The sequence below is a fragment of the Glutamicibacter sp. FBE19 genome, from assembly GCF_015524875.1.
Lineage (GTDB): Bacteria > Actinomycetota > Actinomycetes > Actinomycetales > Micrococcaceae > Glutamicibacter > Glutamicibacter halophytocola.
In genome coordinates, this window is the sequence record NZ_JACKQN010000010.1 from 51,032 (window position 1) to 108,702 (window position 57,671).

Here is a 57,671-nt window from a genome sequence, read left to right on the forward strand (position 1 = left end):
AACTCCTGACATTCTGCTTGCAAAGCAGACGCTCTACCAACTGAGCTAAGGCCCCGTATTTATTTATCTGGTGTTCCACACCGACCAATCCAAAAGGATCAATCAAAAAGAATTAGCGGAAAGCTGATGCTTTCCGCCACTCTCTTTTGTGGAGCCTAGGAGAATCGAACTCCTGACATTCTGCTTGCAAAGCAGACGCTCTACCAACTGAGCTAAGGCCCCAAAAGCTTTAGGAAACTTGATCGGCTACCTGATGCCAGGTTTCCTTTGTTTCCGAAGAAGCCTTCGCTTTCTTGACCAAGACTACCGCAGCAGCCGCAATCGTTGCGAGAACCAGGAACTTTTTCATTACTTCCCCTTTCTCTCCAGCAAGGTTTCCGTGGGCGTACCAAGACTTGAACTTGGGACCTCTTCGTTATCAGCGAAGCGCTCTAACCGCCTGAGCTATACGCCCTTGCTTTTGTTTGTTCCCTTTGGAACGAAATAAAACTCTACCGGGGATTTCCAGAAGATACAAATCGAGCCCGGGTGTCATGCATCACAACATGAAACCCGGGCTCGACTAGGGGTGTTTCTAGTCGTCGGTGAGGGTTACACCGATGCCGCCAACTAGCGATGCGGCAATGTTGTACAGCACTGCACCCAGCATGGAGACGATGGATATGACCACGACGTTCACCACGGCAATGATTGTCGCGTAAGAGGCCACCTGTCCCAGGGACATGCTCTGGCGCAGGTCGAAGCCGCCTTCAGCCATGGCATCGCGAATCAGCGTGTTGAATGCGTCAAACGTGCCCATCAAGTCCAGGAGGGCCCAGATGCCCACAGCAGCGACTACGGTGATGACACCGAAGGCTACCGAGAGCAGGAAGGCCAGTTTCAGTACCGAGAAGGGCTCAACCTTGGAAACCAGCAGGCGTGCCTTGCGGACCTTGGCCTTGGGCGCCGGGCGAACCAGGCGCTCCTGGCCGTTAGCCGGACGCTGGGCGGCCGGGCGGGCGCCTGCAGGGCGAGCCTGGCCGGCAGCTGGCTTGGCGCCTGCTGCGGCTGGGCGGCTGCCGGTGCCAGTTGGTGCCGGACGCTTTACCTGGGTAGGTCGCGGCGCTTCGCTCTTCGGGGCACTGCCGCTGGGGCGTGGCGTCGAGGGCGTGCTCATGCGTTACCTCCGTTAGTGGTGTCATCTTCCTGGGCGTCCGATTCGGTTTCCGGCGCGGTGGATGACTGATCGATCGTGTTTTCTGCGTCCAACGTTACGGCATCTTCCTCCAAGTTCTCTTCGAGCTCGGTCTCCGAGTTCTTGGCAACCGCAATAATGTTGTCCTTCTTATCCGGCTTGGCGAAGATGACGCCCATGGTGTCGCGGCCCTTGGCAGGAACCTGCGCCGCGGCCGAGCGGACCACCTTGCCCGAGCCCATGACCACGAGGACCTCATCGGTCTCGTCGACGATCATCGCGCCCACCAGCTCGCCGCGTTCCTCGTTGAGCTTGGCCACCTTAATGCCCAAGCCACCACGGGATTGCACGCGGTATTCGGCGACCTCGGTGCGCTTGGCATAGCCCTCGTTGGTCACCGTGAACACGAAGGAATCCTCGCGGACCACATCGGCGGCCAGCAGCTCGTCGCCCTCGCGGAACTTCATGCCGGTCACGCCGCTGGTCGCGCGGCCCATCGGGCGCAGCGCGGTGTCGGTGGCGGTGAAGCGCACCGACTGGCCCTTGCGCGAGACGAGCATCACATCATCGGATTCGCTGACCAGCTGCGCGGAGACCAGTTCGTCGTCGTCGCGCAGGTTGATGGCGATCACCCCGGCGGTGCGGTTGGTGTCGTAGTCCTCCAGGCGGGTCTTCTTCACCAGGCCGTTGCGGGTGGCCAGCATCAGGTAGGCAGCGTCCTGGTAGGTGCGCAGATCCAGCACCTGGGCGATGTGCTCATCGGGCTGGAAGGCCATCACGTTCGCCACGTGCTGGCCCTTGGCGTCGCGGCCGGCTTCGGCCAGCTCGTAGCACTTGGTGCGGTACACGCGCCCGTGATTGGTGAAGAACAGCAGCCAGTTGTGCGTGGAGGTGACGAAGAAGTGCTCCACCACGTCGTCCCCGCGCAGGTTCGCGCCCTTGATGCCCTTGCCGCCGCGGGCCTGCGAGCGGTAGTTGTCGATGCGGGTGCGCTTGACGTAGCCGCCGCGGGTGATGGTGACGACCATTTCCTCTTCGGGAATCAGGTCCTCGACGCTCATGTCGCCGTCGTAGCCCATGAGGATCTTGGTGCGGCGGTCATCGCCGTGCTTGTCCACGATCTCGCCGAGTTCTTCGGCGACGATTTCGCGCTGGCGGGCAGGGGAAGCGATGATGGCCTGGAATTCGGCGATCATGCGCTCGAGCTCCGCGTGGCGATCCTGGATCTTCTGGCGCTCGAGGGCGGCCAGGCGGCGCAGCTGCATATCGAGGATGGCGCGGGCCTGGTCCTCGTCGATGCTCAGCAGCTCCATCAGCCCGTCGCGGGCCGCCTCGGTGGTGGCCGAACGGCGGATCAGCGCGATGACCTCGTCAAGAGCGTCCAGCGCCTTGAGCAGGCCGCGCAGGATGTGGGCCTCTTCTTCGGCCTTCTTCAGGCGGAACTGGGTGCGGCGCACGATCACTTCGATCTGGTGGGTCACCCAGTGGCGGATGAACCCGTCCAGCGGCAGGGTGCGCGGCACCCCGTCGACGATCGCGAGCATGTTCGCCGAGAAGTTGGTCTGCAGCTCGGTGTGCTTGTACAGGTTGTTCAGCACCACCTTGGCCACGGCATCGCGCTTGAGCACGATGACCAGGCGCTGGCCGGTGCGGCCCGAGGTCTCGTCGCGCATATCGGCGATGCCGGCGATCTTGCCGTCGCGGACCAGCTCGGCGATCTTCACCGCGAGGTTGTCCGGGTTGGCCATGTACGGCAGCTCGGTGACCACCAGGCAGGTGCGGCCCTGGATTTCCTCCACGTTGACGACTGCGCGCATGGTGATCGAGCCGCGGCCGGTGCGGTAGGCGTCGGCGATGCCCTTGGTGCCCAGGATCATCGCGCCGGATGGGAAGTCCGGGCCCTTCACGCGCAGCATCAGCTCGGCGAGCAGCTCCTCGCGGGTGGCTTCCGGGTTCTTCAGGTACCACTGCACGCCCTCGGCCACTTCGCGCAGGTTGTGCGGCGGAATGTTGGTGGCCATGCCCACGGCGATGCCGGAGGAGCCGTTGACCAGAAGGTTCGGGAAGCGCGCCGGCAGAACGGTGGGTTCCTGGTTCTTGCCGTCGTAGTTGTCCTGGAAATCAACGGTGTTCTCGTTGATGTCGCGGACCATTTCCATGGCCAGCGGGGCCATCTTCGTTTCGGTGTAACGCTGGGCGGCGGCGCCGTCGTTGCCCGGGGAGCCGAAGTTGCCCTGGCCCAGGGCCAGCGGGTAGCGCATGACCCAGTCCTGGATCAGGCGGACCAGCGCATCGTAGATCGCGGTGTCGCCGTGCGGGTGGTACTGGCCCATGACTTCGCCGACCACGCGGGCGCACTTGTTGTAGGCGCGCTCGGGGCGGTAGCCGCCGTCGAACATCGCGTACAGCACGCGGCGGTGCACTGGCTTCAGGCCATCGCGCACGTCGGGCAGCGCACGGCCGACGATGACGGCCATGGCGTAGTCCAGGTAGGACCGCTGCATTTCGGTCTGCAGGTCGATCTGGTCGATGCGCCCGCCGTCATGGACCGGCTCGAGGACCTCGCCGTCCATGGGTTCGTTCTCAGGGGTTTGCTCGTCGCTCAATTTTTTCCCTTACAAGTCAAAAAGTCTTCGGTGGATGATCTATCGGCGCGGCCGATCAGATATCCAGGAAGCGCACGTCCTTGGCGTTCTGCTGGATGAAGTTGCGGCGGGACTCGACGTCCTCGCCCATCAGCACGGAGAAGACCTCGTCTGCGGCTGCGGCGTCATCCATGGTGACCTGGCGCAGCGTGCGGTGCTCCGGATCCATGGTGGTGTCCCACAATTCCGAGTAGTCCATCTCGCCCAGGCCCTTGTAGCGCTGGATGCCGTTGTCCTTGGGCAGGCGCTTGTTGGCGGCCTGCCCGGCCAGCAGCGAGTCATCGCGTTCCTTGTCGGAGAACACGTAGTCGTGCGGGGCGTTGGACCACTTGATGCGGTACAGCGGAGGAGCGGCCAGGAAGACGTAGCCGTGCTCGATCAGCGGGCGCATGAAGCGGAAGATCAGGGTCAGCAGCAAGGTGGTGATGTGCTGGCCGTCGACGTCCGCATCGGCCATCAGCACGATCTTGTGGTAGCGCAGCTTGGCCATGTCGAACTCTTCGCCGATGCCGGTGCCGAAGGCGGTGATCATCGCCTGCACCTCGGCATTGCCCAGCGCGCGGTCCAGGCGGGCCCGCTCCACGTTCAGGATCTTGCCGCGCAGCGGCAGGATGGCCTGGGTGTGAGGGTCGCGTCCGCGCTTGGCCGAGCCGCCTGCGGAGTCGCCCTCCACGATGAACACCTCGCACTCGACGGGGTTCTTCGAGGAGCAGTCCGAAAGCTTGCCGGGCATGCCGAAGGATTCCATCGGCGACTTGCGGCGGGCGTTGTCGCGGGCCTTGCGCGCGGCCATGCGGGCCTGCGAGGCCAGCTGCGCCTTGCGGATGATGTCGCGCGCCACGTTCGGATTGCGCTCGAACCAGTCGCTGAGCTCTTCGTTGACCACGCCCTGGACGAATCCGCGGGCGATCGAGTTGCCCAGCTTGGTCTTGGTCTGGCCTTCGAACTGCGGCTCGGAGAGCTTGACCGAAATGACTGCGGTCAACCCTTCGCGGGCGTCCTCGCCGGTGAGGTTGTCGTCCTTTTCGCGCAGGATCTTGTTATCGCGTGCGTAGCGGTTGAGCAGGCCGGTCAGGGCCGCGCGGAAGCCTTCTTCGTGGGTTCCGCCCTCATGGGTGTTGATGGTGTTCGCATAGGTGTGCACGGACTCGGCGTAGGCGCTGGTCCACTGCATGGCGATTTCCACGCTGATGCCGCGGGCCGCATCCTCGGATTCGAAGGCGATGACCTCGTCGTGGACCAGTTCGATCTTCTTGGCGGCGTTCAGGTGCTTGACGTAATCCAGCAGGCCGTCCTTGTACAGGTAGTCCACGGTTCGTGGCTTGACTACCTGGTTTTCGATCTCTTCTTCGACTTCGGCTTCGGGCTCGGCGTTTTCGGGAATGCGCTCGTCGGTCAGCGTGATCCGCAGGCCCTTGTTCAGGAAGGCCATCTGCTGGAAGCGGGCACGCAGCGTTTCGAAGTCGAATTCGGTGGTCTCGAAGATTTCCGGATCCGGGTAGAAGGTCTGGCTGGTGCCGGTGAGCTCGGTTTCCTCGCCCTGGGTCAGCGGACTGGTGGTGACGCCGCCGTTGCCGAAGCTGATGCGCCACGCGTGGCCCTGGCGGCGCACGACAGTGTCCACCCGGCGCGAGAGCGCGTTAACCACGGAAATGCCCACGCCGTGCAGGCCGCCGGACACGGCATAGCCGCCGCCGCCGAACTTGCCGCCGGCGTGCAGGATGGTCATGACTACCTCAACGGTGGGCTTGCCCTCGGTGGGGTGCACATCCACGGGGATGCCTCGGCCGTTGTCTTCACAACGCACGCCGCCATCGGCCTGCAGGGTGACGTTGATGGTGTCGCAGTATCCCGCCAATGCCTCATCGACGGAGTTGTCGACAACTTCGTAAACCAAGTGGTGCAGGCCGCGAGGGCCAGTGGAACCGATGTACATGCCCGGACGTTTGCGTACCGCTTCGAGTCCTTCGAGGACGGTAATATCCTGGGCGCCATAGGTATGTTCGACTTTGGAAGTCATCGATTCCGCGGGAACCTGGCTTTCTGCCGGATCCTGCGGTGAAGCATTTTCAGTAGACACGGGTGCTACGAACTCCTCGAATTTGGCGCGCGATCACTTTCGGCACTCAGTGCAGCATCTCCGGTGATCATGGTCTGGAGGGGCATCGCCACAGGGCTTAACCCGCGGCAACGCCATTTCACTACCTCTAATTCTACCGCGTAGAGCAAAATAATCGGTGCTCCTGTGGCCTAAATCAGCCACATAAAGCTAGTAATTGACCATCTGAGCCAGTTTCGGAGCTCAAGTGAGGGGGGATCCACCCTCCGGGTCCGTTAGTGCGCCATGTGCCGTATCAGCAATTTTCACCCATAGGTGTCGCGAGGGCCGCGGCCGGCCACCGAACGCATCCCATGGCGCCAGGAAGGCGCATTCGGACCGAGCACCTTGAGCACGGTGACGATCCCGGGGCCCAATTCCGCATCGAATTTCTTCAGAATATCGTGGCTGAGTAGGCGCATTTGCGCAGCTCGTGCGGTTGTATCGCAGCGCATCACCACTACCGAATCTTCAAAAGATTCCGGTTTGCAGTGCTTCGCGTTGTCTTCGCCGATGATGTCAGCCCATCGGCCAAGCACCGACCCAACAGCGACCTGTGTATTCCAGCCGCGGGATTTGGACAAGCGCGAAACGACTTCGCCAATAGCGCGCGGGTCGCGAATTGCGCCCTCGGAAGATTCCGGTTTTTCCGCAGCGAATCCGCGACGGGCAGCTTGGCGCTTGCGGACCTTTTCCATTCGCGCCGCGTCAACGCGTCGCTCGCCGCGTTCTTCGGCGAGCTTGCGCATCCGGTTCAGCAATGCCGTGGCGGCGTCGATTTCCGGATCAAAACGATGTTCGTCGCGTTCTTCGGGTTCACGCATCGACGACCTGGCCAGGGGATACCTGGAAGAAATGTCCCTTCAGGGCTTCGGGAACATCTTCGGCAACTGCGGCGGTGACCAGTACTTGCTCGGCTCCGGCAACGATATGCGCCAGCCGGTCCCGGCGAGTGGTGTCGAGCTCGGCAAAAACGTCGTCCAGGATCAAGATGGGTCCAGAACCTGGGCGTGGATCATCGTCGCCGAAGACGCGATAGGCAGCAAGCCGCAGGGCCAGGGCAAAGGACCAGGTTTCACCGTGGGATGCATAGCCTTTGGCCGGAGTCGGGCCGAGAATCAAGGCAAGATCATCACGGTGCGGGCCAAACAGCGAGATGCCCCGGTCAAGTTCGCGGCTGCGGTTTGCCTCAATGGCATTGAGCAGGAGATCTTGAATTTCTTCCTGGTTCAGCTCCTCGAGCGAAGCGGCGGGAAGGCTGTTCTCGTCGCTTTCGCTCTCCAAGGACGATCGGTAGATTGCCCTTGCGTCTTTGGCGCCATCGGCCAGGTCGGCATACGCCGCCTGCATATATGGCCTAATCAGCATAAGAACATCGAGACGTCCGCGAATAAGCCGCGCACCGCAGGTCGCCAGCTGCAAGTCCCAGGCCCTCAGCGTGTTTTCCTGCGATGAACTGAGCTTGGACTTTCCTCGAATCGACTTCAGCAGCGCGTTGCGCTGCTTCACGATGCGTTCGTAGTCGCTTTTGGTTCCCGCTTCTACTGGATGCAAGGCAACAAGAAGTTCGTCCAGGAACTTGCGCCGATGCGAAGGGTCGCCCTTCACCAATGACAAGTCCTCTGGGGCAAATAACACGGTTCTGACCAAGCCGAGAATCTCGCGTGCCCGCACGGGATTGGCGCGGTTGATCCTGGCCCGGTTGAGCTTGCCGCTGGTGATCTCGACTTCCAGCGTTGTGGTTTGGCTTCCGCGATGCACGGTGCCTCGGATGAGCGCCCGTTCCGCACCAAAATTCAGCAGGGGAGCATCGTTGCTGACTCGGTGCGAAGCCAAGTTAGCCAGGTATCCGATGGATTCAACGATGTTGGTTTTGCCAACACCGTTGGGGCCAATGAGCACGTTAATGCCAGGAGCCAGGTGCACGTCGGCCTGCGCATACGAGCGGAAACTCGTGAGTGAAAGCTGCGATATATACACCGAGGTCCTGACAGAAACGAGGTGGTGGAGGAAAAATCATCCACCACGCAATTGGGCTAGTTCGAGTTTGGCAAGCGTACCGGCATCACGAGGTAGCGGTACTGATCCTGATCGGCTTCATCCAGCTTTTTCTGACCCGTGAGCATGGCTGGCTTTGGCGCGCTGGTGAAGGAGAAGCGCACGAAGTCAGTGGTGAACGAGTTCAAGCCTTCAGAAAGGAAGGTTGGGTTGAAGGCAACCACAATGTCCTCGCCGCGCAAGGAGGCAACAATGGCTTCTTCAGCCTGGGCATCCTCGCCGGTCCCGGCGTCCAAGGTCAGCTGGCCATCGGTGAATGCCATGCGTACCGGGGTATTGCGTTCGGCAACAACTGATACACGGCGTACTGCTTCCATGAGTTCGCTGGTGCGAACCGTTGCATGGATTGGGGTATCGCTTGGGAACAGCGAGCGAATCTTCGGGTATTCGCCATTGATCAGCAACGACGTGGTCCGGCGGTTGGAGCTTTCGAAACCAACCATGTCGCCCTTTTCGCTGATGGCCAGCTTCAGTTCGCCAGCGCCCGAGAGCGTTTTGGCAACTTCGCTCAGAGTCTTGGCCTTGATCAAGAACGAGGTGGAGATCTCCGACGTATTTGGAGTCCAGTTCAGTTCACGTAGCGCCAAGCGGTAGCGGTCAGTAGCCAGGAAAGTGATCAGATCATTCTCAATCTCAACCTTGATGCCGGTAAGCACTGGAAGAGTGTCATCCTTGGAAGCTGCAACGATGACCTGGGCAACAGCAGCAGAGAAAGCCTGGCCATCAATGGTGCCGGCAATTGCTGGAAGATCCGGCAACGTTGGGTATTCATCAACTGGCATGGTCGCCAGGTGGAAGCGCGAGCGGCCACAGGTCAATGAAATCTTTGAACCCTCGGTTTCCAAGGTCACCGTGGAATTTGGCAATGAGCGGGTGATCTCAGCCAAGAGCTTGCCTGAGACCAGGATTGAGCCTTGCTCAGAGATATCTGCAGGAATCTCGATATGCGAAGAAATCTCATAATCAAAACCCTCGAGGCGAACTAGGCCTTCGTGGGTGGTGATCAAAATGCCAGCCAGTACTGGTGAGGGTGGGCGTTGTGCCAGGGACCGTGCGGTCCAGGATACGGCTTCTGCCAATACATCCTTTTCAACGCTGAACTTCACGAAAAATCCGCCTTTCGGACACCCTTGAGTCTTAAGTCAGGCCAAGAAGGTTGTTCCCTCGCCAAGTTCTTAAGCATAGAGCAGGTAGTTGCACGTTTTCTCCATCTAATCTTGCCACGTCCTGCAGATGCAAAGGCAGCCCTCGATTTCATTTGTTGATGAGAGAGCTGCGAAGGCAAATTTTGAACAGGTTTGGTTCGCGAGTCAGGAGTGGACTCGTTATTTGGATGAATAAGTGTTTAAAGGAGGAGTGTTAATAACCCCTGTTGATACTGTGGATAAGCCTTGAATCCCCAGAACCTACGGCAATTGTGCATGTGAACAATCTGTGGTTGAAGCTGACACTGAGTTCCAAGGCCTTGTTGAAACTCAGTTCCACGATTTTTAACGTCCACATAGGTAGCCACCTTTATCCGCAGGTAGTCACCAGATCGTCCACAGATTTATCCACACCTGTGGTTTCTTGTTATTCAGTGTTCCCGCTGGCTCTGCTTGATGCGGTTCGTTAACTCGGTGACTTGGTTAAAGATGGCTCGACGCTCCGCCATAAGCTCTCGGATCTTGCGATCCGCGTGAATCACGGTCGTGTGGTCACGCCCGCCAAGTTCGGCACCGATCTTTGGCAAAGACATGTCGGTAAGCTCACGCAGCAGATACATGGCGATCTGGCGAGCAGTAACCAAAGTACGGGTTCGAGACTTGCTGTTCAGCTCATCAATGGACAGCCCGAAGTACTCGGCTGTTTGCTTGATAATCGTCGACGGGGTGATTTCCTGGGCTCCGTCTTCACTGATCAAGTCCTTGAGCACGGTTTCGGCCAGGGCAAGGTCAACGGCCTGATTATTCAAGGAAGCGAATGCGGTGACTCGAATCAAGGCACCTTCAAGCTCGCGGATGTTCGTGGAGATGCGCGAAGCGATGTACTCCATCACGTCACCTGGAGCCGAGAGATTTTCTGCATCGGCCTTCTTGCGCAGAATCGCAATACGCGTCTCGAGCTCTGGCGGCTGAATATCAGTGAGCAGACCCCACTCGAAACGAGAACGCATGCGGTCCTCAAAGCCCTGCAGCTGCTTTGGCGGCAGATCAGAGGTGATCACAACCTGCTTATTGTGGTTATGCAGCGCATTGAAGGTATGGAAGAACTCTTCCTGGGTAGCGTCCTTGTTGGCCAGGAACTGAATATCGTCAATGAGCAAGATGTCGACGTTGCGATAAGTCTGCTTGAAGCTTGCACCCTCATCATCACGAATGGAGTTGATGAAGTCGTTGGTGAACTCTTCTGAATTGACGTAGCGAACGCGGATGCCCTTGTAGAGGTGCCGTGCGTAATGGCCGATGGCGTGGAGCAGGTGAGTCTTGCCCAACCCGGAGTCGCCGTAGATAAACAGCGGGTTGTAGGCCTTGGCCGGTGCTTCGGCAACGGCAACTGCCGCGGCATGCGCGAAGCGGTTCGAGGAGCCAATCACGAAGGTATCGAAAATGTACTTCGGATTCAGGCGGCCGAACTCTTGAGAGTTTGATGGGGGAGTCGGCTGCGGTGCCGGCTGCGGTCGCGGGCCCGGAGGTTCGGTCACCGCCGGAGCGGCTGGTGCCGGCGCACTGGTTTCGGGGACTTCTTCATCCATCTCATCCGACAGCGACAGATCAACACTGACGGCGCAACGAATGTCGTCCTGGAATACTTCGCGTAGCGCTTCATCCAGTGGTTCGCGCAGCTGGGTCTGCAAAATGTCGCGGGTCAGGTCATTGGGAACTGCCACGAGCAGAGTCGTGCCAATCAGACCTTGGGGCTTCGCCAACGATACAAAGGCACGGTAGCGCGCCTTGACTCGATCATCGTCTTCGATCTTTCGAATTACCTGGCGCCAGGAGCTACCAATGCTATTGGTCTCGTCGCTGCTCACTAAGGGCGCCCCACTCTCGTCAAAAATGCAATGTTAGTCACACGAATCCTGTTTCAAAGGCTCGAAAACGACGTTTTTTGGACGACGTCTCCATTGATTCTATCCACCATCCACACAGTTATGCACAGCCAGGTGGAAAAAGTTGACCCCAAAGGTGTGGAAAACGGGTTTTCCCTTGAAAATGTGCGTTTTAAGCTTCGAGATGACTAGCACTTTCATGTGAGCATGTGAATTTTCTTTCCTTCTCCACGGAAGTAATCCACAACTTTGGGGTAGATTATTCACAGGCCATCATTTCTGATCCGGCTTGTTGGCGGTAGTTCCGCGCCAATTTGACCTACGGCGCGCATTTTTCTATTGTTGTTCAGTCCTGTGTGCTTCATTTTGCGACTTGCTCATTTTCGAAGAGCCCGCAAATAACGCACATTTTATAAGAAATTACGAGCGTCAACCTGTTGTTATCGAGTTAGCTGGTCAACGGGAAGAACGCATCATCTAGATCGTCTTGGAGTGTCACCGTGAGCAAGCGGACTTTTCAGCCTAACAACCGTCGTCGTTCGAAGAAGCACGGTTTCCGTCTTCGTATGCGTACCCGTGCAGGTCGTGCCATCCTTTCGGCACGTCGTGGCAAGGGCCGCACCGAACTCTCAGCATAAACTTGCTAATCAGCTGTTGGCTTCATGATTTCAACGAGCTCAACTAAAGAGCTGGTCCAAAAAACATGTTGCCAAAGAATCAGCGACTGCGCCTAGCGCAGGATCTTACAGCCACAGTACGTTCCGGCGTCCGAAGCGGACGCCGGAACGTCGTGCTATATGCACGCCGTCGTCAAACCGAAGAGTTTGCCGGGGACCGGTTTGGATTCATAGTTTCCAAGGCTGTTGGTATTGCCGTTAAAAGGAACCTCGCTAAACGACGAATGCGGGAAATTGCCCACGAGCTTCGGCGCGTAGATGGCGATATCGACATTGTCGTGCGGGCCCTTCCTGGCGCTGCGGAACTTTCGTGGGAAGAACTTCGTTCCCAAATAAACGCATCTTTTTCAGCTGCGTTGCGGAAGCTCGAGGATCGCTGATGCGTAAGGATTCTGCTCCCCGGACCGGTGTGCTGTGGTTCATCATCGATATTCCACGCAACGTCGTCATCGGGATGCTCAAGATCTACCGAAAAATCATCTCGCCATTATATGGCGATGTATGCCGATACTTTCCTAGCTGTTCTGCCTATGGGCTCGAAGCAGTGACTCAGCACGGCGTTATCAAAGGTGCCGGACTGACCACTTGGCGTATCCTTCGGTGCAATCCGTGGTCACACGGAGGCGTCGATCATGTTCCCGAGGGACCAAGGATTTGGCCAGAAGGCAAACTGCCGAGGATCATAGTTCTGAATCATCCTGTGATTCCCGACGATGAAGACGCCGCGGATAGCGGCCGCAAGGAGCTCGACCACTGATGAACAACTTCCTAGACACGATATTGACTCCGTTTACATATGCGGTGTCGTGGGTTTTGTGGGCATTCCACGAACTGTTCACCCGGATTGGGATGGATGAAGGGTCAGGCGTCACCTGGACCCTGTCGATCATCTTCCTTGTGTTGCTGATCCGTACCTTGCTGATTCCAGTCTTCGTCAAGCAGATCAAGTCGCAGCGCGCCATGCAGGCCCTTCAGCCTGATCTGCGCAAGCTGCAGGCCAAGTACAAGGGCAAGACCGACCAGATGTCGCGCCAGGCTATGGTTCAGGAACAGCAAGCGCTGTTCAAGAAGCATAAGACCAACCCGCTGTCGTCGTGCCTTCCGCTGTTGATTCAGATGCCGTTCTTCTTTGCGCTGTTCCGCGTACTGAATAACGCCTCCCATGCCAGCGAGAACCACCAAGCAGTTGGCGCGCTGTCCGTTGAGAACATCCGCAGCTTTGACAGCGCACAGATCCTCGGCGCCCCGCTGTCCGAGACGTTCCTGGGCACCATCAACTCCGGAAACACCAACTGGGCCGTAGTAATCGTGGCCGTGATCATGATCCTTGCGATGATCGCTTCCCAGTTCTTCACCCAGCGCCAGCTGATGACCAAGAACATGAGCAAGGAGGCCCTCGAGGGGCCGTTCATGCAGCAGCAGAAGATGATGCTGTACATCCTGCCGCTGGTCTTCGGTATCGGTGGTATCAACTTCCCTATTGGTGTTCTGATTTACTGGACCGCAACCAACCTGTGGACCCTGTGCCAGCAGTTCTGGGTCATCCGCAACAACCCTACGCCAGGCTCGCAGGCCGAGCGCGAGCTGAACGCCCGCCGTGCCGAAAAGGGCCTGCCACCGGTAGGCGTGAAGAAGGAAGATGCAGCCGCTGCTGCCGAAGAAGCCGCCCAGCAGGCTGCCAAGGGCCAGCGCGAACAGCCAAAGCGTAATAACCGCCGGAAGAAGAAGTAGCGATGACTGCAACTGAGAATATCGACGCACCAGAACTTGAAGCCCCGATCGATAACGAGCAGGAGGTTCTGGACGAGGGCGAAGTCGCTGCCGACTACCTCGAGGAACTTCTTGATATCGCCGATCTCGATGGAGATATCGACATCGAAATCCGCGGTGGACGTACCTACATTTCCATCGTGACCGAGGACGACGACACGTCCTTGGACAGCCTGGTGGGCGAAAACGGAGAGACCCTTGACGCTCTCCAGGAACTGACCCGGCTAGCAGTTCTTACGGCCACTGGTGAGCGTTCACGCCTGATCCTGGACATTGCGGGCTACCGTGCAGACCGTGCAGAGCAGCTCAAGAAGCTGGCTGAGGACGCTATTGCCAACGCCCGTGATACCGGCGAAAAGGTTCATTTGGAGCCAATGAGCGCATACGAGCGCAAGCTTGTGCACGACGTGATTGCCGAAGCAGGATTGCATTCGGAGTCCGAAGGCGAATCAACTCGACGCCATATCGTTGTTTCGGTATTGGACAGTTAAGCAAGAATACGCACCAGCGTGATGATCGACCTAAAGGACCAAGACCATGACTGAGGATCTCAGCCTTACTGCAGAAGAGACCCTGGCCGCCGAAAAGATCTTCGGCGACCGCCTGGATCTAGCCAAGCGCTACGTTCAGCATCTGGCTACCTCAGGCATCGAGCGCGGACTGCTTGGGCCGCGTGAGGTTCCACGCTTGTGGTCGCGCCATGTGCTCAATTGTGCAGTGATTGAATCCGTGATGGAGCAAGACGTCGAGGTAGCTGACGTAGGCTCCGGGGCAGGCCTTCCAGGCCTATGCCTCGCCATCGCGCGCCCAGACTTGAAGCTCACTCTGATTGAGCCTCTGGAACGTCGCTGCATCTGGCTGTCCGAAGTAATCGAGGACCTTGGCCTTGATAACGTGACCGTCATGCGCGGCCGCGCCGAGCAAATGGTAGATGTGGTTAACGCACGCTACGTCACCGCACGCGCGGTGTCCGCGCTGGCTAACTTGGCCGGCCTGACTATCCCGCTGCTGCACGGCCAGGGCGAACTGATTGCTATCAAGGGCCGGTCGGCTGCCGAAGAAATCGACAAGGCCTCAAAGGCCATTCGTAAGCTTGGTGGCAAAGAAACTGAAGTCTTGACCATCGGCGAAGATTTGCTTCCAGAGCCTACTACGGTGGTTCGCATTAAGGTTGGCTAGCCCAACGCGATAGTCTGTTAACTAGTTCTGGGTGTGCGGTGACTTCATTTTGCAGAGTTCTGCCAAATGAAATTATTTAGCAATCTCAATAACTTGTTTTGAATGTTTCACGTGAAACATTGTCGGTGCAGCCATCAATATAGGCTTCACCAATTCACGAGGAGGAGTTTTACCTGTGTCCAAGACTAAGAGCTCGTCGGATAGTGCTTTTGACTTCAGTGACTCTTCCTCGCCATTGGCTACGCAGATAGCTAGCGAACATCGTCGTCGCGAAGCTTTGGAGGCCCGAACGGTGCCAGCTCCCGAGAAAACCCGTTATTTCACAGTCTCGAACCAAAAGGGTGGCGTCGGTAAAACCACCACCACAGTTAACCTGGCTGCCGCATTGGCCAAGGGTGGCTTGAACGTTTTGGTCATCGACATTGATCCGCAGGGAAACGCATCGACCGCTTTGGGAATTGAGCATCATTCCGAAGTAGATAGCATCTATGACGTACTAATCAACGATCTTCCATTGTCTGAGGTTGTGGCCACGTGCCCGGACCTGCCATCATTACAGGTTGCGCCGGCAACCATTCACCTGGCAGGTGCGGAAATCGAGCTCGTTTCCCTGGTCGCGCGTGAACAGCGCTTGCAGCGCGCACTAGACGATTACGCGCGTACTCGCCAGCGCGAGGGACTGCCGCGTCTTGACTATGTCTTCATCGACTGCCCGCCAAGCCTGGGACTTCTTACCGTCAACGCCTTTGTGGCTGCCCGTGAGGTCCTGATCCCTATACAGTGCGAGTACTATGCGCTTGAAGGTTTGAGCCAGCTGCTGAAGAACATCGAGATGATTCAGAAGCATCTGAATTCCAAGCTCACTGTTTCCACCATCTTGCTGACGATGTACGACGGACGCACCAAGCTGGCAGCTCAGGTTGCCAACGAAGTGCGAGAGCACTTCCCGGAACAAGTACTTGATGCTGTCATTCCCCGGTCAGTACGAATCTCTGAAGCTCCAAGCTACCAGCAAACTGTGATCACCTACGATCCAAACTCAACCGGCGCCCTGTCGTACTCCGAAGCTGCCTATGAGATGGCTGAACGAGGCGCCTAGACCGGCGCATCTAATCTCCGTGAAGTAGCTAATATTTTCAGATGAAAATATTTGTTTTTCCGGTGAATACTCGGTAGTTCAGTACGGTGAGCAACACCTGCACCAACTCTCTGTAAGCATCCCCGGTTCAATGTCTAAAAACAGTAGACTAGTCTCGGGCTGAATGTTCGGACGAAAGGGCGTGCAATAATCATGGCAGAGAAGAAGCGTGGATTGGGCAGGGGACTGGGAGCACTCATCTCGAGTTCGCCGGTGTCGGAGTCTGTCGAAGAGACCAACGATGTTTCACGTGAAACAACCAAGCCTGAGGTTAAGTCGGTTCCTGGTAAAGCCAAGGCATCACGCCCCGTTGACATGTTCTTCGAACCTGGACGCAAGTCTTCAACGCCAAAGCCTGCCACTGCGACCACTAAGTCAGCGAAGCGCCCTCGCGCTACCATGCCCGGCTTGAACACGACCCTTGCGTCGAAGGCGAACTCAGCCGAAGAGGCTTCCGTGAAAGCGGCAGAACCAGTCAAGGCAAGCGCGGAGTCAGCGGCAAAAGACGTAGTGCCGACAACCCCGATCGAAAACTCATCAGGTCTGGTAGAAGTGCCTGGTGCACAGTTTGCTGAACTTGATGTAAAACTGATCCACCCTAACCGTAAGCAGCCCCGCACCAATTTCGATCAGGAGCACATGGATGAGCTCATCCATTCCATTCGAGAAATTGGACTGCTTCAGCCCATCGTAGTTCGCCCATCACGCGAATCTGATGATGAACCATACGAACTCGTAATGGGTGAACGTCGTTGGCGTGCCACCCAGGCAGCGGGTCTAGAAACGATTCCCGCGATCATCCGTGATACGCAGGACACCGACCTTCTGCGTGACGCATTACTTGAAAATCTCCACCGATCGCAGCTGAATCCACTCGAAGAAGCTGCGGCTTATCAGCAGCTTTTAGAGGAATTTAACTGTACTCAAGAGGTACTTTCAGATCGCATTGGCCGATCGAGATCACAGATCTCCAACACGATCCGCCTCATGAAGCTTCCACCGTTGGTACAGCGCCGAGTGGCTGCCGGAGTGCTATCTGCGGGACACGCACGCGCTCTGCTGGGTCTGTCGAATAACGAAGCTATCGAGCAGCTGGCGCAACGCATCATCAATGAAGGCCTCTCGGTGCGCGCGACGGAAGAAGCGGTAGCCTTGAGCGACGACAAGCCCAAGAAGCCCGCCAAGAAGGCAAGGGAGACGCAGCGAAACGAACGCCTCGATTTCCTTGCCACGTCTTTGTCGGACCGTTTGGATACCAATGTAAAGATTCAGCTAGGTAGCCGCAAAGGCAAGGTCAGTATTGAATTCGCGTCGGTCGACGACCTGAACCGTATTATTCAAGTTATCGATCCGAACATGAAGCAGTAATTTCTTCAGACAGGGCGCATGTTTCACGTGAAACATGCGCCCTGTCTGTGTTTGGGGATGTTTCACGTGAAACTGTATGCCGATGATAGTTCTTCAAGGTAGACCTCCATGAGTCGCATCGATTCCGGGGGAGGGGTATAGAGATCAGCCAATGTAGTTGCCTGATTTGATATTCCCCGGAGCGGTCGAGCTCTCGTCCCAAACGCGTCTCAAAGTGGAGATGCGGTTTGCGAGAGGAGAACAGATTAATTCAAATGCGGCATTACCGATCTTCCAGGAATTGAAGCATTTGGGTAATACTGTGCCTCGGTTGAAGTTGTGCCCCACCATCTCCCAGTTGCTGCGGGCGCAAAGCCCCATTGAAGCTGGTGCATATAGCCATGCCTGCATTCCGGTGTTTCACGTGAAACAAGAAACAGTCTAGGTAACTCCTGCCAACCAATATTCCGTTGAGCTTCCAGGTTTCCAAGAGAGACCGAGAGTAAGGGTCGCTGAAAAATTCTATAGTATGCCAGCCTGGCGCCAACAAGCGGAAATAGATTGCATGTCTAGTCCGCACCTAGAAAGAATCATGCCAGGCACCTGCTTTGGGATTCCTTACCTCGATGACGTAAGTAATTAATGAGTCAGACTTGAACGATGAGCAAATCTCCGCGCGGCGTTTCTTGCAGCTGTAAAGACTGTCACTAGAGCAACGACGCTAATGCTAGAGCGAATGCTGCAGAACAGATCGCATTGCGGCTCTTGAGCACTCTGCGTCATACAGGCGGATAGCTCTGATGATTGTTTGCCCGAGGAAGACTGGCAATATCGATGTAATGAAGAAGGAGGTGGACCTTCTTTAGAATATTCTCCTCCGCCTATCGACGTCACAACTTCTGAGGGGATGTACCTCCAGTCCAGCGTTGCCAGAACATTCTGATGCTTGGCGGGTCCTTCTGATTGGCGAACTGGAGAAGCCGTGCAAATTCATCGTGGACTTTGTCCGTTGACTGTCTTTGGAAAGACGCCGGGTTTCCCTGAGGCGAGATAGGTAGAAGTTAGTTTCCTGCAGATCCTTTTCGCAATGGCAGTTGGACATAGGGCCGGGACCGAGGAGCAGATTCACATTCGAGAGTTACTTAGATACCCAATGCCGGGTGCCGGTTGTCGATGGCATTCGTAGCCAGCGTATTGCGAACCTGACCTAGAACCGGGGGAGTGGCAGGAAGGGGTCCTGCTAGTGGCTAGTCTTGAAGACTCCTTGCAAACCGCTTCAAAAGGTTGACGATCCCTGGATCGATGGCCAACTGCAGAAACGCCACAGAAGCAACCGTGAATTCCGCAGCTCATGCAGCTCTGTTTTGATCTCCGAATAGTTCTCCCGATAGACCGCAATCGCAGATTCGCATTTCTTTCCCATTAATCTGATAAGTCCTGGACGACAGGTGAAATCAGCATCAGGTTTTTGGAAGCCCGGTGACGTGAATTCGTAGTTGAGTTCAATGCAATCAGAACACCGTTTGATGAACCAACGGGAACTCGAAGGGCTCACTTTGGATATCTGGAGGTGTTCCCGTTTCACGTGAAACATCAATTCTCCTGGGCGATGTCATTAAAGTTCAATCATCAGCAGATCGCCGTTTCACGTGAAACATGGCGGACTCGGCGTGCTAGATGAGCATCCATAAATAAGGAACGATAGATCTCGTTGAGTCGTGATACTGGATGATGATCAGATATCGCTGAGGATAAGTAGTGCACCATATCAACTGGGTCTAGTCTCAATTTAGAATCTGGCAGGACAGGACTTCGAATGCAGCAGGTCCGAGCACCCCGCTGACTGCATGCAGGGATGAAGGCTCTCCGGAACTGCATCATATCGATGCCAATGGATCCTGGTACTTTAGGCGCTGGTAGAAATCTCCACGAAGGGGCTCATGCCTACGCTGGAACCAACGATGACAGATAACCAGGACTCTTAGACTAAGCCAACCCACTCATGCTTTCCTCGTTGACCCCCTAGCTGTTCCAAGTCTCATTTCAAGAACTTGGCTTCGATTTCCTAAGGCTGCGTGTATTTGATTCTGCTTCCATGAACCAGACGGGTGCCCAATTAGGAGACAACAGACCGACGAGAACGGAAGAGGACAAAAGGTGCTCGCTGGCGGCCCCCGGTGGCCGCCTCAGGGCAGAGGCGGGGAGTGGGGTGAGAATCCATCTCGGGCTACTGCAAACCCTCAGGGGTTGTGCAGCGTCAATGATCCACCCGGGAGAGCCCAACAAGCCCCTTTAGGGGCGCAGAGAAGGCTATAGGGCCTCTTGGTGCCCGCATACCTCGGTGTGCCGACCGTGTGTAGCTGACAGGAGGACCAACGATGGCGTGAGTAGGATATGAACCAGCCTCGGGTCTAGTGCGCATCTGCAAGAGCTTCCTGCACCAGAGCTACTAATACGGAAACCCTGCTCGCTGATGCAGCTGGAAGAACTTGGAGGGTTTTGGTCATGGATGAGCGCAGGCGATCTTGCAGCAATCCGACCAAGGTCCGCGTTGAGCTAGATTCGGTGCCTTACGTACACGGGAGAACGATTCCAGCAGGGGAGGAGCCGATCATTGCGTTTGTCCCTCTGGGCAAGCTTTAGTTCAATAGCGAACATCGAATGGTTCGGACCTGCAATCATCGACTATTGGGGCATTCCACGAAGATGTGGCACCAGGAAATCGAAACCCTACAGGTTTACGAGCCTTGTCCGGAACCAGGTCTAGCAAAGATTTTGGTCGACATCCTCCGGCTAGTCCACCATCGATGAATCGGTATTGATGAGCCGATCAGAATGACTTGAAGAGGTTCCAAGATGACTCAAACCTGTAGGCGATTCCGCTTCGTCAGACAGAACGAAATCGAAAGGCAGCGTTGAACACGCGGTGATCAAGGGGATAACCGATTTCGGGACTGGAGTCGCTGAACTGAACGACGGACTGTGGTTAGGTCGGTTCCATCTCTCGGTCCAGGTTGGCTACTGGAGAATGCCGGGAGTGCCAAACGTTGGGCAGGGGGAGCGGTAAAAACTGAAACTTTGATACACCGGACTTTAGAACAGCTGCCTTTGAAGAAGCGATAGTAGGAACGTCAAAATGCACCACGAAGCAGTTATCTCGTTTCCGAGTTCGCAATAGGGATGGGGCAAAGCGCGATCTGAACGTTGCGGAGAAGGCAGTATGGAACTGAACAGCAACGGCGGTCGATAAATGAACTGGACTTGGCGGTCTGGTTCCGTCCTAGCTTCGATGCTACCGATAGAAAAGCATCAGAGTATTGCCTTTCAGCCGGCACAAACCACCACGCACGGCCATGATTTGGCCAAGGTGAAGCATCCCGTCAATCAATGCCGCAGGATCACGGCGATCGATGAACACGGCGCCACACTCCGAGACAGATACATCGCTCGTCAAGGTCAGCATTGAGTGCTCATATCGGATAGCGGCGACATGATCAGCGTCAATCAGATCCACTGGGATGGCCGGAAAAACGCACGGTACGGGCGTTGGCTGTTCTCGCCCAATTACAGAACTGTTCGTTGAAGCCACCAAGTGTGGTAAAGCAGGATCGCGGCATGAGTGAGGTTTGTAGTGGCCGTTGCGTCGATCCTAGATGCCCTGGGACAGGCGCGATCGTGGCGAGGCTACCGTTCCAACCGTGCGCCCAGAGGACACCTGAACTGCTCAAGGTCCTTGGCGTGGCAGATGTCCATGCCAGCGCCAGGCCCGTTATCTGGATTCGACTGGTTTGAAACAAGATTCACGTGGTGGCGAGGGTTCCAGATGAGGAGCATTAGGCCATCGGTATCGCGTCTGGGGATTATCTGTCGCCCTGGTTCGACGGTCCGCTGCTCAGGCAGGTCGTGGATACCTGCTCCCGAAAATGTCGCTCCGGCCCGGGCAAGCGGATCTTTCCAGCGATCATCGTCGCTGGAGAAAATGATGCACTTTTTGCAGTTCCCGCATTCGTGGGGTGTACACGTCGAACGTAGTCTTGATCGGTTTTCGTTTGCAACTAGCGAGTCTGGCCAAGACTGCGGGCTTGGTGACAACGGTGTGTAGAGGCCGGGGCCGCCTGCGATACATGCCTTGGGATACCTCTCCACTACGAGCCTGCGTCGCAGGGATCGATCTTCGCAAGAGATCGGATTCCTAGCCTGGAGGGTTCACTTTTCGGCCATCATTAGCGCCCAGTATTCAACCGACAGCGATAACTTGTGGACTCGCACGAGAAGTGGCGTGCTCGACGATTGGAAAGTCCCTGGGCGACCTTTGATTTCTGGATGAAAAAAAGTGTAGAAGGGAACATTTCTCAGACGGTGTTCTCTCCATCGATGGATCCAAGTTTTGATGTTTGCACAAACTTGAAATTCCAAACTCTCCGGCGAGGGGCTTAGAAGGTGTCCGCTGCTGGTCGTGTCGTGTGCAGAACAGAATCGAAAATGATTTTCGTGGGAGAGAAGAGCAACCTGTCAGGCGCAGGAAGGAAAATCGCTGTAGAGCCGGCCAGTGGCAGGAAGATATTGTCAGAATCATGAAAAACAACAGAATCAATTTTCATATCATCAAATACTCGTCAGATCAGGTTCAGAACCGCTGTCTGATCAAGCCTGACCCTAGCTAGGCTATGAGGAAACCTCCAGGCATAGAAAAAGGGACCGGCCGACGGCCGGTCCCTATCTCAGGTCTTGTGCAGGACTTACAGGTAGTCTGCGAAGTCCTTCTCGATGACAGCCTTTGGCTTGGCACCGATCGAGGTAGCAACGTGCTCGCCACCCTTGAAGACGTAAACAGCTGGGATGCTGGTGATACCGTACTTGGCGGCGATGCCCTGGTTCTCGTCTACGTTGACCTTGACGACGTCTACCTTGGCAGCGTGCTCTTCAGCGATCTGATCCAGAACTGGACCCAGCTGGCGGCAAGGACCGCACCACTCTGCCCAGAAATCGACGATGACTGGCTTTTCGGCATCCAGAACTTCGCTCTGGAAGGTTGCTTCAGTTACTGCTTTTGCGTTGCTCATAAGAGAGAACCCCTTTCTGGGAAAACTAATTAGACGGTAGCTACAGTCTCGTTGACGTTAGCCAGGTAGTGCTCCACGTCCTGTGCAGCCGCGCAGCCGGAAGCAGCTGCGGTAATTGCCTGGCGGTAGGTGGAATCGATAACATCGCCGGCAGCAAATACACCTGGCAGCGAAGTCTTCGAGGTGCGTCCTTCGACGGCAATGGTGCCCTCGGAAGTCAGCTCGAGCTGATCCTTGACCAGATCAACACGTGGGTCGTTGCCAATGGCAACGAAGATGCCGGTGACATCCAAGGTGCTCTTGGCGCCGTTGACGAGGTTGTTCAGCTCGATGCTCTGAACCTTGTCTTCGCCGTTGATGCCAACTACTTCGGAATCCCACACGAAGTCGATCTTCTCGTGCGCCAGGGCGCGCTCAGCCATGATCTTCGATGCGCGCAGCTCGCTGCGGCGGTGCACCACGGTGACCTTGGCAGCGAACTTGGTCAGGAACAGGGCTTCTTCCATGGCTGAGTCGCCGCCGCCGATCACGGCGATGTTCTGCTCGCGGAAGAAGAAGCCGTCGCAGGTGGCGCACCAGGAGACACCGTGGCCGGAGAGGCGCTTCTCGTCGTCCAGGCCCAGTTCGCGGTAGGCGGAGCCGGTGGAGATGATCACGGTGCGGGCCTGGTAGGTGGTGCCGTCGGCCAGGGACAGGGTCTTGATCTCGCCTGCGAGGTCCATCGCGGTGACATCATCGAAGAGGATCTCGGCGCCAAAGCGCTCGGCCTGCTTCTGCATGTTGTCCATCAGGTCCGGGCCCATGATTCCCTCGGGGAAGCCTGGGAAGTTTTCCACGTCCGTGGTGTTCATCAGTTCGCCGCCGGCGGTGACTGACCCTGCGATGACCAGTGGTTTCAGGTTCGCACGCGCGGTGTAAATCGCAGCGGTATAACCCGACGGGCCGGAGCCGACGATGATTACGTCGCGGATTTCGTCGTTCTGTGCTGATGTCACGGGGGTAGAACCCTTTCGTCCTAATAGTGCGAGGTGGATAGCGAGGCTTTACCTCACTATCCACCTCAACGTATGGCTTTGCTAAAAAATTCCGCTTCTGTTACTTGGCGGAGAACTCGCCGATTTGCAGGCCGTATGGGCGGGACTCGTTGCCGCCCGAAGCCTTGCGTGGCAGGTCGGTGACGTTCAGGAAGACGTAGGAGCCTTCCATGGAGTCCTTGTCGCCGTCCTTCACGGTTACGGAAACCGAGGGTCCGGAGAACGAGCCCTTGGCTACGGACTTGGCGTCTCCCAGATCGTCGGAATCGCCGACCAGGATCTCGTAGTCGCCGCCGGTGGCATTCAGGCCGTCCAAGTTCACCTCGGAGATCGCTGACTTGTCTTCAAGCTCGAGGATGAAGACCATGTTCGAAGCGAAGCCACCGAAGTTGCTGGTGGTGTACGTGTAGGTGTTGTATGAGCTGGAGGCGTTGCCATCGATCATGTTTGACAGGGTGCCATCGGTTTCCGCATTCAACTGCTGATTGCCGGGAACCAGACGTGAAACGTCCGAAATTTCAGGCTTGGGCAGGGTCGGCTCGGTGGATTCCTCGGCCTTGTCGGTCTCCGCGGGCTGCGAGGCTTCCGTCGTTTCGCTCGGACCGTCCGCGGTGGTGTTCTTGTCTCCGCCGAGGAAGTTGAAAGCGAAGACGACGGCAAGGATCAAGACGATCAGCAGAACCGCGCCAACTAGCAAGCGGGTGCCCTTCGAGCTGCTTTCCTCTTCTTCCTCATCGGTGAAGGGAGCCGCTGCGCTCTGGGCAGGTACATTCTTGGCTGCTGCCGGGAAGGTTGATGCCTTGGCTGCTGCTCCTGCCGCGGCGCCAGCTGCTGCCGCACCGGCAATGGCTGCGCCACCCTTCTTCTTGGCTGGCTTCTGCTCTTCGTCGGCCGGATCCTGTTCTGGCTTCTTCTCGGCGGATTTGGCCTGAGGCTGTTCAGGGCGGGCTGCGGCCGGCGCATCTCCCTTGGACTGGGCAGCGGCGGCAAGAGCCGCGGTGGCGGTGACATTTGGCTCGTCGTCTTCGTCGTCCAAACGGGTGACCGCTGGCTGGCCTTCGGTAGCCGGCTGCTCGGTGGGAGTGACCGGGGTGGCGGTGGTGGCAGCTACCTGTTCGTTCGGGGCAGTCTGGTCGAACTGCTCCTCTGCGGGCTGCTCTTGGTTCTTCTTGCCGAAGCGGTGCTTCAGGCCAGCAAAGCCGCTGGAGAAGGCAGTGCCGAGCTTGCGCTGATGCTCCGGCTGCTCGTCGTCGTACTGCAACTGCTCGTAGTACTGGCTGTCGTCCTCATAGGTTTCAGGCACGGACTGGCGGGACTCGCCAAAGATCTCGGTGCCGAGGGTATCGGTGAAGAACGGCTCCACATAGGGCGCCTCATCGGATTCCAGCACCAGGTCCAGCAGATCCGAGGATCGTGCCACGTTGGCAACGAGGTAGGTCTGGTTGGCATCGGTGATGCCAAGGTCCAGGACCTGGACGTTGGAGGCGCGCTCGCCCATGGCGATTTCGCGGGCGCTGGCCGCAAGCTGCGAGGAGTTATCGGTCGACGCCACCATGATGCTGACGGATCTGTTCAGGACTTGGTCAATGCCGCCGAGTACCAAATCACCTTCAGCTGATGAAAGGACAGTCTCAGTGACCTGGTAACGGCCGCTGAGGACAGAGCCGACATCGATTGGCTGCGACACGTGCATCTCCAAGGGTTGATTGTTCTTCGGTGGCCGTACAGAGACCACCACCAGTCATGTTACCTGTCGGTGCAACCTAAATGGTGCCAATTTGCCCAGAATCACTAGCAAGTTTCAGAGGTTTCTCAGCTCTTGAATCCGGGGATTCTGCGAAGGATCGGGCCGAGGAAGCCTTGGAGCTCTGGGACCTTGGTCTTGTGCAGCAATCCGATGTAGACCACGCCCATGGTTCCGGCGACCAGAACGATCGAAATAATGGCGTTAATCAGCGAGCTGTAGGCGAAACCGAAGCTGAATCCGCCCAGCATCCACAGCACCAGGGAACCCACCGCACCAGCGATGGTCGCCATCCAGCCCACGCGGACGTAGGTATCGATAACCGAGGTGACGCCGTAGCTGCCGTAGCGGCGCTTGACCAGATAATGGGTGCCGATACAGCCGAGCACATTGGTCAGGCCGTAGATGAAAGCGATGGCCGCGGCAATATGCATCGGATCGACCAGTGCGGCGGCGGAGAAGGCAAGAAGCAGGCCGAGAGCCGCGGTGGCGGTCTGGATCAGCATTGGAGTGCGGGTATCTTCTTCGGCATAGAACACGCGCAGCATGAAGAACTGCAGGGATTTGAACGGCAGGCCCAGCGAGGTCAGGAGCAAAAGCTGGCCCAGGGCACCGGCGGCTTGGGCGGCGTTTTCCGAGGAGCCGGCAAAGAGGCGCCCCAATGGGCCGGCGAGCACAATGAACACGATGGTGCAGAAGACAATCGGGATGGCCGTGGAGCGCATGCCCCGGTTGAGCAGCTGGCCGACATCGGAGACGCGCTTCTCGGTGAAGGCCCGGGCGAAGTCGTTGAACAGCACCGTGGCCACGGTCAGGGCGAAGAGGGAATGCGGCAAGACCGTGATCAGCTGGGATGTGTTCAGCGCATACTCGCCAGCAACCGAAGCCGCCTGTTCGGCCGGCAACTGGGCACGCGCTGCGGTCGCCCCGGAGACGATCTTGGAGTACAGCAGCGAGGAGAGGTTGCCGATGACCATGGCGGCCAGCGTCCAGATCGCCAGCTTGCCCACGTGGCGCAGGCCCATGCCACGCCAGCCGAAGTCGAGGGTGAGCTTCAGCCCGCTCTTCTTCAGCGGCCAGAACAGCACCAGGGACTGCATGACGATGCCCAAGGTCGCCCCGCCGGCGAGCCACACGGTCTTCAGATAGCTCCAGTCCTGCATCGGATCGCCCGAGGTGTAGGCGCCAAAGGTGAGGATGAAAGCGCCGATGACCAGGAGCTGGATGATGTTGTTGATGGCCGGCGCCCACATGAAGGCGGCAAATCGGCCGTTGGCGTTGAGCACCTGGCCAAGGACTGCGTAGAGCCCGTAGAAGAAGATCTGCGGCAGCGACCAGTACGCGAAGGCCGTGCCGAGCACGATCATCGGTTCGGACCAGTTGTTGGTCAGCGCGGTGATCAGCGGCCTGGCGCCCAGGGTGAGCAGCAGGGTCAGGACGCCCATCACCACCACGGTCAGTGAAATCAGCTTGGAGGTGTACGCTGCGCCTCGGTCCTTGGCCTTGGAGGCCTTGATCAGCTGGGGAATCAGCACGACGTTGAACACGCCACCGGCCAGCAGCATGTAGATGATCGTCGGAATGACGTTGGCTTTTTCAAAGATGTCGGCCACCGAGGTGACCGAGCCGATGGCCATGGCCAGCAACGCTGTCCGGGCAAAACCGAGCAGGCGCGAAACCATGGTGCCCGAGGCCATCAGAGCATAGACCTTGGAGCGCGACCTGCCTTGCTGGTGATGCAGCTCCACAGTAGGTTCGGCGACTAGGTCCATGGCTCCGGTCATAGGCTGCTGATCGGCGCCGGCAGATGAATTAGGAACCTGAGTCATGCTTTGTTAGAACCTCGCGTGCCAGATCAGCGATCCGGCGCTCATTAGGGAAGGACAGGCGCTTGCCGAGGGAATCCAGGGGAACCCAGGCAACGTCGACGGCCTCGTGGTCGGGATCATTCTCGATCGTCAGATGCCCGCCGGTAGCTTCCAGCAGGAAATGGTGCACGGTTTTGTGCACCCGGTAGTTTGTCACGGTGAACCAGTAGTCGACCGAACCCAATGGCGCGAGGATTCTCCCGGCGATGCCGGTCTCTTCCTCGATTTCGCGGATCGCCGCTTCCTCGTTGGATTCCACGCCCTCGGGGTGCCCCTTGGGCAGGCACCATTCCAGGCGACCGCCGCGGTTGTACCGGGCGATAATCGCTACCGGAAGCTGCGGGGCTTTGAAGTCGATGACGATGCCGCCGGAAGAGACTTCTTCCACTGTTGGCAAGCTCGTGTGACCGCCCGTTGCCTGTGCGCGAGCCATTGACGCAGTCAATGGAGTGCGCTTTGGGGCAGACGGGATCGGTCGGTTCATGAATCCACTCTATCGAGAAAGTGGCCACCTTCGCTTTATCGACGTGGACAAGTAAGTTATCTCGCAAGCGAATTCGGTGCATTTTCAAGCATTTCGCCCAGATTTCTGGCACGCTTAAGTAACTATGCATGCACTTCCCTCACCTGACGCGTTGCGTCAAATCCTGCCTTCGGTCATTTTCGACTTGGCCGACCGCTTCGTCACGGCAGGCCATGAGTTGTCCCTGGTGGGCGGGCCGGTTCGAGATCTCTACTTGGGCCGGGTTTCTCCGGATCTGGACTTCACCACGAGCGCGCGCCCCGAGGAAACCATCAAGGTGATTTCCGGTTGGGCCGACAACATCTGGGATGTGGGACGAGAGTTCGGAACCATCGCGCTGAAAAAGGGCGAGCATACCCTAGAGGTCACTACCTATCGGGCTGATGCCTATGACAAGGAATCGCGAAAGCCGATTGTCGCCTTCGGCGATAACTTGCACGACGACCTGTTCCGCCGCGACTTCACCATGAACTCCATGGCCCTTCGCCTGCCGGATCTCGAGCTCGTTGACCCCTTTGATGGCGTCTCTTCCTTGAAGGACCAATCGATTCGCACCCCGGGGGCTCCGGACATTTCCTTCTCGGACGATCCATTGCGCATGATGCGAGCCGCCCGTTTTGCTTCGCAGCTGAAAATCGAAGTGAGCGCAGACGTGCGCAAGGCCATGAGCGAAATGACCGATCGCATCGACATTATTTCCGCGGAGCGGGTGCGTGATGAGCTGGTCAAGCTGATCAATGGCGCGGATCCTCGAGCCGGCATCAACCTGCTGGTCGACACCGGCCTGGCCGACAAGGTGCTGCCGGAAGTTTCCGCCCTGCGCCTGGAAATTGACGAGCATCATCGGCACAAGGATGTGTACCAGCATTCGCTCACCGTGCTCGAGCAGGCCATCGCCTTGGAAACCGATCAAGATGGTCCGGTTCCGGGACCCGACTTCGTGCTGCGCTTTGCCGCCCTGATGCACGACATCGGCAAGCCTGCCACCCGAAAGTTTGAACCCAGCGGCGCGGTGTCCTTCCGCCACCACGACATGGTCGGATCAAAATTGGTCAAGGCGCGCATGCGGACCTTGCGCTTTGACAAGGAGACCACCAAGGCGGTGGCTCGTCTGGTCGAACTGCACATGCGCTTCTACGGCTACGGGGACGCCGGGTGGACGGATTCGGCCGTGCGCCGATACGTCACCGATGCTGGAGAGCTGCTCGAGCACCTTCATCGCTTGACCCGTTCGGATGTCACCACGCGCAACCGCAAGAAGGCCGACCGCCTGGCCTTTGCCTACGATGATCTCGAGGAGCGCATCGCCCAGATCGCGGAGCAGGAAGAACTCAAATCCATCCGCCCGGATCTGGATGGCCAGCAGATCATGGCAATTCTGGGAATCAAGCCTGGCCCCGTGGTCGGCCGCGCCTACAAGTTCATGCTCGAGCTTCGTTTGGATGAAGGCCCGCTGGGCGAGGAGGCGGCTGTAGAGCAGCTTCGTGCTTGGTGGGAAAAGCAGCCCGAAGCGCAGGAAGCTATCACCGAAGAGTAATTGCTGGCCTGTGGAAAGTGCAGCAACAATGCCTGGTGCCGCCGCGGTGCCAGGCATTTTTGCGCCTCAAAAAAAGTTCTTAAACTTTTTGACTTAATTAGTGGCGGACCGGGCGTAATCCATGTAAGCTGAATATTGTGATTGGGAAGTCTCAATGAGACTTGCGGATCGATAAAACTTATCAGCAAAGCCTCGCGTCTGATCGCGACTGGCTTCAAATAGATTTTAGGAGGTGGAGAAACGATGAATATCACTCTGGATATTTCGACTCATCGCACATGGCGACGTGGCGGCGGCTTTATGCCTGCCGGCAATTACGGCTTTGTCTCTCCAACCTCCGGAACAGTGGTTTCCTAGACTACGGTGAATCCCACCCAGTTCCTGAGGTTGCAGGTCAGTAATCGACTCTCACCTTAGGAACTTTTTTCATGTCTAGCACCTTGTACTCCTCGTCCGCTCAACGGGCAGTTCGCACCTCGGAACTTATCTTCGCTGGTCCAGAAAGCCTGAAAGCTCGCGCCGTTTCTACCACGCGCCAGGATCTTCCCTCCCCTTCAACGGTGAATGAAGGGAGGGAAAGCAAATGAGAAAGCGTCAAGACAGCAGCAAGCTGAAAAACGTTGACAGCACGGAATTCAATCGCCGAATGCGAGAGCGTGAGCTCAAGAATCACGTGCCTGTAGAAATGTACCTTCGTATTCGCTAGGTGGGCACAACGCCATTACCGTTGCCCACAAATTGAATAAGAGGTACCCACTATGATCTCGCATATTAGTGCCCAGAGGCCCGCCGGCCTGCAAGCCGGCGGGCTTCTCCGCGTCTGGGAACAGTTCCAGGTACGAGAATGGGCCAGGACAAAGGTCCTGGCCCATCTTCGTGCACCGTTTGAGCGGAAGGCCTAGCGTTCCACGTCGCCCCGGATGAAGGCTTCGACCTTGTTGCGTGCAGTTTCGTCATCGTACTGCTCTGGCGGCGACTTCATGAAGTAGCTCGAAGCCGACAAGATCGGCCCGCCGATGCCGCGATCAAGGGCGATCTTGGCAGCGCGCACGGCGTCGATGATGACACCCGCGGAGTTCGGGGAATCCCAGACTTCCAGCTTGTATTCCAGGTTCACCGGTGCATCACCGAAGTTTCGTCCCTCGAGGCGCACGAAAGCCCACTTGCGGTCATCGAGCCAGGCAACGAAGTCGCTCGGTCCGATGTGGACATCGTCAGCGGCCAGCTTTGCCGAGGTGTTCGAGGTGACGGCTTGGGTCTTGGAAATCTTCTTTGACTCCAGGCGATCGCGCTCGAGCATGTTCTTGAAGTCCATGTTGCCGCCCACGTTCAGCTGGTAGGTGCGGTCAAGCACCACGCCGCGGTCCTCGAACAACTTGGCCATGACGCGATGGGTGATGGTTGCACCGATCTGGCTCTTGATGTCATCGCCGACGATGGGCACGCCGGCGTCGGTGAACTTCTTGGCCCATTCAGGAGTGCCGGCAATGAACACTGGCAGCGCGTTGACAAAGGCCACGCCTGCATCGATGGCGCACTGGGCGTAGAACTTGGCGGCCTGCTCTGAGCCAACTGGCAGGTAGCAAACCAGCACGTCGACCTTGTTGTCCTTTAGGGATTGGACGATGTCTACAGGGGCAGCTTCGGACTCTTCGATGGTTTCGCGGTAATACTTGCCGAGCCCATCAAGGGTATGGCCGCGCTGGACCGTCACTCCGGTAGCAGGCACGTCGGCGATTTTGATGGTGTTGTTTTCGCTGGCCAGGATGGCTTCGGAAAGATCGAGGCCGACCTTCTTCGCGTCAACGTCAAAGGCGGCAACGAACTGTACGTCTCCAACGTGGTACTGGCCGAATTGCACGTGCATGAGTCCCGGAACGGTGGACTCCGCGTCCGCGTTTCGGTAGTACTCGACACCTTGGACAAGGGACGTGGCGCAGTTTCCTACGCCAACAATGGCAACGCGGATCGGATTGGCCGACACATGAGCTCCTTATTGAAATGTACAAATCTTCGGGCATTCGGGCACGTCAAACGCGAGTCCTGAAACTAGGCCCATATTGATCTTAAGTCCTAATGTGTTCAGAACATTCCCAACCTTTGCAGTTACTACATGGTCGGGGTTCGCAGCAGATGCCCAAAGAGTCCGTGAGGGAAGGACCCTCACGGACTCTCGCAATAGTTTATGTACATCACTAAAAGGCCAATTGATCATGACTAAGCCTGAATATGAAGACCAGAGAGGAAGTCATTAGTAAAGTTCAATTTGATCATGACAGACTTCTGGCTCTGTGGTTGCGTGATTTTCGGTAGCCTTGACGCATTTTCAGCAGCACCTTCACCACCGGCGATGGCAACGCCGTACGCAGTCGATGGCGCAGCGGCTGGCGGCGGATGAAGACCAGGACTTCCGGATCGGTATGCAGTTGTCCAGCGTTTGCCCGCCGGGCCAGGAACTCCAATGATTGAAAGAAGCTGCGATCCATGCGGTGGAAGTAGTTTTCCCGCAGCCACGCTTTGCTGGGCTCTCCGAAGTTCAGCGAAACAACATCTTCCAATTCGCCGATGATCCCGGAAGCGACAAAGACGGTATTGATCATTTGCCTGTTCACGCCGAAATCGGAAAGCACCATTGTGGGCAAGCCGCGGTCCAAGGATTCCAAGGCAGCAGTGGAAGACACGGTGACCAGGGCGCTTCCGGGAACGAGGGCCTCGCTCATGGATCCGGTATCGAACTGGATTCGTGATTCGGCACTGATCCTGTTGCGCGACTGCAGCTGCGTGAAAAGGCTGTCGTATGGATGGGCCTCGAGGTGGGTCTGCGGTTCTCCAGCCTTGGCACGGAGCTTGACCACGACCTCGAGACCCGGATTCATCTTGCTGGCCTGCTCCAGCGCAAGCAGGATCGACTCGCGCTGTTCGGCGGTCTCGGGAACCTTGGCCTGCGGTGCGAAGACCAAGCGATTGACCAGCTTTTCCTGGGCAGGAGGGAATCCCGTGCAGTTCAAGAACGGGAGCTTGCTGACCATGATGGTCGGCTGGTGCCCGGCATGGGATTCGGTCATGAACGAAAAGTCGCGGGCCTCGGCATGTGAATGGCAGATAAAGGCATCGCCGGCTCGACGATAGTTCCAGCCCTTCTGCGTGGCAGGGTAGGCAACACCGGGCAAAGCCGAGATCAAGGCGGTACGGCGCCCATCAACAGGTTCGGTACGCAGGATCCGCGAATAGATTTCGGCAACAACAGGACCTGTCGCCGAAGCGAAGATGATGTCTTCCTGGACCGAATCGGCTTCCAACTGCGAGAGCTGGATGACCTCGAGCATCTGCGGATCCAGATCGGTGCCTTCAAAGGCTGCTGAAATCTGTTGTTCGGTGGGCATTACCGGAGTGCGCGCCAAATATACCTTGCGGTCCCATTCGGGACCCAAGCGATGCAAAAAACTTGTGGCCAGCTTCAGATAGGAATCAGAGTCGGCAATAGCAAGAACTGAGGGTTTCATTAGCGGCTTCACACCTTCAACGAACTGGATAGGTGCTCACGCAACTCGAGGTCGGTACCTTCGGTCCACCAATGATCGGGGACCGCCTGGGGATAGAGGCATCTGGAATCCGGGCCCAAAAGCAGCCGAAGGGAAGGGATCACGGTAGAAGGCAAGGCCCGGATTTCCTGCCCCGGACGCAGCACCCGCAGCCGCATTTCAATCGGGACAGTGTGTTCCTTGAGGACCACCTGGTCAATCTTCGAGATCTTCTCCAGCAGTTCCGGGGTTTCACGCCGGTGCGGGAAATACGCAACCGGTCCGTCTGCGGCAATGCCCTCGATCCACTGCAAATACGGCTGCTCGTGAATCAGCTGATCGGCAACCATGGCGGATCCGATGAGCAAGGTCGGTTCGGCAAAGCTCTCCGCGACCGGCTGGGTAGCCAGCCACTCGAACTTGTGCTGGGCGAACTTGATCCCCAGATCAGCCATCTTCGAGCGCGTTGCAGCATCCACAAAGAGCGCGGAAACAATCAGCAAGCGGTCTTCGCGAGCCAGCTGGCGCAGGCGATGCCAGGTGGCAAGGCCCATGGCAATGCGTGCCGCCGAGTTTTTGGCTCGAGCGCGAACCAACGGGGCAGGGGAGTCGCTGATCAGCTGCTTGATCAGCGCCAAGGTGGCCAGCCCGTCATCGATGATGATGATTTCCTTGGCCTTGACCCCGGCCAGCAAGCTGCGCTGCACCTTGCCCGAGTAGGCATCGCCGGTGACATACCGGTCCGAAGAGCTCTTGGGCTGCGGAGGCTTGCGGGCCGCCGGCTCGAAGTGCACCCCGGCCGGAGCATGGTTGAGCAGCGCCTGGGTAGTGGCCTCCAAGGGCATGCCAAGGCGTGGAACAACCCGGATATCCGTGCCCAGCAGCCCCGCGGCGTGGGTTTCCACGGCGGAGAGCAGCTGCAGCGGGGACTCGACCCACACATGAGCGGTCCCGAATCGCGGACGCGGAACCTCATGGGTGTCGTGCTGGGTCAGTTTCATCATGATGAGGGTCATTTTGCCAGTCGGCTGAGGGATTTGGACAATGTTTCCAGCTGCTTCGACCCTGTCCGCAACACCCGGCGCGAGGCTCCGCGGACCCTGGACGGGAAGGTGCGGCGCGATACCAGATGCACCCAGCGCGGCGGCAAATCCAGCTTGGTGATCCGGCGGCGCTTGAAGTGGGCGGAGAACTCGGGGTAGTGGACGCCCAGGAATTCGGCGGCAGGTTCGCGCAGCTGAGGCAGCTGTGCCGCCTGCATGCAGTAGGCCACGGCCACCAGCAGCTTCGAGAGCTGGTCATCGCCGTCGCTGTGCGCCGGAGCCGGAACACCTTGGACAAACAGTGCGTGGATGATCGAGAGCGGGATCCGGTTTGAATTCTCATAGGGTGCCAGTGCCTGGAGCATTGCTCCGGTGCCTGCCGCGTGGACATCGGTGTTCAGAATGTACTTGGCGGTGGCCAGGCCGGTGGAGAAGCAGGAGATGACCACTTCTGGCCGGGCCGAGGCGATCACGGTTTCCGCCAGGTGATCGGTGTCCAGCAGGCGGAAATCCAGGCCCATCTGCTCAGCGACACTGGCCAGCCGTGCCGCCGAGGTGGCACTGGCTGATGGATGCGCCTTGAACAGCACCGTATCCAGCCCGCGATCAAGGGCCTCCTGAAGCATCTGCACATGCAGCTCGAACTCTTCATCAGAGTCCATCAGGCGAAGGGATCCCAGGTATTGGCCAAGGATCAGCGCGCTTGAACCGGGAAGCTCGAAGTGCGCTTCCTCGGCCAGCTCGGTGAAGATCCGCTCCAGCTGCTGGGCCCGCAGGACCTTGCGGACCGGCTGGAGCTCGGCCAGCAGGTGCGGCTCCAACCCGGGAACCAGGTCAACGTGGATGGTCCCCATCAAGCGCTGGCGCAGCGGCATCGGCAGCCGATTGCGGGTCGGCCCGTAGGACATCAGCCCATCGGAATGCACCCACAGCTGGGCGTCGAAGAAGATGCGGGCCAGTGCCCGAGCCGGGTTGACCTGGACGGATTCCAGAACGAGGGTCAGCGGCTCGGAACCAAGATCCCAGGCGCTGCGCAAAAGCCGCTCGAAGATGTGCAGCTCGTCCTCGCGCGGGTTGAACTGGGAAGGGCGGCGCGGGGCAGCCAGGGCTGCGAAGTCCACGACCCGGTCGAAACGAGCTGCCAGCTTTTCAAAGCCCGGGACCTGATCCAGCGGCGTCGTCAATTCCGGGACCTGTGAACCGTTGGCCAGGACCAATACCCGTTCATCGGCATCGGGAAGCAGTCCTGCATCGGCCATCGCGGCCAGAGAAGCAAGCTGGAAGTAGCTGCTGGCTTCAATCAGTGCGATCACTTGGCGGCCCCGATCTGACCTGGCTGCAGGAAGGAGAGGATATGGCGGCGACGGGCGACGTCCATTTCGAGTGCCACCTGGCGTGCCAAGGGCGCGTCAATGGTGGTGAACATCTGGCGCAGCTTTTGCTTCATTTCCAGGCGGACCTCGGGCGGATAGTTCTTCGCCCGTTTCTCATGATGGCACACGATCGCGAAGAACTGCCGCATGGCTTTGGGCAAGTGCCGCTCGGCATCCGGGTGCAGCCGCACTTCGTTGAGGATCTGCGCGTAGGCGGGGATGAAACCCAGCTGGCGCTGGTCGAAGACCTGGGTCAGCGAACCGGGCAGGCCGCGCCGATAGAAGACTCCGGGCGAGGAAACGACCGCATATTTGCTGGTGGTCAAGTGCAGTTTCCATAGCCACAGCCGGTCCTCGGCGCTGTGCAGCTGCGAGTCGAAGTAGTACAGCTCCTGCGCTCGCATCAGCTCGGTGCGGTACATGCCCGCCCAGACGAAGGTGTAGTCCACCATGGACGGGGAATCGACCGGCTCGATATCATCGGCGGGGTCCAGCGGCATGCCGCGCAGCGCCTGCGGGGCACGGTGAATCACGCGGTTGGTGCCGGTGACCCGCACGTGGTCGCAGCGCACGAAGTCGACATGCAGCTCGGTCAGCGACTCGGCCATCGTCATCAGGTGCTCGCAAGAGTACCAGTCGTCAGGGTCGAGGAAAGTGAAATATTCGCCGGTGACCTGTTCCAGACCGGCATTGCGGGCCGCGGACACCCCGGAGTTCTCGGGCAGGCTGATCAGCCGCAGGCCCGGCAGCCGGTCCTGGTAGCTGCTCACCAGCGCGGCCGTCTGGTCGTCGGATGCGTCATCAACCACGAGCACTTCCAGCTCCCAGCGTCCCAGCATTTGCCGGGTCAGCGATGAGAGGGCATCGCAAATATATGCTTCTTGGTTGTAGGCGGGGATAACCACGGAGATGCGCCCGGGGATCAAGTCCATGTCTTCTTCTCGGCCTTCCTTATGCAGACATAAATAAACGGCGGTTGGACCCGTCGGTGAGTCCAACCGCCGGATACCTGGCAGTGATTAGGCGTCGACGCGGCGCAGGCGGCTCAGTGGAGCCAGCTCGCCCGGGAAGACCTTCTTCACGCCGTCGCCCATGGCCTGCTCGAGGATGCGGATGTCGCGGATCAACGACTCGAAGCCCTTTGGCTCCAGCGAGGAAGCCTGGTCCGAGCCCCACATGGTGCGGTCAAGGGTGATGTGGCGCTCCACGGTGACGGCGCCCAGGGCTACTGCTGCCAGCGAGATCTGCAGGCCGCGCTCGTGGCCCGAGTAGCCCACTGGAACCTGGTAGCGGTCGCGCAGGGTTTCGATCATGCGCAGGTTGGCTTCTTCGGGAGGCAGCGGGTAGGTGCTGGTGGCGTGCATCATGACCAGGTTCGAGGTGCTCAGGGTCTCCACGGCCTTGTCGATCTGCTCGATGGTGGACATGCCGGTGGACAGGATGATCGGCTTGCCGGTCTGCGCCAGCGCCTTGAGCAGGTCGATGTCGGTGACCGATGCGGAAGCGACCTTGTGGGTGACTGCACCCTGCTCTTCCATGAACTCCACCGAAGGAACGTCCCATGGGGAAGCGAAGGCGTGCAGGCCCTTGGAGGCTGCGTAGGAGATGAGCTCCTTGTACTGCGCCTGGTCGAACTCGACGCGGTAGCGGTAGTCCAGGTAGGTCATGTCGCCCCATGGGGTGGAGCGGATCTTGTCGCGCATGTCGGTCGGGGTGGAGATTTCCGGGGTGCGCTTCTGGAACTTCACCGCGTTGGCGCCGGCCTCGGCCGAAACGTCGATCAGCTGCTTGGCGATTTCGATATCACCATTGTGGTTGATGCCGATTTCGCCGATGACGTAGACCTGCTGGCCAGCGCCGAGCAGGGATTCGCCGATGGCAACTGGCTTGATTTCGGTGGTCACGGAGGTCATTGATTTGCCTTTCATTGGGTGAAACTTGGAAAAATTTGAGGGTTAGCGTGCTGCGAGGACCAGTTCGGCCAGTTCTCGCACCGCCCCGTATCCGCCCTTGCGGGACAGCCGGTGGCGAGCAGCGCGGTGTACTTGCTCGTTGGCATCGGCCACGGCGATGGGCCAGCCGACCAGGCTCATGGCGCCGAGGTCGTTGATGTCATTGCCGACGTAGGCCACGCGCGCCGGGTTGATAGACTCGTCGGCCAGCCACTGGGCCAGGTATTCGGCCTTGTTCTCGATGCCGTGGGCCACTTCAACCTTGAGCTTCGCGGCCCGGGCGGCCACCACCGGGTTGGCTTCCTTGGAGAGGATCAGGAACTTCACTCCGGCGGCCCGAAGCCGGGCCACGCCCATGCCATCGGAGCGCGAGACGCGCACGGTTTCGGTGCCGTGCTCATCGACATAGGCGGTGTCCGGGGTGTGCACGCCATCAAAATCCGTGATGACCGCATCCACGCTGATTGCTGCCGGTTCGTCGGGCAGTGTCAGTTCCGCCAGCAGCAGATCGGCCTCGGTGTCGATGTCGATCCCGTGCTCGCCCGGGACCTCGTGGACCTGGACCCGGCCGAAGAACCGGTGCCCAGCGGCCAGGAAGCCTTCGGTGTCCATGGCGTAGAACGCCCCGGTTTCGCGGAAACGCGGTTCGCGGTCCTGGCGGCGCGGGCGGTGCAGCTTTTCGTGCCCCACCGCTACCGCTTCGCCATTCTCGCCAACAGCCCAGTGGAAACCGTGGTCGGCCACCGCTGCGAAGCTGACTTCAGCTTTTCCGGAGGCGACCGTGGTGACGGCCGCATCCAGATCCGCTGGATCGATCAGCGGGCTGGTGCACTGGATGAAGAGTGTCACCGCCGGCGCGGGCTGCGTGTTGGCCAGGACGTGCTGCAGAACCGACTCGCTGCTGGCCGTATCCCCGGCGATGTCTGCCGGTCGGTCAACGACGCGAGCGCCGTAGCGCAGTGCTTCGGCCTTGATCTGCTCATGATCGGTGCTGACCACGACGTCGCTGACTGTACTCGCGGCCTTGGCTGATTCAATGGCGCGTCCCAGCAGCGACTTGCCGCCGATCTCACGCAGGTTCTTGAGCCGGATGCCCTTGGAACCTCCCCGTGCGGGGATGATCGCCATGACATGTGGCTGATTGGTTTTGCTCACGGATATGACGCTATGGGCCCTAGTTAACCAATCGGGAGTATTTAGGTAAACGAGGGGTGAAGTCGCGGTGTAATCACCTGCATATTTGCTGATAGTGAGGTCAGCAAGCGGTTTAGCGGCATCGATGGGACTTCGGTGGCGGGCTTGGCCAGCGGGGCGAACCCGATAGTTAACGCGAAACCCGGGTGTGCATTCCGGTGGGCGCCAACAAAACATCTAGGCTGGTGGGTATGCACGAGCCAAACCAGCCACCGCCCCGGCGTGGCCCCCTGCGTATTACCGTGCCATCACGCGCGGACGGCTTCCTTCGGCAGTTCACGGCACTGATCGGCGGCCCGCTGGGCCGGCGCAGCGATCCGGGGCGGATCGACCCGGGATTCTTCAGCGTGGAGCGGGTCATCATCCTGATGACCACGCTCGGCGCGCTGCTGATGCTGCTGGCCAAGAACCCGTGCAGGATCAACGGCTGGGGCGGCAACAACCCCTACCTCTACGCCTGCTACAGCGACTGGGTGCCGCTGTTCGGCGCTCGCGGATTCGCGGAAAACCCCTGGGCGCCCTTTAGCTCCAGCGCCGAATTCGAGTATCCGGTGCTCATGAGCGCGGTGGCCTCCGCGGTGGCCTCGATCGTGCCCGAGTCGGTGGCCAACCGCTCGCTGCTGTACTTCGACATGAACCTGGTGCTGGTGGCGATCCTCTGGATGGTTACCGTGCTGTGCACCGTGCGCATGGCCGGGCGGCGCCCCTGGGATGCCGCCATGGTGGCCATTGCCCCGGGGATCATCCTGGCCGGCAGCATCAACTGGGACATGTGGGCCGTGGCCCTGCTGGCTGCCGGCATGCTGGCCTTTGCCCGCAAGCACACGGTCCTGGCCGGGATCCTTATCGGCCTGGGCGCGGCGATGAAGATCTACCCCTTCTTCATCCTCGGCGCGATCCTGGTGCTGGCCATCCGCACCGGCCGGCTCAAGACCTTCTGGATCACCGGGGGAACGGCCGCAGCCACCTGGGTGCTGGTCAACCTGCCCTACGCGCTGGCCTTCCCCAAATCCTTCATGCACTTCTTCAGCTTCTCCTCGGAACGCGGCGCGGGCCTCTCCAGCTTCTGGCACGCCTGGAATGTGGTGGCGGCCAAGAACCCCGGCATGCCGAGTTTCGAGGCGGAGCAGATTTCGCGGTACGGGCTGGTGCTCTTCTTCCTGTGCTGCGTGGGCGTTGCCCTGCTGGGCCTGTACTCGCGGCGCACTCCGCGGCTGGGCTCGATGGCCTTCTTGATCATCGCCTCCTTTGTCATGGTCAACAAGGTCTATTCGCCGCAGTTCATCGTGTGGCTGATTCCGCTGTTCGTGCTGGCCCTGCCGCGCTGGCGCGAATTCGTGATCTGGATGCTGGTGGAGATCGCCCACTTCTATGGACTTTGGAACTATCTCGATTCCTTCTCCGCCGAGGACCCGCATAAGGCCTTCCCGGAGGCTGGATACGTCGTGCTGGTGCTGGCCCACATGATCATGCTCGGCTACCTGATGTACCTGGTGGCGCGCTCCATCCTTGACCCGCGGCGTGACCCGATCCGCGCGGTCGGCCAGGACGACCCGCTGGCCGGCGAATTTGCCGGGCTGCCGGAGAAGACCACCCTGCGCTCGCTGTGGCCGGGAGCGGCGAAGCGGCGCCAGCCTGCAGGGAGCGGGAAATGATCGACGTCGCCGTCGTCGGGGCCGGGCCCAACGGCCTGGCTGCCGCCGCCGTGGCCGCCAGGGCAGGACTGGCTGTCCAGGTTTATGAAGCCAATGACAGCATCGGAGGGGCAGCCAGGACCCAATCGCTGAACGGCTCCGAGGCGATCTTCGACCTGGGCAGCGCCGTGCACCCGATGGCCATGCAATCCCCGGCCATGCGCGAACTGGGGGTCCACGAGCGCGTCGAGTTCATCACCCCGGAACTGTCCTTCGCCCATGTGCTCGATGGGCGCACTGCCTGCGCCTACAAGGATCTGGAGCGCACCGCCGAAGCATTGGGCGGGGCAGAAGGCCAGATGTACCGCCGCTTGATCGAACCGCTGGTCCACCAGATCGACGGGATCAGCGCCACCCTGCTCGACACGCTGCTCAAGATCCCGCGCCATCCGCAGGCCCTGGCCGCCTTCGCCGCCGCCACGGTGGGCGGCATGGGGCTCAAGGAAGTGTTCTCCACGAAGTACGAGAAGGCCGCCGCGCTGTACTCGGGCTGCTCGGCCCATGTGGCCGGCGGATCGCGCGGGCCGGCCAGTGCCGGTGCCGGGTTGTTCCTTGCCGCGACGGCCCACGCCAAAGGATGGCCGATTCCGCGCGGCGGTTCCCAGGCCATCAGCGATGCCCTGGCCGCCGAAGCCATGGCCCATGGCGCGCAGATCCACACCGGCGTGCGGGTGAACCACATTGATGAGCTGGCCGCGCAGAACATCCTGTTCGACACCTCCGCCGAAGATGCCGCCAAGCTCAGCGCCGGCCACCTGCCCGAACAGCTCTCCCGGGCGCTGTCCACCACCAGGCGCTCGCCGGGCAGCTGCCTGGTCCACTTTGTGCTCTCCGAACCGGTGCCATGGCGGGACCAGGCGCTGGCCGCCGCCGGCACCGTGCATCTTGGCGGTACCGCCGCGCAGGTCGGCAAGGCCGAGCGCGCGGCTGTTCATCGCGGATCGGCGGACCCTTTCATCATCGTGGCCCAGCCCTCGCAATTCGACGACTCGCGCGCGCCAGCCGGCCAGCACGTCATCTGGGCCTACTGCCATGTTCCGCTGGATTCGCCGGCAGATATGCGCCACGAGATCCAGTCGATGATCCAGCGGGCCGCCCCGGGGTTCTCCGAGATCATCCTCGAAGCGCACGTGGTCACCGCCAAGGACCTCGAGCGGCAGAACCCCGCGCTGATCGGCGGAGACCTCTCGGGAGGCACCATGGATCTGCTGGGCACCATCAAGCGGCCACGGGTTTCCCTGGACCCCTGGTACTTGAAGTCCAAGGGGCTGTACCTAGTCTCGTCGGCGGCCCCTCCCGGCCCATCGGTGCATGGCATGGGCGGATACCTCGGAGCCCAATCAATGCTCAAACGCGAATACCGCATCAACAACTGGAAATCGGTGGAATAGTCGGCAATGGAGGAACTACTGGTTCAAGTCGCAGGATGGGTCCTGCTTGCAGTGCTCTGGGCGGTGTTCATTTGGCAATACCGCAAAGACCCTCGCCGGCTGGGCCTGGCCGCGCTGCTCTTTCCGCTCGTGTGCTCCAGCCTCGCGGCCTTGGCGGATCTGCTGACCACCGTGGTGCCGGGCTTCGGGTTCCTCATTGCCATCGTCCTGGTGATGACCCCGCTGATGGTGGTGGTGTTCGGCGCGGCGCTGATCTACAACGGCGTGCTGATGTGGCGGCGCGAGGGCGCGCGGATCTCCAACCTGCTGTCCCTGGCCGCCGGGGTGCTGGTGTTCATCCTGCCGGTGCTCGCGGTGCTGCTGGTGCAGATCAATACCTGGTGGAGCTACGCGCTGGCCTTCATTCTTTTCATGGCCTCCGTTTTCACAGCTTGCCTATTCGCGATGATGCTGCTCTATGCGTGGGTGCATGCCAGGTTCCCGGCCAAAACCCGTGGGGCGGCCGCGGTGATTCTCGGGGCGCGCACCATCAACGGGAAGGTCACCCCCTTGCTGCGCGGCCGGCTGGACAAGGCGATCGCGCTGTATGCATCGCAGGCCGAACCACGGCTGCTGATGGTCCCCACCGGCGGGCAGGGGCACGACGAACAGGAACCCGAAGGCGTGTCCATGGCCCGCTACCTGGGCGAGCAGGGCATCCCCTCATCCCAGATCCTGATCGAGGACCGGGCCAAGGACACGGTGGAGAACCTGGATTTCTCCAATGCACTGGTGCGCGAACGCCAGCCGGAGGGACAGCTGTGGCTGGTCACCAGCGACTACCATGCGCTGCGAGCCGCATTGGCATCGCGCCAGATGGGCCTGGAAGCCCGCGCCTTCGGCGGAAAGACGGCGGCCTACTATCGGCCCAGCGCGTTCCTGCGCGAGTGCGTGGCCATCGCCCGCGACCAGCTCAAGCTCATGATCCTGCTGGCCCTGCCCTTCGCGGCGGGCCTGGCCGGGATGATCTTCTTGGCCACCCGCGCCGGATTCTGATGCTGCGCGGCAATCATTGATGGCATGCACCAACGGGTGCATGCCATCGCTGCTTCAGCCCGGCGCACTCACCCTTTTGAGTGACCAGAAGATCAGCACTCGGGGCGGTTTATCCTGGCCCCATTTTTTCTAGGCTGGAGATATGATCCAGGCTCAGCAGTTGACGAAGAGATACGGCAATAAAACCGTGGTCGACCAGGCGTCGTTCACGGTGCAACCCGGAAAGGTCACCGGCTTCCTCGGCCCCAACGGGGCCGGCAAGTCCACCACCATGAGGATGATCGTCGGATTGGCGGCTCCCACCAGCGGACAGGTGCTGGTGAACCAGCGGGACTTCAAGAAGTCCCGGCATCCGCTGACCGAGGTTGGCACCTTGCTGGAAGCCAAGTCCGTGCACAAGTCGCTCACCCCGTTGGCGCATTTGCGGGCCATGGCGGCCACCGCCGGATTGCCCAGCTCCAGGGTCCACGAAGCCTTGGCGCTGACCGGACTGAGCGGCGTGCAGCGCAAGAAGGTCGGCGGGTTCTCACTGGGCATGGGCCAGCGCCTGGGCATCGCCACCGCGCTGCTGGGCGACCCGCAGGTGCTGATCCTCGATGAACCGGTCAATGGGCTGGACCCCGAAGGCGTGGCCTGGGTGCGCAACCTCGCCCGCCAACAGGCGGCGGAAGGAAAAACCGTGTTCATCTCTTCGCACCTGATGAGCGAGATGGCGCAAACCGCAGACCACCTGATTGTCATTGGCCGCGGGCGCATCATGGCCGATGCCCCGATCAGCGAATTCATTGATAACGGGCTGGCCCAGACGATCGTTCGCGCATCGGATATCGACGCATTGATGAATGCGCTGAGCGCCGAAGGCATACAGCTGCGGCGCATTGACGGGCAGACCCTGGAGGTCACCGGCCCGGATTCGGAAATCATCGGGCGCCGCGCCCTGGAAACCGGCGTGGCGCTCAGCGAGCTGCGGCCTCTGCAGCGCACTTTGGAAGATGCCTACATGGAATTGACCCGGGACGCCGTGGAATACAACTCGAATATTGTTGCCGAGCACAGCGGCGGGAAGTAGAAGAAGATGACTACTCATATTGAAGCGCCCCTGCGCGGCAAGGTCACTTTCGCCGGGGTGCTGCGCAGCGAAGCGATCCGCATGTTCGCGTTGAAGTCCACCGCAATCCTGCTGGCCTTGGCGGTGCTGCTCTATGTGGCGATCGCCGCCATTGGCACCTGGGGCGTGGGATCGCTGCTGCAGAGCATGGGCGATGCCAGCCAGATGGAGGGCATGGGCCCCATGACGCAGCCGGGCTTTGCCAGCGAGACCATCGGCTCCGGCCTGGTCTTCAACCAGCTGATTCTGGGCGTGCTGGGCGTGCTGCTGTTCAGCGGCGAATTCACCACCGGTTCGGCCGTCAGCACCTTCTTGGCCAGTCCGCAGCGAGGGCGCGTGATGTCAGCGAAGATTGTCCTGATTGTGCTGCTGACCGGGCTGACACAACTGGTATCAAGCCTCCTGGCCTTTGTGGTGGCGAAGCCGATCGCCGAAAAGTACGACCTGGTCCTGGAATTCGGCAGCGAATCCTTCCAGTCGGTACTGTGGTACGGCACCCTGGCCGTGATCATGGCGGCCCTGATCGGCTTGGCCCTGGGTGTCCTGCTGCGCAATTCGGCCGGTGGAATCACCATTTTGGCCGGCGTGTTCTTTGTCCTGCCGATCATCACGGCAATCCTTGGAAACCTCGTGGACTGGTCCAAGAACATTTCGGCGTACCTGCCCGACCAGCTGGGGCTGTCATTGGCCACGCCACTGAGCGTGGCAACCGACCTGGAACTCTGGCAGCAGCTGGCCGGCGTCGCCGGATGGATCATCATCCCATTGGCCCTCGGCGCAGTATTGCTCGCCAAGCGGGACATCAAGTAACCAGCGGATAAGCCGGGAAAACTACACTGGAACCATGACCCAACAGACGCTGCAGGAAACTGTTGCCTCCTTTGACGAACTGACCGCCAAGCGGATGGGCCGGTTGCGCCGTTACCTGCGCACCCACCCGCGCTTGGTGGTCATCGGCGCCGTGGTGCTGTACCTGTTGCTCACGCTGCCAGGAGTCCTGGTCGCCGCGGCCATGCCGGGAGCCAACGCCACCGGCCTGCTGGTCGTCACGCTGGCGGTCAGTGCCGCACTGCTTTATCGCCGAAAAGCGCCGATGACCGTCATCATCCTGGTGTTCGTTTTCGAATGCGTAGCCTTGATCATCGCGGGCCCGCAAGGTGGCCTAGGCGGCATGGGCATGATCATTGCCCTGTACACGGTGGCCACCAGCTATTCGGCCAAGCGCACCATTCCCCTGGCCGTGCTGGCCGGCAGCTTCCAAGTGGTGCTCATGGTGCTGATGGGCTTCCCGGATATGGAGGGGATGGAGCTGGATCCGAGCGACGGCATTGATGAAGCAACCTTCAGCCGGATCGTCATCGGCATTTCGGGCAGCTTTGTCATTGGTTTCTACATTGCCGCGGCCGCAGTTGGCATGAACGTGCGCAATGCGCGAATTCACGAGGCCGAACTCAACCACTGGGCCCGCCAGGTATCCAGCTTGGCCCAGGTTCAAGAGCGCAACCGCATTGCCCGGGAGATGCATGACGTGGTGGCCCATTCCTTGTCCGTGATGATCGCCTTGTCCGAGGGGGCCAGGGTGGTGGCCAAGCGGGATCAGGTCCGTGCCGACGAAGTGCTCAACGAGCTCTCGGGCACTGGCAGGGCCGCCTTGTCTGACATGCGCCGCATGCTGGGAGTCCTGCGCCAGAACGAGACGGGCGAATTGGAACCGCAACCTACCGGCGGCAATGTCGAACAACTGCTCGAGGGCTTCCGCACCGCCGGGCTGCCCATCACCTTCACCCAAGCCGGGGGAGAGCTGCCCGAGGACACCACCTTCCAGTTGACCGTCTTCCGCATGATCCAAGAATCCCTGACCAACTCGCTGCGCTATGCCCGCAACGTCAGCGATGTGCAGGTACGTTTGGAACGGCGGCGCGATGAACTGCGGCTGGAAGTCATGGATAACGGGGATGCCACCAGGGTGCCCAGCGTCGGAAGCGGCCGGGGACTGCGGGGCATGCGCGAGCGGGCAGCACTTTTCGAGGGGAACGTTGAAGCCGGCCCGGTAGCCAGTGGCGGATGGATAGTTAAAGCGGTGCTGAAGGTTCCCGAATGCGACGTGAAGATCGCCAAGCAGAAAACAGCGAAGGAATAGGCGTGGAAGAGAAAATCAAGGTCTTGCTGGTTGATGATCAGCCGCTGTTGCGCATGGGATTCCGGTTGATCCTCGAAGGCGAGGAAGATATCGCCATTGCCGGTGAAGCCGCCGATGGCCTGGATGCGTTGACGCAGACTGCGGTGCTGAAGCCGGACGTGGTGCTCATGGATGTCCGCATGCCCAAAATGGATGGCATCGAAGCCACCGAACGCATCGCGAAGGAGCACCCGGACACCAAGATCATTATTCTGACGACCTTTGACCTTGATGAATACGCCTTCTCCGGGTTGCAGGCCGGTGCCAGCGCTTTCCTGCTCAAGGACGTGGCTCCGGAGGAACTGGTTCACGCGGTGCGCCTGGTGGCCTCCGGAGATGCCGTGGTGGCCCCGCGTGTCACCGCGCGGTTGCTGGAAACCTACGTCCGCAATGGCGGCAAGGCCCATGCAGGGCAGCCTGCTGAAGCTCCACGCGACCCCCTGCTTGATGACCTCACTCCGCGCGAGCAAGAAGTGCTGCGGGCGCTCGCCGAGGGGTTGTCGAATGCGGAAATTGCGCATCGCTTCTTCCTGTCCGAAGCGACCGTGAAAACGCATGTGCGCAGGATCCTGACCAAGCTGCATTTGCGCGATCGGGTCCAGGCCGTGGTCTACGCCTATGAAACAGGACTGGTGGTCCCTTCCCAGGGGCTTGATTACTGATTTCGCAAACAAGAAGGGCCGCTGGATGCCGAAGTGAAAACTCGGCAGCCAGCGGCCCGCAGCGTTATTAGCGCTTGGCTGCCTTGCGCTTCTTCTTCGCAGTGGCGCGTAATTGGATTACTCGAGCCACGCCTGCGATAGCCACCACCAGGGCACCGCCAACGGCGGCGATGAAGAGCGCCAAGCCCAGATTGACCTGGCCTTCATAGGTGAAGTACCTCAGGGTCACCTGGTCCTGGTTCTGTGCGATGAAGATGATCAGCAGGATCAGCACGATGATGCCCAAGACGGTAGCGGTCCAGATGCGCCCCAGCTTGGTTACCGGAAGCTTTTCCTTGGGCTCTGGCACTTCGCGTGGAGCCTTGCCGGCTTTTGGCGCCCGCGGCTGGACCGCGTGTTCACCGGCATTAACCTGCACGCCATTATCGGGCTCCACAGGCAAGCTGTGCGGCTCTGGGGTTGGATCAGATGCACTCATGATGATCTCGCTTTCGTAGTCTCCCGCTCTGCCTTCAGCTTTGCCGACGCTAGGCTCCAAGTCAAGCATGAGATGAAGGTGTCTGGGTGGTTATTGGCGGGCCCTGGAACGGATGATCCGCCGGCAACCGGGCACGGTGATACTAAGCTGGAGAGCAACCCGATCATCCAGGCAGGAACCTCATCCTGGATTTCAGCGAGACGATGACAGAAAGAAGTGAGTAACCAGCTATGGCACAAGCCGCAGCAATGGCCCACATTGCAGACCTGGCCGAATACGTCGCAACTTCCCCTTCCAGCTACCATGCGGCAGCAACGGCCGCCAAGCGGCTGGACGCTGTCGGGTTCACCGGCCTGAACGAAGCTGACGCCTGGAATCTCGGTCCCGGATCCTATTACGTGGTGCGCGACGGCGCGATCATCGCGTGGGTTCAGCCCGAGGCCGCCACCGCGACGTCCGGGTTCCATATTCTCGGTGCCCATACCGATTCCCCGGGTTTCAAGCTCAAGCCTAAGCCGACCACTGGGTCCAACGGCTGGTGGCAGGCAGGCGTCGAGGTCTACGGCGGCCCGCTGCTCAACTCCTGGCTGGATCGCGAACTGGTTCTCGCTGGCCGCCTGGTGCTCAAGGACGGCACCGAGCACTTGGCCCAGACGCAGCCAATCCTGCGCATCCCGCAACTGGCCATCCACCTTGATCGCCAGGTCAATGAGGGTCTTACCCTGGACAAGCAGACCCACACCAACCCCATCTTCGGCGCAGGGGACTTGGCAGACGCCGATATTCTGGCGGTCCTTGCCGAGTCTGCCGGCGTGGACCCAGCACAGGTAGCCGGATACGACATCCTCACCGCCCCGGCGCAACGCGGCGAGGTCTTTGGCCAGGGGAAGGACTTCTTCGCCAGTGGCCGGCTCGATAACCTCACCTCGGTGCACGCCGGAATCATCGCACTGGCCGGCCACTCGCGGAAGCCAGCGGGCCAGCACATCGCCATGCTGGCTGCTTTTGACCATGAAGAGCTCGGCTCAAGTTCCCGTTCGGGGGCCTGCGGCCCCTTCCTCGAAGAGCTGATCAACCGGATCCAGGCATCGCTGGGCGCCGGTGTGGAAGACCAGGCGCGTGCGCTGGCCAATTCGGTGTGCCTCTCAGCCGATGCAGGCCACGCGGTGCACCCGAACTACCCAGAACGCCATGACCCGGCCAACCGGCCACAGGTGAACGCCGGGCCGCTGCTGAAGATCAACGCCAACCAGCGCTATGCCACCGACGCGGTAGGCGCTGCGGCCTTCGCCAACTGGTGCGAGAGCGCCGGGGTTCCTTATCAGGAGTTCGTGTCCAATAACCGCGTACCGTGCGGCTCGACGATCGGCCCGTTGACCGCCACCCGCTTGGGCATTCGCACCCTCGACGTGGGTGTTGCCCTGCTGTCCATGCACTCGGCGCGTGAAATGTGCGGCGTGGATGACCCTTGGTACCTGTCCAAGGTGGCAGGCGAGTTCTTCTCAGCGTAGTTCCTGCATTGCAAAAGGCCGGCAGCGATGCTGGCCTTTTGCGTATCCAGGCCCACCTGTTGGCAGGAAAAAATCGGTGGCATAATCATCAGCATGACGATTTTTGCCCAAGACATGCTCATTTTTCAGCAGACAAAGAATTTCTCGAAGAATGATTTTGCAATCCTTGACGCCCACGGCATGCAGGTTGCCCATGTTGAGACCGGGGGCAGTGCGCTGGGGCGGATGTTCGCTGGCGCGCGGGAGCTGACAGTCTTCGACGGGCCGGAGAAACCGGTGATCAAGGTCAAGGACACCATGACCATGGGCCGCGACCGCTTCGAGATCTTCGATGGGAATGGCGGCCCGCTGGCGAGCCTGGTCAAGCGGATCACCCTGTTCAAGACCCGCGTCACCATTTCGATGCTCGGCGAGGAGCTGGACCTGACTGGCAGCGTGTGGGATTTTGATTTCCAGATCACCGGTCCCCAAGGGGTACTGGGTACCGTCACGCGCCAATGGTCCGGAATGGGCAATGCGCTGATGGGCAAGTCGACCTATGCCTTGCAGCTGTCCTGCAATCTTGGCACGCAGCAGCGGCAAGCAATCATCGGTTCTGTCCTGGCCTTGGATCTGATCCGCGAAAAGCAGCAGCGCAATTGATGCCCGCGCTGCGCGTGCTTCATCGAATTAACTCGAACTTGGCAAGCCCTCGAATATGCCCCATGAGGCATGTTCAAATAATTCAGGTCAATCGCCATTTTGTTCGCCAGTCGTGCGCTGTCGCGAAGCCGTCGGGCAACTGTCGTGGTCCTGTCGTGGCGCTTTCGTGGTCCCCGCCGATAGCTTTAGTTCCATGAATGAATCACGGATTGCAGAACTTCGCCGGGCCAAGGGATGGACGCAAGAACGCTTGGCCAAAGAGAGCGGCATTACGGTCAGAACTATTCAACGACTTGAAGCCGGCAATGATGCCAGCTTGGAGTCCATCTCCCAGGTAGCCAGGGCCCTGGATGTGCAGGTTGGCGAATTGTTCCAGAGCGTTCAAACGCCAAATTTCTCTCAAGCCGTAGAAGGTCTTGAGTCCCGGACCCGTGCAGAACAAGAGCGGCGAGACTCAATCACGCAAGGGATCATGATGATCTTCCGTGGCGTTGGTCTTCTGGTCACCTTCGGAACGGTCATCCTGGGAACTGCGGGAGGGCTTGGATGGTACATCTGGCTACTCATTCCGATTTACTGGGGCGCAGGAAAGGTGCTCCTGGACGCAATAATAAGGCTGGGCGTTGATCCGAAACTGGATGCCAAATACCCGCTCTCCATGCCAAGCCAGAGCGAAGTCAGCTGAGCTTCCCATCAGCCGTTAGCCCGGCGGATACCGTTTGATTACCTGTTGTTCATCCCGGGCTGGTCAGATCGAACAATATGAGTTCGAATTCCGTGCAGGTCAATAATTTCAGACCAGAGATCCAAGCGCTGCGTGCACTGGCGGTCCTGCTAGTGGTCGCTTACCACCTGGAGCCCAAAGTGGTTCCCGGCGGCTATATCGGCGTGGACATCTTCTTCGTCATCTCGGGTTTCCTGATTACCTCGCACCTGTTGCGCGAAGCCGAACGCACCGGCCGCATCAGGCTATCGGCGTTTTTTGCCGGCAGGGCCCGGCGCATCCTGCCCGCCGCCATGCTCGTGATCCTGGTGGTTGTGGCCGCCAGCTTCTTGGTTTTCCCGAAGACCCAGTGGGGCACACTGGGCCTGCAGGCTTTGGCCTCGGCCTTCTCCGTGCAGAACTGGGTGCTGGCCGCAGATTCCGTTGATTATCTGGCCGCCGAGCAAGCGGCAGGACCGCTGCAGCACTTCTGGTCCCTGGGCGTGGAAGAACAGTTCTATCTCTTCTGGCCGCTGTTGATCCTGGTGGTGTGCTGGCTGGTCAAGCCCGAGGTCCCTGGGGCGCGATCCGATCATTTTGCCGCCCGCCGCCGGTGGTTGTGGCTGGCATTTGGCGCGGTGGCCCTCTTGTCACTGGGGTACTCGGCGTACGCCGGATATTCCGGGGACGCCGCAGGGTACTTCGTGACCACCACCCGAATCTGGGAGCTGGCCATTGGCGGATTGCTGGCGCTCGCGGTGCAAGCGCATGAGAACGATGCCCTGCGCCTTCCGCGATGGGTGAGCGCATGGTCCACGCGAAATCTGGCCGTTCTGCTCGCGCTGGGTGCCATTGGCATCGCCGCCTTCAGCTATGACGGAGCCACCGTCTTCCCCGGCATTGCCGCTGCAGTGCCGGTACTGGGCTGCGCGGTGATCATTGCCGCCGGAAGCACCCGTGGGCCCGGTTCTTTGCACCCGCTCGTCAACTGGCGGCCGGTGCAATGGGTGGGCCTTGCCTCGTATTCGCTCTATCTTTGGCACTGGCCGCTGATCGTTTTTTACACCGAGCTCTCCGGAGGCAAGCCGAAGCCGCTGCAATCCGCCGCCCTGTTGGCCGGTTCCTTGCTCTTGGCATGGGCGAGCCTGAAATTCGTGGAGACGCCGACGCGCCACCTGCGCTTCTTGGCGGTTTCCCCGGCCAAGTCCCTGATTGCCGGCGCTGCCATGGTGGCCGTGGCCGCTACGGCGGGACTGCTTCCGGGCATCGCCCAGGAGCGCATGGTGGAACAGGAGCAGCAGGTGGCAACCGCGCTGGCCGAGCAACCGCCCGAAGGATTCGGCGCAGCATCGCTGGCTCACGGCGCACCGGCTTTTGTCACCGGCGAACACCAGGTGGTCCCGGTGCCGGCCGAGGCCGCCAAGGATCTTCCCGACATCGGCAGCTGCGTGCAGAATCCGCAGTCGACCCAGATCAAGGAATGCGAGTTCGGCAGCAAGGATGCGACCTATACGGTGGCGCTTGTGGGGGATTCGCATGCCGCCCACTGGTTCGAGGCGTTGAACGGCTTCGCACGCAGCAAGGGGTGGAAAGTTGTTACCTATCTGAAGAACTCGTGCCCCTTTAGCGAAGCGCAGCGCAAGGCAGATCAAGACGGAAGCATCAACTGCAGCGAAGCCTTTGAGCAGAGCATGGATGACCTGGCCAAGCGAAAAGACATCGACGCGGTGATCACCTCGAACTGGGGCGGTTCCACCTTCGTTTCCGATCCCGCGCAAGGCTTGGCGGCCGCGTGGGGCAAACTCGAAGATGCCGGCCTGCCGGTCTATGCCATTGTCGATACCCCGCGGCCGCCCCAGGATTCCTACGCCAGGGACTGCGTGGAGCAGAACATCAATAACCCCGAAGCCTGCTCATTCCCGGAAAAGGGAGCCTACGAAAAGGGCGACGCCACCAAGGCCGCCGCCAAGCTGGAGCCGCGAGTGAAGGTCTTGGACTTCAGCGACCAGTTCTGCGTGGCTGGAACCTGCCCGGTGGTTGTCGGCAATGTTTTGATCTATCGGGACAAGCACCACATCAGCGACACCTACATGAGCACGCTGGTGCCGGTCTTCGGGCAGCGGCTGCAGCAGGCCATCGATTCGAAGTAGCCGTCCATGATCTAGGACACGAAGGCTTATGCTTGCGCGAGGATCTCGGGTAGGATTGAAAAGTCTGTGCTACTGCATGCCCGAAACTTGGGCGTCTGGTGCACTGATAACGCAAGAACCTCCTGTTGCGGAAATACCGCGACCGTTTAGCCCAAAGGAGGTGGGTTCACATGCGTGCTTATGAACTTATGGTCCTCATTGATCCAGAGGTCGATGACCGCACCGTAGAGCCAACCATCGAGAAGTACCTCGAGGTTGTCCGCTCCAACGGTGGCACCATCGAAAAGGTTGATGTCTGGGGTCGTCGCAAGATGTCCTACGAGATCAAGAAGAAGGCAGAAGCCACTTACGTAGTGGTGAACTACACCGCAGAACCAGCCGCTTCCGCTGAGCTTGAGCGCCAGCTGAAGATCAACGAGCTGATCCTGCGCCACAAGGTCACCCGTCCGGAAGAGGCCCGCGTTTAATTACGCGCAACCTTCCGTCGTAGGAATAAACGTTCAATCTTTCTAAGGAGAGTCAATGGCAGGCGAGACTGTTATTACCGTTATCGGAAATCTGACCGCCGATCCGGAGCTGCGTTTCACGCCGTCCGGTTCAGCCGTAGCGAACTTCACGATCGCTTCGACTCCTCGCACCTTTGACCGCCAGTCCAATGAGTGGAAGGACGGGGAAGCCCTGTTCTTGCGCGCATCGGTGTGGCGCGAGGCTGCAGAGAACGTTGCTGAAACGCTGACCAAGGGCATGCGCGTCATCGCCCAGGGTCGTTTGCGTTCACGTTCCTACGACACCAAGGAAGGCGAACGTCGCACCGTGATGGAGCTTGAGGTCGATGAAATCGGCCCATCGCTCCGTTTTGCGTCCGCCAAGGTCACCCGCACCCAGCGCTCCGGCGGTGGCAACGGTGGCTTCGGCAATGGTGGCGGTGGAGGATTCTCCAACGCACCACAGCAAGGTGCTCCAGCCCAGGCGCCGCGTCAGCAGCAGCCGCAGCAGGGTGGCGGATGGAATGCTCCAGCCGCAGACCCATGGAGCACCGGCGGAAACAACGGTGGCGGCTGGGGCAACCCAGGCGCAGACGAACCACCTTTCTAAACAATATTTATTCACCATCCCGCAGATCACTCTGCGGGCTCCAAAGCTAAAGGAGCTCCACGATGGCTAAGGCTGAAATCCGTAAGCCCAAACCAAAGTCCAACCCATTGAAGGCCGCTGACATCACCGTCATCGACTACAAGGACACCGCATTGCTGCGCAAGTTCATCTCTGACCGCGGAAAGATCCGCGCTCGTCGAGTGACCGGCGTTTCCGTTCAGGAACAGCGCAAGATCGCACAGGCTATCAAGAACGCACGTGAAGTAGCCCTGCTGCCTTACTCCGGCGCTGGCCGCGGCTAAGGAAGAAGGGATAGCAAAATGGCAAAGATCATTCTGACTCACGAAGTATCCGGTCTCGGTGCTGCTGGCGATATTGTCGAGGTAAAGAACGGCTACGCCCGTAACTACCTGCTGCCACGCGGCTTCGCAATCGTCTGGACCCTGGGCGGTGAGAAGCAGGTGGAGTCGATCAAGGCTGCACGTGCCGCTCGCGCTGTTGCAAACCTTGAGGAAGCTCAGGCACTTGCAGCCAAGCTGAAGTCCCAGCCGGTGAAGATCACCATCAAGGCTGGTTCCAACGGCCGCCTGTTCGGCACCGTCAAGACCACCGATATCGCTAACGCCGTAGAGGCTGCCGGTCTGGGCAAGATCGACAAGCGCAACATCGAGGTCAACGACCACATCAAGTCGACTGGCAACTACAACGCAACCGTTCGCGTACACGAGGACGTCGTTGCAAACCTGCGCCTGCAGGTTGTAGCTGCTGCCAAGAAGTAAGTCTTCTAGACTCGGCTTCTGTTCAAGAGGTGGCGTGCGCTCCGCAAGGAGCACACGCCACCTCTTGGCGTTATCCCGCCGTCCAGCCCGCCCAGATGGCAGGCTATCGGAATCGCGGATTCTCAGTGCGCCATCCGGGATCCACCAGTTGCATGGCGCATTTGAATAGCAGGGGCGAGTGCAAGCAGTCCGGCAACGACGCCGGCGCCACCGCAGATCCAGGACATCCAGGCAACGCCGGCGAAATCGGTAAACGATCCCATCCAAGGCGAGGCGAAGAGCAAGGCGCTGGCGATGGCAAGTGCCCATTCCATGGAAACCAAACGTGGCATCATGACGCTCCAGACGCCGGTGATCACCATGAGCAGGCCGAAGGCCGCCATCAGTCTCATCGAGGTGCTGGTTCCCTCAAGCCACATGGTTGAAACTGCGGCCAGAATACCGGCCGCGACGCCGACCCAGTCTTGCCACCGAGTCCATTTCTTCATTGTGAAAACCTCCAACATCCATTGCAGAGGGCTCCTTAGCGGGAGTCGCTTTAAATGTAGGTTCGCGGTTGCCGATGCACAATCTACTTTTGGGAGCATTTTGGTAAATCCTTGGCCCTGGAGGCGTCCCGGCTGCGGCACAGGAGGGCTCCCGGCTCTTGTGGGGACACCGCAGGTTCGCGCATAATTCACCAGATCGCCTTGCGCCCGGTGCCTCTTAATCGTTGGCATTGGAGCCGCGGGCTCGTAGCCTCGAAGATGGGACTGGCCAGGCCAGCACGATCGAGAGAAACGGTGGAATACATGGGTTTTGCGTTTGCCGATCCTGAAGCATTGACCAAGGAGCAACGCGAGGCAGTGGCCGAGCATCAGCGCACCGTCCGAAGCGGCCCGCGCAAGCTCTCATTGCGCGCCCTGCGCGAAGAAGCCAGCCTGAGCCAGGCCGAACTGGCTGCGCGGCTCAAGCTGCCGGTGGACCGCATTGCCCGCATGGAAACCGGCGACCTGGACCGGGTCCAGCTAGCCACCTTGCGCCGATATGCCGCGGCCATGGACGCCCGAATCGAGATCACGGCGACCCGCGGCGAAGCCTTCGCCCAGCTGGGCTAGCCCGGCCCCGCCGCGCGAATGGCCGACCGGCCACCGCAAATAGCGGGCAGCTCATCGAGAAAAGCGCCACCCACCGCTGGATCCGACCATCTGCCCTCCGGCTCGGCATCTTTAGCGGCTAAAGTGTTCCGGTGAGATGCGGGTTATAGACCTGCGTCACAGCCGAGCTTCGAAGGGGTTATTTTGCACGAGCGTATTCACCACCGGGCCTTTGCCGATCGCCTGATGAGCGCCGAACAGGCGGCAACCATCATCAAGCCGGGAATGACGGTGGCCATGAGCGGCTTCACCGGTGCCGGATACCCGAAGGCAGTGCCCGGCGCCCTGGCCGCCCAGATGGAACGCCAGCACGCTGCCGGCGAGGAGTTCAAGATCAACGTGCTCACCGGCGCCTCCACCGCCCCCGAGCTCGACGGGGTGCTGGCCAAGGCCGAGGGCATGAACCTTCGCCTTCCCTACATGTCCGATCCCGAGCTGCGCCGGCGCATCAACGAGGGCAACATGGAGTACATGGACATCCACCTGTCCCATGTCGCCCAGCACGCCTGGTTCGGCTTCTACGGCAAGATCGACGTGGCCATCATCGAGGTGGTCGGCGTAACCGCCGAGGGCGACCTGATCCCCTCCAGCTCCGTGGGCAACAACAAGACCTGGCTGGAGATGGCCGACAAGGTCATCATCGAGGTCAACACGCAGCAATCCGCCGCCATGGAGGGCATGCACGATGTCTACTACGGCACCGCCTTGCCTCCGCACCGCAAGCCCATCGAATTGACCACGGTGCGCGACCGGATCGGCCAGAAGTACCTGGACGTCGACGTCAGCAAGATCGCCGCGGTGGTCCAAACCGACGCGCCAGACCGGCTGAGCCCCTTCGCCCCGGTGGACGAGACCAGCGAGAAGATCGCCGATCACCTGCTGGGCTTCCTGGACTCGGAGATCCGTGCCGGCCGGCTGACCGAGAAGCTGCTACCGCTGCAGTCGGGCGTCGGCAACATCGCCAACGCCGTGCTGGCGGGCCTGTCCCGCGGCGGCTACAAGTCCTTGGCCGCCTACACGGAGGTCATCCAGGATGGCATGCTCCAGCTGATCAAGGACGGCACCATCGAGTTCGCCTCGGCCACCAGCTTCTCGCTGTCTGCCGAGGGCATCGAGGAATTCAACCGCAATGTCGAGCACTACCGCGAGCGCATCCTGCTGCGCGCCCAGGAGATCTCCAACCACCCCGAGATCATCCGGCGGCTGGGCTGCATCGCCCTGAACGGGATGATCGAGGCCGACATCTACGGCAATGTGAACTCCACCAACGTCCTGGGCTCCCATGTCATGAATGGCATCGGCGGGTCCGGCGACTTCGCCCGCAACGGCTACCTGTCGGTGTTCATGTCCCCGTCCACCGCCAAGGGCGGCAAGATCTCGGGCATCGTGCCCTTCGCATCGCATGTGGACCACACCGAGCACGACACCATGATCCTGATTACCGAACAGGGCCTGGCCGATCTGCGCGGCCTGTCGCCCAAGCAGCGCGCCCAACAGGTTATCGAGAACTGCGCGCATCCGGACTACCGGGGGCTGCTGCAGGACTACTTCGACCGGGCCTGCAGGCAAAGCTACGGCAAGCACACCCCGCACCTGCTGGGCGAGGCCCTGTCCTGGCACCAGCGCTTCGAGCAGACCGGGGATATGCGCCCGGCCAGCTAGCCGCCGGGCTGGCCGGGATCGATGCGCACGATCCGGTCATCACCCGTCCCTGGCCGGCCGCGCCCGTCGGTGTTGTTCGTCAGCACCAGCAGCGAGCCGCCAGGATCCACCAGCACATCGCGCAGCCGGCCGAGCCGGCCATCGAGCAATTCCTGCTCGATGGCCGGCGCGTCCAGTTCCACCGCGCGCAGCACTTCGCCGCGCAGATTCGCCAGGTAGGCGGTGCCATCTAGGATCGCGATGCCGCTGGGGCTGGCCTCGGCAGGGGACCACTGCGCAATCGGGTCGGTGTACTGCCGATCTGCGCCGCCCTTCCCCTCGACTTCGGGCCAGCCATAGTTCCCGCCGGCCTTGATGATGTTCAGTTCGTCGAAGGTGTTTTGCCCGAATTCGCTGGCATACATGGTGCCATCATCGCTCCATGCCAGGCCCTGCACATTGCGGTGCCCATAGCTGTAGACGAGGGAATTCTCGAAGGGATTGTCCTCCGGGACGCTTCCATCGGGTGCCATGCGCAGGATCTTGCCGCCCAGCGCCTGCAGGTCCTGGGCTTGCCCAGGGTTGGACGCATCGCCCACGCTCGCGTAGAGCATTCCATCCGGTCCGATGGCCAGCCGCCCGCCGTTGTGGATATTGGCCGAGGGCAGGGAATCCAGCAGGGTCCGCGGAGCCGACAATGACAGGTTTCCGGCGCTGCCTTGCACGGTGAATTGCTGAATGCGGTTACCGGATTCCGCGGTGGAATACGCGTAGAGCTGGTCCGGCGCTAGGAAGGCCAGGCCCAGCAGCCCGCCTTCGCCTCTCGCTGCGAGATCATCGATCCGGGCCACTTCGCGGCTCTGTCCGGACTGCGAAACCTCCAGGATCCTCCCGGAATCGCGTTCGCTGACCAGCAAGCTGTCCTGGACGTAGACCATGGACCACGGAGCTTCCAAGCCGGTGGCCAGTGGTTCTGGAGCGGTGTGCGATTCGGCAGCTGGACTTGGAAGTGGTGTTGGCGTGGAGCATCCGGCGAGGAACACTGCGCCGAGCAGCAGGCATGTGTCCCGGATGTGCTTCATCGGGTGGCTATGCGTGCGCCGGCTGATGGCGCGTCGGGCGATACGTCAGTTCCTGGATCCGCCCGTCCAAAAGCTTTGAATCGACAAGTTCCAGGTCATAGTCGTCGACCCCTCCGAGTACCGGAGCAGAGCCGCTATGCCCGGTCAGCACCGGGAAGATGCTCACCTGGATGAAGTCCACAAGACCTGCCGCCAGCAGCGAATGGTTCATGGCCAGGGAACCGTGGGAGCGCAGCGGCACATCTGAGGTTTCCTTGAGCTGGGCGACGACTTCCAAGGCATCAGCGCGCTCCAGCGTGGCATTAGGCCAAGACAGCGGCTCAACCAAGGTGGTGGAGATGACGGTGGCGGGCTTGTCGTGCAAAGCCACGCCCCACGCGTCTTCAACCTCGGGATTCATCTCGATTTCTGCCCAG

The 57,671-nt window shown here is 59.7% G+C and carries 50 protein-coding genes and 3 tRNA genes (2 of these 53 running past the window's edge); 26 read left to right on the forward strand and 27 right to left on the reverse strand.

Annotation, left to right across the window (positions count from 1 at the left end):
* The 10 genes from H6F58_RS14655 to dnaA all read right to left on the reverse strand — a co-directional run.
* Positions 1-55: transfer RNA gene (locus H6F58_RS14655), tRNA-Ala, on the reverse strand; it reaches 118 nt to the left of the window's first position.
* A 94-nt stretch (positions 56-149) separates the two neighbouring features.
* Positions 150-222, reverse strand: a tRNA-Ala gene (locus H6F58_RS14660).
* Positions 223-380: 158 nt separating this feature from the next.
* A tRNA-Ile gene (locus H6F58_RS14665) sits at positions 381-454 on the reverse strand.
* 120 nt (positions 455-574) lie between these two features.
* On the reverse strand, positions 575-1,156 hold the full coding sequence (locus tag H6F58_RS14670) for a DUF3566 domain-containing protein (RefSeq protein ID WP_060700139.1): 582 nt from the start codon (positions 1,154-1,156) through the stop codon (positions 575-577).
* Positions 1,153-3,780, reverse strand: coding sequence for a DNA gyrase subunit A (gene gyrA / locus H6F58_RS14675; RefSeq protein WP_146277188.1), 2,628 nt, complete (start codon positions 3,778-3,780; stop codon positions 1,153-1,155). Before gyrA ends, H6F58_RS14670 begins: the two co-directional genes overlap by 4 nt.
* A gap of 55 nt (positions 3,781-3,835) precedes the next feature.
* A complete protein-coding gene (gene gyrB / locus H6F58_RS14680) occupies positions 3,836-5,839 on the reverse strand; it encodes a DNA topoisomerase (ATP-hydrolyzing) subunit B (RefSeq protein WP_206693736.1) in 2,004 nt (667 codons plus the stop codon).
* Positions 5,840-6,183: 344 nt separating this feature from the next.
* Positions 6,184-6,741 (reverse strand): DciA family protein, encoded by a 558-nt coding sequence (locus H6F58_RS14685; RefSeq protein WP_146277184.1) that lies wholly within the window; start codon positions 6,739-6,741, stop codon positions 6,184-6,186.
* Positions 6,734-7,897 (reverse strand): DNA replication/repair protein RecF, encoded by a 1,164-nt coding sequence (gene recF, locus H6F58_RS14690; RefSeq protein ID WP_195182047.1) that lies wholly within the window; start codon positions 7,895-7,897, stop codon positions 6,734-6,736. Before recF ends, H6F58_RS14685 begins: the two co-directional genes overlap by 8 nt.
* Before the next feature lie 56 nt (positions 7,898-7,953).
* Complete coding sequence (dnaN, locus tag H6F58_RS14695) at positions 7,954-9,081, reverse strand: DNA polymerase III subunit beta (protein WP_060700134.1); 1,128 nt, start codon at positions 9,079-9,081, stop codon at positions 7,954-7,956.
* Positions 9,082-9,551: 470 nt separating this feature from the next.
* Positions 9,552-10,988: a chromosomal replication initiator protein DnaA gene (gene dnaA, locus H6F58_RS14700; RefSeq protein ID WP_060700133.1), complete on the reverse strand. Its 1,437-nt coding sequence runs from the start codon at positions 10,986-10,988 to the stop codon at positions 9,552-9,554.
* Positions 10,989-11,506: 518 nt separating this feature from the next.
* Here dnaA and rpmH point away from each other — a divergent pair.
* The 8 genes from rpmH to H6F58_RS14740 all read left to right on the forward strand — a co-directional run bounded on the left by rpmH (position 11,507) and on the right by H6F58_RS14740 (position 17,138).
* Positions 11,507-11,644 carry a 50S ribosomal protein L34 gene (rpmH, locus tag H6F58_RS14705; protein WP_075972541.1) on the forward strand — a complete coding sequence of 46 codons (138 nt, stop codon included), beginning with the start codon at positions 11,507-11,509 and terminating at the stop codon, positions 11,642-11,644.
* Positions 11,645-11,709: 65 nt separating this feature from the next.
* Entirely contained in the window at positions 11,710-12,063 is a 354-nt protein-coding gene (gene rnpA, locus H6F58_RS14710) for a ribonuclease P protein component (protein ID WP_075972540.1), read from the forward strand.
* Positions 12,063-12,440, forward strand: coding sequence for a membrane protein insertion efficiency factor YidD (gene yidD / locus H6F58_RS14715; protein WP_146277180.1), 378 nt, complete (start codon positions 12,063-12,065; stop codon positions 12,438-12,440). Before rnpA ends, yidD begins: the two co-directional genes overlap by 1 nt.
* A complete protein-coding gene (gene yidC, locus H6F58_RS14720; RefSeq protein ID WP_146277178.1) occupies positions 12,440-13,414 on the forward strand; it encodes a membrane protein insertase YidC in 975 nt (324 codons plus the stop codon). The genes yidD and yidC overlap by 1 nt, the downstream gene beginning before the upstream one ends.
* Positions 13,415-13,416: 2 nt before the next feature.
* Positions 13,417-13,944: a R3H domain-containing nucleic acid-binding protein gene (locus H6F58_RS14725; protein WP_146277176.1), complete on the forward strand. Its 528-nt coding sequence runs from the start codon at positions 13,417-13,419 to the stop codon at positions 13,942-13,944.
* A 46-nt stretch (positions 13,945-13,990) separates the two neighbouring features.
* A complete protein-coding gene (gene rsmG / locus H6F58_RS14730; RefSeq protein WP_146277174.1) occupies positions 13,991-14,632 on the forward strand; it encodes a 16S rRNA (guanine(527)-N(7))-methyltransferase RsmG in 642 nt (213 codons plus the stop codon).
* Between the two features lie 175 nt (positions 14,633-14,807).
* A complete protein-coding gene (locus tag H6F58_RS14735; protein WP_348536400.1) occupies positions 14,808-15,731 on the forward strand; it encodes a ParA family protein in 924 nt (307 codons plus the stop codon).
* Positions 15,732-15,923: 192 nt separating this feature from the next.
* Complete coding sequence (locus tag H6F58_RS14740) at positions 15,924-17,138, forward strand: ParB/RepB/Spo0J family partition protein (protein WP_146277172.1); 1,215 nt, start codon at positions 15,924-15,926, stop codon at positions 17,136-17,138.
* 3,271 nt (positions 17,139-20,409) lie between these two features.
* Here the strand turns inward: H6F58_RS14740 and H6F58_RS18345 are convergent.
* The 6 genes from H6F58_RS18345 to H6F58_RS14770 all read right to left on the reverse strand — a co-directional run bounded on the left by H6F58_RS18345 (position 20,410) and on the right by H6F58_RS14770 (position 27,310).
* Positions 20,410-20,706 (reverse strand): ATP-binding protein, encoded by a 297-nt coding sequence (locus tag H6F58_RS18345; protein ID WP_309245086.1) that lies wholly within the window; start codon positions 20,704-20,706, stop codon positions 20,410-20,412.
* A 1,150-nt stretch (positions 20,707-21,856) separates the two neighbouring features.
* The gene (gene trxA / locus H6F58_RS14750) at positions 21,857-22,180 is read right to left on the reverse strand and encodes a thioredoxin (RefSeq protein ID WP_061955595.1); all 324 of its coding nucleotides are present in this window, start codon (positions 22,178-22,180) and stop codon (positions 21,857-21,859) included.
* A 29-nt stretch (positions 22,181-22,209) separates the two neighbouring features.
* Complete coding sequence (gene trxB / locus H6F58_RS14755; protein WP_146277170.1) at positions 22,210-23,175, reverse strand: thioredoxin-disulfide reductase; 966 nt, start codon at positions 23,173-23,175, stop codon at positions 22,210-22,212.
* A 100-nt stretch (positions 23,176-23,275) separates the two neighbouring features.
* Positions 23,276-24,901, reverse strand: coding sequence for a hypothetical protein (locus H6F58_RS14760; protein WP_195182048.1), 1,626 nt, complete (start codon positions 24,899-24,901; stop codon positions 23,276-23,278).
* Between the two features lie 125 nt (positions 24,902-25,026).
* Complete coding sequence (locus H6F58_RS14765; RefSeq protein WP_244652619.1) at positions 25,027-26,787, reverse strand: lipid II flippase MurJ; 1,761 nt, start codon at positions 26,785-26,787, stop codon at positions 25,027-25,029.
* A complete protein-coding gene (locus H6F58_RS14770) occupies positions 26,771-27,310 on the reverse strand; it encodes an NUDIX hydrolase (protein WP_060703222.1) in 540 nt (179 codons plus the stop codon). The genes H6F58_RS14765 and H6F58_RS14770 overlap by 17 nt, the downstream gene beginning before the upstream one ends.
* Positions 27,311-27,434: 124 nt before the next feature.
* Here H6F58_RS14770 and H6F58_RS14775 point away from each other — a divergent pair, with 124 nt between their 5' ends.
* Positions 27,435-28,886, forward strand: coding sequence for a CCA tRNA nucleotidyltransferase (locus H6F58_RS14775; protein ID WP_171920163.1), 1,452 nt, complete (start codon positions 27,435-27,437; stop codon positions 28,884-28,886).
* 898 nt (positions 28,887-29,784) lie between these two features.
* On the opposite strand, the gene H6F58_RS14780 is transcribed toward H6F58_RS14775, so the two are convergent.
* The 7 genes from H6F58_RS14780 to H6F58_RS14810 form a co-directional block, all read right to left on the reverse strand.
* Positions 29,785-30,870: an inositol-3-phosphate synthase gene (locus H6F58_RS14780; RefSeq protein ID WP_146277162.1), complete on the reverse strand. Its 1,086-nt coding sequence runs from the start codon at positions 30,868-30,870 to the stop codon at positions 29,785-29,787.
* A gap of 286 nt (positions 30,871-31,156) precedes the next feature.
* Positions 31,157-32,389: a DUF6716 putative glycosyltransferase gene (locus H6F58_RS14785; protein ID WP_206693723.1), complete on the reverse strand. Its 1,233-nt coding sequence runs from the start codon at positions 32,387-32,389 to the stop codon at positions 31,157-31,159.
* An 8-nt stretch (positions 32,390-32,397) separates the two neighbouring features.
* Positions 32,398-33,411, reverse strand: coding sequence for a hypothetical protein (locus H6F58_RS14790; RefSeq protein WP_244652620.1), 1,014 nt, complete (start codon positions 33,409-33,411; stop codon positions 32,398-32,400).
* Between the two features lie 8 nt (positions 33,412-33,419).
* A complete protein-coding gene (locus tag H6F58_RS14795; protein WP_060703217.1) occupies positions 33,420-34,763 on the reverse strand; it encodes a polysialyltransferase family glycosyltransferase in 1,344 nt (447 codons plus the stop codon).
* A complete protein-coding gene (locus H6F58_RS14800) occupies positions 34,760-35,755 on the reverse strand; it encodes a glycosyltransferase family 2 protein (protein WP_195182051.1) in 996 nt (331 codons plus the stop codon). The genes H6F58_RS14795 and H6F58_RS14800 overlap by 4 nt, the downstream gene beginning before the upstream one ends.
* An 87-nt stretch (positions 35,756-35,842) precedes the next feature.
* Entirely contained in the window at positions 35,843-36,736 is an 894-nt protein-coding gene (locus H6F58_RS14805) for an N-acetylneuraminate synthase family protein (protein WP_195182052.1), read from the reverse strand.
* A 42-nt stretch (positions 36,737-36,778) separates the two neighbouring features.
* Positions 36,779-37,930, reverse strand: coding sequence for an acylneuraminate cytidylyltransferase (locus tag H6F58_RS14810; RefSeq protein WP_195182053.1), 1,152 nt, complete (start codon positions 37,928-37,930; stop codon positions 36,779-36,781).
* 230 nt (positions 37,931-38,160) lie between these two features.
* On the opposite strand from H6F58_RS14810, the gene H6F58_RS14815 reads away from it, so the two are divergent.
* From H6F58_RS14815 to H6F58_RS14845, 7 genes are all read left to right on the forward strand, one after another.
* Positions 38,161-39,624 (forward strand): glycosyltransferase 87 family protein, encoded by a 1,464-nt coding sequence (locus H6F58_RS14815; protein ID WP_195182054.1) that lies wholly within the window; start codon positions 38,161-38,163, stop codon positions 39,622-39,624.
* Complete coding sequence (locus H6F58_RS14820; protein WP_195182055.1) at positions 39,621-41,054, forward strand: NAD(P)/FAD-dependent oxidoreductase; 1,434 nt, start codon at positions 39,621-39,623, stop codon at positions 41,052-41,054. Before H6F58_RS14815 ends, H6F58_RS14820 begins: the two co-directional genes overlap by 4 nt.
* Before the next feature lie 6 nt (positions 41,055-41,060).
* The gene (locus H6F58_RS14825; protein WP_146277148.1) at positions 41,061-42,089 is read left to right on the forward strand and encodes a YdcF family protein; all 1,029 of its coding nucleotides are present in this window, start codon (positions 41,061-41,063) and stop codon (positions 42,087-42,089) included.
* Positions 42,090-42,231: 142 nt separating this feature from the next.
* Positions 42,232-43,158: an ATP-binding cassette domain-containing protein gene (locus tag H6F58_RS14830; protein ID WP_146277146.1), complete on the forward strand. Its 927-nt coding sequence runs from the start codon at positions 42,232-42,234 to the stop codon at positions 43,156-43,158.
* A gap of 6 nt (positions 43,159-43,164) precedes the next feature.
* Complete coding sequence (locus H6F58_RS14835; RefSeq protein WP_195182056.1) at positions 43,165-44,007, forward strand: ABC transporter permease; 843 nt, start codon at positions 43,165-43,167, stop codon at positions 44,005-44,007.
* A gap of 34 nt (positions 44,008-44,041) precedes the next feature.
* A complete protein-coding gene (locus H6F58_RS14840; protein WP_195182057.1) occupies positions 44,042-45,337 on the forward strand; it encodes a histidine kinase in 1,296 nt (431 codons plus the stop codon).
* Positions 45,295-46,038 (forward strand): response regulator transcription factor, encoded by a 744-nt coding sequence (locus H6F58_RS14845; protein ID WP_146277140.1) that lies wholly within the window; start codon positions 45,295-45,297, stop codon positions 46,036-46,038. Before H6F58_RS14840 ends, H6F58_RS14845 begins: the two co-directional genes overlap by 43 nt.
* Before the next feature lie 67 nt (positions 46,039-46,105).
* On the opposite strand, the gene H6F58_RS14850 is transcribed toward H6F58_RS14845, so the two are convergent.
* Positions 46,106-46,516: a LapA family protein gene (locus H6F58_RS14850; RefSeq protein WP_075972647.1), complete on the reverse strand. Its 411-nt coding sequence runs from the start codon at positions 46,514-46,516 to the stop codon at positions 46,106-46,108.
* Between the two features lie 230 nt (positions 46,517-46,746).
* Here H6F58_RS14850 and H6F58_RS14855 point away from each other — a divergent pair, with 230 nt between their 5' ends.
* From H6F58_RS14855 to rplI, 8 genes are all read left to right on the forward strand, one after another.
* Positions 46,747-48,027, forward strand: a complete 1,281-nt coding sequence (locus H6F58_RS14855; RefSeq protein WP_146277138.1) for a M18 family aminopeptidase — start codon at positions 46,747-46,749, stop codon at positions 48,025-48,027.
* 93 nt (positions 48,028-48,120) lie between these two features.
* Positions 48,121-48,669: an LURP-one-related family protein gene (locus H6F58_RS14860; RefSeq protein ID WP_195182058.1), complete on the forward strand. Its 549-nt coding sequence runs from the start codon at positions 48,121-48,123 to the stop codon at positions 48,667-48,669.
* Between the two features lie 193 nt (positions 48,670-48,862).
* Complete coding sequence (locus tag H6F58_RS14865) at positions 48,863-49,354, forward strand: helix-turn-helix domain-containing protein (RefSeq protein ID WP_195182059.1); 492 nt, start codon at positions 48,863-48,865, stop codon at positions 49,352-49,354.
* A gap of 77 nt (positions 49,355-49,431) precedes the next feature.
* Entirely contained in the window at positions 49,432-51,522 is a 2,091-nt protein-coding gene (locus tag H6F58_RS14870; protein WP_195182060.1) for an acyltransferase family protein, read from the forward strand.
* A 170-nt stretch (positions 51,523-51,692) separates the two neighbouring features.
* Positions 51,693-51,989 carry a 30S ribosomal protein S6 gene (gene rpsF / locus H6F58_RS14875; protein ID WP_060703203.1) on the forward strand — a complete coding sequence of 99 codons (297 nt, stop codon included), beginning with the start codon at positions 51,693-51,695 and terminating at the stop codon, positions 51,987-51,989.
* Positions 51,990-52,044: 55 nt separating this feature from the next.
* A complete protein-coding gene (locus H6F58_RS14880) occupies positions 52,045-52,617 on the forward strand; it encodes a single-stranded DNA-binding protein (RefSeq protein WP_060703202.1) in 573 nt (190 codons plus the stop codon).
* Positions 52,618-52,679: 62 nt separating this feature from the next.
* On the forward strand, positions 52,680-52,919 hold the full coding sequence (rpsR, locus tag H6F58_RS14885) for a 30S ribosomal protein S18 (protein WP_013350683.1): 240 nt from the start codon (positions 52,680-52,682) through the stop codon (positions 52,917-52,919).
* An 18-nt stretch (positions 52,920-52,937) separates the two neighbouring features.
* A complete protein-coding gene (gene rplI, locus H6F58_RS14890; RefSeq protein ID WP_060703201.1) occupies positions 52,938-53,396 on the forward strand; it encodes a 50S ribosomal protein L9 in 459 nt (152 codons plus the stop codon).
* 122 nt (positions 53,397-53,518) lie between these two features.
* Here the strand turns inward: rplI and H6F58_RS14895 are convergent, their stop codons facing one another.
* Complete coding sequence (locus H6F58_RS14895) at positions 53,519-53,884, reverse strand: SPW repeat protein (RefSeq protein WP_075972645.1); 366 nt, start codon at positions 53,882-53,884, stop codon at positions 53,519-53,521.
* A gap of 303 nt (positions 53,885-54,187) precedes the next feature.
* Here H6F58_RS14895 and H6F58_RS14900 point away from each other — a divergent pair, with 303 nt between their 5' ends.
* Together H6F58_RS14900 and H6F58_RS14905 are read left to right on the forward strand one after the other, a co-directional pair.
* Positions 54,188-54,493 carry a helix-turn-helix domain-containing protein gene (locus H6F58_RS14900; RefSeq protein ID WP_060703199.1) on the forward strand — a complete coding sequence of 102 codons (306 nt, stop codon included), beginning with the start codon at positions 54,188-54,190 and terminating at the stop codon, positions 54,491-54,493.
* Between the two features lie 183 nt (positions 54,494-54,676).
* On the forward strand, positions 54,677-56,194 hold the full coding sequence (locus H6F58_RS14905) for an acetyl-CoA hydrolase/transferase family protein (protein WP_206693724.1): 1,518 nt from the start codon (positions 54,677-54,679) through the stop codon (positions 56,192-56,194).
* Here H6F58_RS14905 and H6F58_RS14910 read toward each other — a convergent pair.
* Positions 56,191-57,255, reverse strand: a complete 1,065-nt coding sequence (locus H6F58_RS14910; protein WP_195182061.1) for a PQQ-dependent sugar dehydrogenase — start codon at positions 57,253-57,255, stop codon at positions 56,191-56,193. The genes H6F58_RS14905 and H6F58_RS14910 overlap by 4 nt on opposite strands.
* A 7-nt stretch (positions 57,256-57,262) precedes the next feature.
* Positions 57,263-57,671, reverse strand: the 3' portion of a protein-coding gene (locus tag H6F58_RS14915; protein ID WP_195182062.1) for a dihydrofolate reductase family protein. Its footprint extends 182 nt past the window's final position; 409 of the gene's 591 nt are visible here — the last part of the coding sequence; its start codon lies off the right edge, out of view — the gene reads right to left on this strand; it ends in the stop codon at positions 57,263-57,265.

What these genes read in the sequence shown, in the direction of transcription:
- rpsR (WP_013350683.1), top strand. Translation starts at nt 52,680, where the DNA reads ATGGCTAAGGCTGAAATCCGTAAGCCCAAACCAAAGTCCAACCCATTG.
- rsmG (WP_146277174.1), top strand. Translation starts at nt 13,991, where the DNA reads ATGACTGAGGATCTCAGCCTTACTGCAGAAGAGACCCTGGCCGCCGAA.
- H6F58_RS14895 (WP_075972645.1), bottom strand. Translation starts at nt 53,884, where the DNA reads ATGAAGAAATGGACTCGGTGGCAAGACTGGGTCGGCGTCGCGGCCGGT.
- H6F58_RS14670 (WP_060700139.1), bottom strand. Translation starts at nt 1,156, where the DNA reads ATGAGCACGCCCTCGACGCCACGCCCCAGCGGCAGTGCCCCGAAGAGC.
- trxA (WP_061955595.1), bottom strand. Translation starts at nt 22,180, where the DNA reads ATGAGCAACGCAAAAGCAGTAACTGAAGCAACCTTCCAGAGCGAAGTT.
- yidC (WP_146277178.1), top strand. Translation starts at nt 12,440, where the DNA reads ATGAACAACTTCCTAGACACGATATTGACTCCGTTTACATATGCGGTG.
- H6F58_RS14865 (WP_195182059.1), top strand. Translation starts at nt 48,863, where the DNA reads ATGAATGAATCACGGATTGCAGAACTTCGCCGGGCCAAGGGATGGACG.
- H6F58_RS14850 (WP_075972647.1), bottom strand. Translation starts at nt 46,516, where the DNA reads ATGAGTGCATCTGATCCAACCCCAGAGCCGCACAGCTTGCCTGTGGAG.
- yidD (WP_146277180.1), top strand. Translation starts at nt 12,063, where the DNA reads ATGCGTAAGGATTCTGCTCCCCGGACCGGTGTGCTGTGGTTCATCATC.
- H6F58_RS14800 (WP_195182051.1), bottom strand. Translation starts at nt 35,755, where the DNA reads ATGGACTTGATCCCCGGGCGCATCTCCGTGGTTATCCCCGCCTACAAC.
- H6F58_RS14835 (WP_195182056.1), top strand. Translation starts at nt 43,165, where the DNA reads ATGACTACTCATATTGAAGCGCCCCTGCGCGGCAAGGTCACTTTCGCC.
- rplI (WP_060703201.1), top strand. Translation starts at nt 52,938, where the DNA reads ATGGCAAAGATCATTCTGACTCACGAAGTATCCGGTCTCGGTGCTGCT.
- H6F58_RS14845 (WP_146277140.1), top strand. Translation starts at nt 45,295, where the DNA reads ATGCGACGTGAAGATCGCCAAGCAGAAAACAGCGAAGGAATAGGCGTG.
- H6F58_RS14900 (WP_060703199.1), top strand. Translation starts at nt 54,188, where the DNA reads ATGGGTTTTGCGTTTGCCGATCCTGAAGCATTGACCAAGGAGCAACGC.
- H6F58_RS14825 (WP_146277148.1), top strand. Translation starts at nt 41,061, where the DNA reads ATGGAGGAACTACTGGTTCAAGTCGCAGGATGGGTCCTGCTTGCAGTG.
- H6F58_RS14775 (WP_171920163.1), top strand. Translation starts at nt 27,435, where the DNA reads ATGCATGCACTTCCCTCACCTGACGCGTTGCGTCAAATCCTGCCTTCG.
- H6F58_RS14880 (WP_060703202.1), top strand. Translation starts at nt 52,045, where the DNA reads ATGGCAGGCGAGACTGTTATTACCGTTATCGGAAATCTGACCGCCGAT.
- gyrB (WP_206693736.1), bottom strand. Translation starts at nt 5,839, where the DNA reads ATGACTTCCAAAGTCGAACATACCTATGGCGCCCAGGATATTACCGTC.
- H6F58_RS14815 (WP_195182054.1), top strand. Translation starts at nt 38,161, where the DNA reads ATGCACGAGCCAAACCAGCCACCGCCCCGGCGTGGCCCCCTGCGTATT.
- H6F58_RS14855 (WP_146277138.1), top strand. Translation starts at nt 46,747, where the DNA reads ATGGCACAAGCCGCAGCAATGGCCCACATTGCAGACCTGGCCGAATAC.
- H6F58_RS14725 (WP_146277176.1), top strand. Translation starts at nt 13,417, where the DNA reads ATGACTGCAACTGAGAATATCGACGCACCAGAACTTGAAGCCCCGATC.
- rnpA (WP_075972540.1), top strand. Translation starts at nt 11,710, where the DNA reads ATGTTGCCAAAGAATCAGCGACTGCGCCTAGCGCAGGATCTTACAGCC.
- H6F58_RS14805 (WP_195182052.1), bottom strand. Translation starts at nt 36,736, where the DNA reads ATGACCTCCGTGACCACCGAAATCAAGCCAGTTGCCATCGGCGAATCC.
- H6F58_RS14870 (WP_195182060.1), top strand. Translation starts at nt 49,432, where the DNA reads ATGAGTTCGAATTCCGTGCAGGTCAATAATTTCAGACCAGAGATCCAA.
- H6F58_RS14765 (WP_244652619.1), bottom strand. Translation starts at nt 26,787, where the DNA reads ATGACTCAGGTTCCTAATTCATCTGCCGGCGCCGATCAGCAGCCTATG.
- H6F58_RS14830 (WP_146277146.1), top strand. Translation starts at nt 42,232, where the DNA reads ATGATCCAGGCTCAGCAGTTGACGAAGAGATACGGCAATAAAACCGTG.
- rpsF (WP_060703203.1), top strand. Translation starts at nt 51,693, where the DNA reads ATGCGTGCTTATGAACTTATGGTCCTCATTGATCCAGAGGTCGATGAC.
- H6F58_RS14770 (WP_060703222.1), bottom strand. Translation starts at nt 27,310, where the DNA reads ATGAACCGACCGATCCCGTCTGCCCCAAAGCGCACTCCATTGACTGCG.
- H6F58_RS14820 (WP_195182055.1), top strand. Translation starts at nt 39,621, where the DNA reads ATGATCGACGTCGCCGTCGTCGGGGCCGGGCCCAACGGCCTGGCTGCC.
- H6F58_RS14685 (WP_146277184.1), bottom strand. Translation starts at nt 6,741, where the DNA reads ATGCGTGAACCCGAAGAACGCGACGAACATCGTTTTGATCCGGAAATC.
- H6F58_RS14860 (WP_195182058.1), top strand. Translation starts at nt 48,121, where the DNA reads ATGACGATTTTTGCCCAAGACATGCTCATTTTTCAGCAGACAAAGAAT.
- H6F58_RS14910 (WP_195182061.1), bottom strand. Translation starts at nt 57,255, where the DNA reads ATGAAGCACATCCGGGACACATGCCTGCTGCTCGGCGCAGTGTTCCTC.
- H6F58_RS14740 (WP_146277172.1), top strand. Translation starts at nt 15,924, where the DNA reads ATGGCAGAGAAGAAGCGTGGATTGGGCAGGGGACTGGGAGCACTCATC.
- H6F58_RS14840 (WP_195182057.1), top strand. Translation starts at nt 44,042, where the DNA reads ATGACCCAACAGACGCTGCAGGAAACTGTTGCCTCCTTTGACGAACTG.
- H6F58_RS14790 (WP_244652620.1), bottom strand. Translation starts at nt 33,411, where the DNA reads ATGATGAAACTGACCCAGCACGACACCCATGAGGTTCCGCGTCCGCGA.
- H6F58_RS14785 (WP_206693723.1), bottom strand. Translation starts at nt 32,389, where the DNA reads ATGAAACCCTCAGTTCTTGCTATTGCCGACTCTGATTCCTATCTGAAG.